Raw genomic sequence first — 55,482 nt, forward strand, 5'->3', positions numbered from 1 at the left:
GTCTGCCTTGCTGAATGAGAGCTTTGCTTTGGCGCGTCAGGTGCGGATTTACCGCATGGAAGAGCGTGAACAAGCGCGAGTGGATCAGTCTCTCTCCTTGTTACATATGGCGTTTTTGCAGATTGCTAAGGGCCGTGCACGTGTTGATCCAGTGTTGGAAGTGCTGGGTGGTACGGCGGTTGCTGTGGTGCTTGGTTTTGCTGGGTGGCGCGCGGCGATGGGCGGAGCCACGCTGGGCGATTTTACAGCGTTTATTACGGCATTATTGACGGCGGCGCGGCCTATTCGTGCTTTAGGGTCGCTCAATACGGCTTTGCAGGAAGGGCTGGCAGGGTTGGCGCGGACCTTTGCGGTGATTGATGAGCCACCGGCTGTGTCTGAGCGTGTGAATGCGCTGTCTGTCCCATCGGGGCAGGGCCGTTTGGCGTTTGAAAACGTGGCGTATCGTTATGACGATGGGCGTGAGGGATTGCGTGGTGTCTCCTTTACAGTAGAGCCGGGTGAGACGGTAGCGCTGGTTGGGCCAAGTGGGGCTGGTAAGTCCACGGCCTTGTCATTGATCCCGCGTTTGCACGATGTAAGTGCCGGTAACATTGCCCTCGAAGGGGTGGACCTGCGGGATTTGAGCCTTGCGTCTTTGCGGGATTCTATCGCGTTTGTAAGCCAAGATACCACGCTCTTTGATCTCTCATTGCGTGAGAATATCTGGATTGGGCGCCCGAAGGCCAGTGCTGATGAGGTTGAGCGTGCGTGCCAGATGGCGGCAATTGATTTTGCAGATGCCTTGCCTGACGGATTGGACACGCGCGTTGGGCCAGGGGGGCAGCGTTTGTCCGGTGGGCAGAGGCAGCGTGTTGCCCTTGCACGGGCGTTACTGCGGGACCCGCGGGTTCTTTTATTAGACGAAGCGACGAGTGCTTTGGATTCCGATAGTGAAGCGCGTGTTCAAGAGGCGCTGGCAACGTTGCGCAAAGGACGGACGACGTTGATTGTCGCGCATCGTCTTTCCACGGTGCAATCTGCGGATAAAATTATTGTATTAGACAAAGGCATGGCTGTGGAGTGTGGCAGTCACGCCGAACTGATCCGGCGTGATGGGCTTTATGCGCGGCTGGTGCGGAGCCAGTTATTGGAAGCCGCTTGAAAAAGTGCTTCCAACTCGGGGAGTAATGCAGCGTAGAGCTCAGCTTTGAAGCCGAGATTACGTTGTAAAAGCTCCTGAGGGGGCAGCCATTCCCATGCGTTGAATTCGGCAGGTTCGTGGAGGTCGAGTTTGATCTCTGTGTCATCGCCATCAAAGCCAAAAACAAACCATTTTTGCGTTTGTCCGCGATAGCGTCCCTTAAAGGCTTTGCCGAGAAGTTCGCGGGGTAGGTCATAGCTGATCCATTCCGTTTTTTCGGCGAGGAGGGTGGCTTTATTGCAGCCCGTTTCTTCCCATAATTCACGTAAGGCTGCTGTTTGCGGGTCTTCGTCTTTGTCTATGCCGCCTTGTGGGCATTGCCAAACGGAGCCGGGAAGGTCACTCCTCTGCGCGACGAAGAGCTCGCCTTTACGATTAAAGAGCGCGATACCGACATTACGGCGGTAGGGAAGGTCTGCGTAATCAACCATCGGTGGTTTCTCTGGTCTAATGTGTGGAAAGAGGTGGTGTGTCCGCCAAGGCTGACGGTGGCGTAAGGTAAAAATGTGCTGCTGAGGCGCTGTGCAGCCATGCTGTGAGGCTGTGAAGCGCAGCAGGGGTCAGGGGCGTTATGACGAGTATGATGGCACCATGTGCCTGTGTGGAAGGGGTTAAGCTGTTGAGAGACTGCGTAAGCTCTTCAGGTGTTGTATCACCATTGAGGCATTGTGTGGCCGTGATGCCGCGTGTGGGGCGCTCAGATGTGCTGTCTCCGTTAAAATAGAGCAATCCGTGCCGGGTGATCGTTTCAGCGATGTCATGAAACTCTTGCGATTGTAGGTAGGTGTTATCGGTTTGGGTGCAGCCCGCACCTGTGACGTCTGTCATGCCGGTTATGTTTTGGCTGCGTGAAAGCCACCAGCTTAGTTTTTGCTGTTCGTGAGCCGGACTTTCGCCGGTGCCGAGTGTCTGTGAGCCGGTATCGGTATGGTCCGGGTCGATACTGCGCATGGGCAGGGACATATAGACTTCGTGCTGGGCGGCTCGTGAGGGAGGGATGAGCGCAGGCAAGGAGGTCAGATATGGGGAGATACTAAAAGCGACAGGCGCGGGAAGGGTTAGGAGCGCTTCATGGCTGAGTTGTGCGCTATAGCCATAGCCAGCGAGCATAATAGCGAGGGGGATGCGGTGTGCTTGCGCTGCGGCCTCAAGGGGGCTGAGGGGCGGTATGGGCTTATTTTTTGGGGGAGGTGTCGGAAGAATTGCAGAGGAGGCCACCGTGGCTGCCGTCAGTGGAAGGGCGGATGATGCTGCGATGTGAGGTTGGGGTGGCTGTGTGTTGGGGGGCGGTATGTGGTGGAGTTCAGCTTGCGGTGATGGGGCAAAGTGATGGATGGTGAGAGCAAGCGCTGAGCCGATTGTGAGAATGCCGCCCCAAAACAGCACGAGTGCCTTTCCCATGAGTGGAAGACGTCCCCAGAGGGACGCCTTTTCGTGGGGGTGAGGCAGAGTGTTGCGCTGTTTCATCGGGTAAGAGTCTAGTGTGTGCCACTGCTTTTATGGGCAGTGGCGTCGTGCTTTTCTGGTGCGGTTGCAGTGGTTTGTTCTGTCGGGACGGGAACCCCTGCGAGTGCACTCAGCACTTTAAGGCCCTGCTGTAGTTGGAAATCTGTCCCAGGTTTTGCCGGGTCAAAAGCAGGCCAGTTTGCAGGCGGAGCTTTGGGAATGGATTTGGCAATAGGGGGCAAATCGGTGCGTGGCTCTGCCACTGTGCGATTGCCGCCAATATTGGTGAGGATATGGGAGAGGTCTGCCTCACGGTATTCAAAGTTATCGTCATCATGCGTTTCCGCTACGGGGATATCGGGCGTAATGCCTAAGCCCTGAATGGAGCGGCCTGATGGCGTGTAATAGCGTGCGGTTGTGAGGCGAATGGCACCCTGATCACCAACGGGGATCAAGGTTTGTACGGAGCCTTTACCGAAGGTTTTTTCGCCCAGAATAATCGCGCGGTGATGGTCTTTGAGGGCCCCTGATACGATTTCACTGGCGGAGGCGGAGCCACCATTGGTCAGGACCACGATGGGTAGGCCGTCGGTAATATCGGTGCCGCGTGCATCCCAGCGTTGGTTATTTTCAGGATGACGCCCACGGATAGAGACGATTTCACCATCTTTAATGAAGTCATCAGATACAGCGATGGCTTGATCCAGCTTGCCGCCGGGGTTGGAGCGCAGGTCAAGGATTAAGCCCGTGAGTTTGCCGCCGCGTGCGCGTGTTTTGGCTTCCGCTTGCAACTTGCGGTATGCGGTGTGCATGGCGTTTTCGAGGTCATCATCAAATTCAGTCAGGCGGATATAGGCCGTGCTGCCATATAGGGCGGAACGGACAATTTGTACGTGGATGATTTCACGCTTCAGATCAAAATTAAGGGTTTTACCAGTTTTAGGGCGGACGATGGTCAGGCTGATGGATGTCCCCGCATCACCGCGCATTTTACGAACGGCTTGGTCCAGTGTCAGGCCATCAATGCTTTTATGGTCCACCATGGTGATGAAATCACCGGGCTGGATACCTGCTTTGGCCGCAGGCGTGTCATCAATGGGGGAGACAACGCGGACATGGCCGGATTCATCTTGAACTTGTAGGCCAAGACCACCGAACTTGCCGGAGATCTCGGTTTGCATATCTTTGAACTGTGCCGCCGTCATATAAGATGAGTGCGGGTCAAGATTGCCCACCATGCCGTCTAGCGCATTATTGATCAGGTCTTTGTCAGAGACTGGGTGCACGTATTCGGATTTGACGACATCCATGACCGTGCCAAACAGTGTGAGCAGGCGAACGGTTTCGGCGCTGTTATCATGTGATGTCTCACGCGCTAATGCGGATGAAACGCTGCTGACGTGGCCTAATGTGTGCAGGGCGGTTGGGCCGAGAACGGCGCCGGCGAGGAACGCGGTGCCCAGCAGCATGCCTTTTCGGAACGTCATGTCATCTCCAGTCTTGGGCCTTGCGTTTCTTCCGCGTGCATCCGGCGGAAGCATAACCCGGGAAAGCTTGTTGAAGTGTTAAGGGACTGTATCGCGTCTGGCGCAATCCGCAAACCGGGGAGATATTATAGGAAGGGTAAGGGGCTAATTGTGCGTGTGTCCCGGTGTAGCTGCACGAAGAGATGCGGTGCTTCGGACGGCATTTGCCCCAACGTGGCGGCTTGTTTTACGGAACTGCCCGGGCTGACGCTGATGGTGCCAAGGCCCGCGAGGACAAACCGATAATCGCTCCCGCAATGAAGAATGAGCATTTGGCCAAAGGAGCGGAACGGTCCTGCAAACTCGATTTGGCCGGAACATGGGGCATGAACAGCCGCGAGAGGTGCTGGGGCATAGGTTACACCTGTGGCTGGCCCCGCTTCTGTTTCTTGGCCCCAAGAGGTGACGATGGGGCCGGTGACCGGGGCATGTCCGCCCCCTGTATGTGGCGCTTCGCCGGGGGAAAGGGTTTTGACGCGCGCTCGTGCGGCGCGGGCCTGTGCAAGTTGATGAGCACGGGCTAAGCGGCGTGCTTCGGCTTCTAAAGCAGCGCGTGCGTGGGCTTCTTGCATGGCTAATGCGGCAACAGCGTTGCTGAGGGCGGCGGCGTTTTGTTGGGCTTCGTGTAGGCTGCGTTGTGCGTCAGCGGCAGATTGTTGGGAATGGGCTGATTGTATAACGGCCCGCCGTGAGCGTGTGGCGGCGAGTGTTGCTTGTCGGGTTTGGGAGCGGCGGAGTGTATCGAGTTCGGCTTCGCGGTTTGTCAATGTTTGAGACAATGTCCCGAGTTGTGTTTGCTGTGCGCGCAGCGTATCGGCCCGATTATGCGTGAGGCGTGTCATCCCATCTAAAATGGCTAGGGTTGTGGCCGCACGGGGAGCGGATTGTGGCGCGGTGAACAGTGCGGCATTGGGGCTTTGGGAAACGTGCAATAACACAGGAAGAAAAGTAGAAAGGGCACGGTTTTGAGCAGAAATGGCCTGCTGTAAACGGGTGCGTTGGGCCTGTAGGGAGGCGATTTCGCCTTCAAGGTTTTGGATGTGACGTTGCGTGCTATTGAGCGCAGCTTGTTTGGTGCGGCTTTGTTGCGCGTAGGTTTTAGCGCGTGTTTGGTCCTGTACTGCTACGTTCTGCGCTGCACGTGCCGCTTGTTGCTGCGCAGCAATTGCTTCGGATGCGGCTTTTTCTTTCGCTTCCAAAGCCTTGCGTGCGGCAATGGCTTGGGCGAGTGCACGTTGCCCTGCGGAGGGAGGGGGTGCAGGCGCTTTATGGTGCGGTGTTTTGTGATGATGAGCGTCAGCATGCGCTTTGCTGGAAGAGAGGGCCCCTCCCAGCAAAAGCGTGCCAATCAGCAATCCATGATTGAGACCGCGCCGAAAAGGGGAAGCCCTGAGTGGCGCGGCTTGATAATGGGCAGCGTTAGACGGTTTCAAGATGATCGGCGGTGATGAGAGATTCACCAGTCATAGCCTCAGGCTGTGGAATGTTGAGCAGAGCCAGAAGCGTTGGAGCAAGATCAGCCAAGCGCCCATCATGGATGGTATGGCCGTGTGCATGAGCCAAGATCACGGGCACAATGTTGAGCGTATGGGCTGTGTGTGGCCCGCCGGTTTCTGGGTCACGCATGGTTTCACAGTTGCCATGGTCTGCTGTGACAAGGAGGCTGCCACCAGCGCGCTGAATAGCAGCGTCAATCTTGCCGAGGCCCGTATCAACGGTTTCACATGCTTTGATGGCGGCAGGGAGTGAGCCTGTGTGCCCGACCATGTCTGGGTTTGCAAAATTGAGCACCAGAAGGTCAAACTTGCCGGAATCAATGGCCGCGACCACTTTTTCTGTCAGCTCAGGGGCGGACATTTCTGGCTGCAAGTCATAAGTGGCCACTTTAGGGGAAGGCACGAGGATGCGCTCTTCTCCTTCAAACTGCACTTCGCGGCCACCGTTTAGGAAGTATGTGACGTGCGGGAATTTCTCAGTTTCTGCTGCGCGGAGTTGTGTTTTCCCTGCTTTGGAGACCACTTCGCCCAGAAGATCATGCAGCGGTATTTTGGGGAATAGTACGTTGGTGTAAGGGGCGAGCGCATCTGAGTAGCGGGACATGGTTGCTACGGAGGCGAATTTGACCACACGCCCACGGTCGTAACCGTCAAATTGGGGCTGTAGGAGTACATCAAGCAACTGACGGATGCGGTCTGCGCGATAATTGCAGGACAGAATGCCGTCTCCGTCTTTCATGCCCTGATAATCGCCTAGAACATGTGGGAGCACGAATTCATCGGTCTTGTCTTCAGCATAGCTGGCTTCCAGAACGCTGAGAGCATCCTTGCCTTTTGGACCTTCGCCGTCACGCATGGCAGAGATGGCGAGGCCAACGCGTTCCCAGCGGTTATCGCGGTCCAAAGCGTAGTAGCGGCCGCTTATGGTGGCGACTGTTACGCTTTTGGGAAGGGCTTCTAAAATTTCGGTGATGTATTCTTTGCCCGATTGTGGGGCTGTATCGCGGCCATCACTGAACAGATGAACAGCAACGGGGACGCCAGCTTCGCTCACAATTTTGGCAAGGGCGATGAGATGCGCTTGATGGGCATGAACGCCGCCCGGAGAGGCCAGCCCCATGAGGTGGCATGTGCCGCCAGATTTTTTGAGCGCATCAATGAAGGCGAGAAGCGTCTCATTTTTAGCAAGAGATCCATCGCGGACAGCCCGGCTAATGCGGGGTAGATCTTGCATGACCACGCGGCCCGCGCCGATGTTGAGATGGCCAACTTCAGAATTGCCCATTTGACCTTCTGGAAGCCCGACATCTTCGCCGCAGGCTTTGAGGAAAGCATGAGGGTTTTCAGCCCATAGGCGGTCAAAAGTAGGCGTCTTAGCCAGACGGACGGCATTGTCGGCGTTATCTTCACGCCAGCCAAAACCGTCAAGAATGACGAGCATAGCTGGGCGGCGGGGTGTAGATGCGGACATGGCAAATCTCCGATTTGCGCGGCGTCTGGGTAAGGCACCGTGACTTTTCTGTTGCGCGCGCATCATGCCACTTTTTTGCATAAATGCGAACGGGGGAATGTGTCCCTCTGATAGGATATGGGGGTGAAACCCTATATGATGTCAGTCAATTACCTGTGTGTAGAGGAATGATGTCATGGGGCAAGAGCCAGAAAGCAGTTGTGGCCCTACGGGGTGTGGTGTGGGGCTGACGCCTGAACAGCGTCGTATTTTGCGTGAACATGGGACAGAGCGGCCGGGGTCTAGTCCTCTTAATGATGAAAAGAGGGAAGGGCTATATGCCTGTGCCGGGTGTGGGCATGTGCTGTTTGAGTCGGCTTATAAGTATGACAGCGGCAGCGGTTGGCCATCGTTTTTTGCGGTGCGTGATGGGGTGCTCGGCACGACGGAAGATGTGCGGTTTGGTATGTTACGGACAGAAGTGCACTGTGGTGAGTGTAAGGGGCATTTGGGGCATCTGTTCCCAGATGGTCCACCACCGACCGGGCTGAGGTATTGTATTAATGGCCTCGCCTTGGAGTTCCGCCCTAAGGAGGCTTAAAGGCATACAAAATGTGACGAGTCGTTGTGTAGGATGAGGAAGGGGGGTATCTTTCCTTATCTTTTATATGTGTGCCTGTTTGTTTTGATAGGCTGCGTGTTGCGCTTGTGTCATCGGGGCGTAGCCGTTTTGGAGAGTATTCATGAGTGTGTCCCCCATCGTTCTTACGCATCCACTCGTTCGTCATAAGCTAACGCGTCTGCGCGACAAGACAACATCGACCGCTGGTTTTCGCCGTTTAACCCGTGAGTTGAGCTTGTTGTTGGCGTATGAAGCAACGCGTGATTTAGCGTTGGTGTCGCGTGATATCTGTGCGCCGAGTGGCCCGATGGTTGGGGAAGAGTTGGACGGTAAGAAGCTGTGCTTCGTATCGATTTTGCGGGCTGGGAATGGTCTGTTGGATGGTATGCTGGATCTCGTACCATCTGCGCGTGTTGGGCATATTGGCTTGAAGCGGGACCATGATACGCTCGAAGTGAGTGAATACTATTTCAATATGCCGAGTGACGTTCCGGGCCGTACCTGCATTGTGTTGGACCCTATGTTAGCCACGGGTCATTCGGCTGCGGCGGCCATCGCGCGGGTAAAAGAAGCTGGTGCGCGTGATATTGTTTTCGCGTGCTTGTTGGCAGCTCCAGAAGGGGTGGCACATATGAATGAGAAGCACCCTGATGTGCGTATTGTGACGTGCTCGCTGGATAAGCATTTGGATGAAAACGGTTATATTGTGCCGGGTCTGGGTGATGCGGGGGATCGTTTGTTCGGCACGCGTGAGCGTTAATGTATATTCTGCCCCGCCTCGTTTTTTGGGGCGGGTTTTGTGCGCTGTTATGGCGTGCATATTCTTTGAAAATCTGAGCGGCAACACAAATCCGTTAACACCGTATTGCTCATGATCTGTTGATCTCATTTTTTGAACATTTAGGCGTAGTCTGCCCCGCGACGCAGCGTAGGCAGATGAAGGCCGTAGGAAGATGTCAGATCGCTTTGAGGTTTTGATTGTTGGCGGTGGGGTAGCGGGGCTTTCTCTCGCGACGCAACTTGGCAAAAGCTTAGGAAAGCGAAAAAAAGCACGCATTACGCTGATTGATAAAAGCTTTTCACATGTCTGGAAGCCGATGCTGCATCGTTTCGCTGCGGGTACGGTTCTGAGCGAAAATGACCGGATTAGCTTCATTACTCATGCGAGTGGGCATCATTTTGAGTTTTGGCCCGGTGAAGTGATTTCGATTGATCGGGCAAAGCGGAAGGTTGTTTTGGGGGCGTTTCATGCGCCTGATCAGTCTTTGGTGCTGGAAAGCCGCACCATGCATTATGATGCGTTGGTTCTGGCGGTTGGTAGTTGTGCGAATGATTTTGGCACGCTGGGCGTTAAAGAGCATTGCTTATGTATTGATAACCTCGTGGAAGCGAATGCTTTTAACGAGAAATTTCGGATGGAGCTAATACGTTCCTTCGCGAATAGTACAAAGTTGGACATTGCTATTGTTGGCGGCGGCGCTACGGGCACGCAGCTGGCTGCAGAGCTGCATAAAGCGTTGGATATTTTTGACCCTTATAGTTTGCATGCTTTCGGGCGTGTTCCACCAAAGTTACACATTACGCTTTTACAGTCAGGGGCACGTATTCTTCCGGCTTTTCCTGAAGAAGTGTCACGCGCAGCGCAAACGGAGCTAGAGCGTTTGGGGGTTACGGTGAGGACATCCTCACGTGTGGCTGGGGCAGATGCAACGGGCCTGACGCTGAAAGACGGAACTTATATTAAGGCGCCTCTTAGAGTGTGGGCGGCTGGTGTGAAAGCGCCCGACGTGACGCAATCTTATGGTGGTTTGGCGCTGAATAAGACAGGACAGGTTCTGATTAATGCGAATCTGACAGCGAAGGATGATGAACATATTTTTGCGTTAGGTGATTGCTCCTTTATCGAAGGCGACCCATTGCCGGCTACGGCGCAGGTGGCGCGTCAACAGGCTAATCACTTGGCGCGTCATTTGCCGGCTTGGGTGGAGCATGGCCATGTTGTTCCGTCGTGTGTGTTTCGGAATAAGGGCGCGATTGTTGCTCTTGGGAAATATAATGGCTGGACGGCATTCCCAGGGGGGACGGTATGGGGTGGTGGGGCCTCACATGGCTTCGCGGCGCGTATGGGGCATTTGCTGCTCTATCGTCAGCATCAGGTCGCGTTGTACGGTTTTTTGCGCGGGATGATGTCTTTTTGCTCTGACTGGATTGAGGGGCGCGTTCGCCCGTCGGTGCGGTTGGATTGAGGCGGTATTGGGTGGGGTCTGTCTTGAGCGCTTGTCTCGTTTTTATTGCGGCGGAAGCATGTAAAATATGGGCAGAGGCTTCTTAAGGGCACCTTATCATGCTTAAGGTAACGGATCAGAGCCCTCGTTGAAGCTGTAGGATGTCCGATTGCAACGCGTCAGAAAATTAAGCAAGACATTGCTACATGCCTTGAAGGGCTCTTTCTTTCAAAAAGGCCGGATGGAGGCCGCGCAAGAAGCGCCTGAAAAACCTCTTCTTGGTTTTGTTGATCATATTGGTTGTGAGCATGTTCATGGCTGGGTGATGGACCCGGATGCTCCTGGTCGGCGTATCAATGTAGAAGTCTTTTTGCCGGAGACGGGAGAGAGTTTTGGCATAGGTACGGCAGATCAGTTTCATCATGGCATTTCAGGCATTGGTGATGGTAGCCGCCGTTATGGTTTCTGGTTGCAGGTGAAGCGTGCGCTGACGCAGAACGAACAGAAGAATGTACAGGTTCGGGAAGTGGGCGGTAGGGGAGTGCCGTTCTCGCCGCATATTGGTTCATGGCATCCCTTACTGCATGTGGCGATGGATATTGTTGATAACTGCAATCTTCGCTGTCCATTCTGTCTTTATGATTATCGGAATGTGCGTAAAACAAACCTTATGTCACGGGAGACATTGGAGGCGGCTTTACGGCTTTTACCGTATACTAGAGATGGTGAGTTTTGGTTTTCTTGCCTTCATGAGCCATCGTTGCATCCAGATTTGCTTGCGTTTTTGGATGCAATTCCGGAGTCTATGCGGAAAAAGGTTTTCTTTACGTCAAATATTGCGCGGCGGCAGTCGGAGGCTTATTTTCAGGGGCTCGCGCAGAGCGGGATTGATCATATCAACATCTCACTCGAATCTCGTAGGCCAGAAATTTATGAGCGCATGCGCAAAGGTGCGCGTTTTCCAATTTTTATGGAGAATTGGGATAAATTGATCACGGCTTTTCATGAGGCTAATTCAGCCGTGGCTCTACGCTATGTCATCATGGCTTATAAATCGAATTTTCAGGAGCTGCCGGCTTTGACGCAGTATTTGGTTGATGAGCGGCGAGCTGCGCAGGTTGAAATTCGTCATACGTATGACGTTCCCTTTATTGCTCCAGCCTTTCGAGAACAAGAATTTTTGACGGAGGAAGACTGGGACTGGCTGCACGCTAATCTACCGACTTTGGAGCCAGGGAAGCTTCTTTTAGATAGACCGCCTGTGGACGCGCCTTCAGTGGAGGGGGGAGAGAGCCAGAATGAAGTATTACCGTCATCGGATGTTGGGTTTCTGCCGGGTCAGTATTTGGCGCGCTTAACGTGGGATGGTACTTTGGAGCTTAAAGGTATTAGTCGTGCGAGTGTCGGAAGCTCCATGATTGAAGTGCCAATTTTGACCAAAAATATCAAAGAAATTGATGATATAGAGGGGTTTTTCCGTTCACTGCATGAGGTGGATGTGTCACGGCTTAGTTCTGGGTCTTTGGCTATATAAGTTAAGCGTCTTTGCGCTCATAAATTATGGAGCCTTTTCGTGTTGTGGAAATTATGAGTGTTATTTAACGATGGCCTGTTCGACCTCTTGTTGACTCTTCCACGATGGCCGCCAAATTAATGCTAAAAAAGTGTTCTGTCACGGTATGATGCCAGTAAGTGCTCTTGCGGCTCATGGAAACGATGACGTTATGCGTAGCGAGGTGATGACGGTATTCCTTGGAAGAAAACTGTGACTCATCCAACGCACTGATCAGTGCTGCGTCTCGCATCACAACACAAAAATCCTGATATTCTAAAAATTTTTCTTTTTCTCTTCGAGAACATGCTGTCAAAAATGGGCTTTACAAATCGTATGATACTGTAAAACCCGTCGCCTCTAAGAGTCTTGCGCCTTGGCGTAGGGCGAAGAACCGTGGGTGGTTTGTGTTAATGTAGAAATGTGTCGTCCGGTCCTTGCCTTCAAAACGACGGTACGCAGGAAATGGCCTACCATTCTTTTGCTCGGGGGAAGCCGCTAGAAGAAAGTTCTTGCCGCTGGTGCAAAATGGTAGCGTTAGCTCTGCCAGCGCATTATGTTTATCGATAAAGTTAAGGACTGCACATAGGAATTCGGGTACATTATCACCAGTGATACGTTGATCTCCGACATTCACAGCAAGGCAGAAGCTAGTCCTTGCATCTCTTGCTGTGGGATATGGGTGAGATTTCATCTGCTCTATCTCTTTTTTAGAAGGAAAATAAATTCGCGGTTTGGCTTTTGAGCGTCTCTAAGCCAGTCGTTTGTCCATACCATTGATGCCATAACGTTTTCTTTATGGTCGACCTCGATCACTTCAACTAGCTCTCCAGCGTCATTCATTACTTCGTACAACTCCTCAGCCGTAGCGCGCCCGCCAGAACTGTATGACAGCATAATGTATCGTGCTGATGCCTCGGTGATGAGACGTTTGATCGCTTCTACTGCAATGAAATGGCCCTCCGGATTTTTGCGGTATTCTTCAAACACGGAAGGATCGGCATTATCTCGTGAATCTTGACGCCGATTAACTTTTCCAAATAAATTTGGTTTGTCATTTAAACAGATTGTAGTCCATACGTGATAATATGAAGAATATCTTACGCGAGAAGGTGGCATTTTTTCATTATTAGACCCATAAGGCGGGTCGAAATAAGCTAAATCTACATCTTCATTTTTTATTGTATCGAATATATCTCCGCGAATTACTGAATGATTTCCTGTACCTTCAATAATTTTTGGTAATTTCATTGTCATATTATTGTATGATCGAGGGGACCATTCGCGAAGATATGACGAAAAGTGACCTATAGTACTGTCTACTCTATCCATTGCTAGTATAAGGCTAGTAATTGCTACGCATTTATCATTGAAAGAAATTTGTAAATTATCTATTTCCTCCCTTATACTGTCAAGTTTGCGGGTGTTATGTATCTGCCATGGCATTTTTTGTTGAATGTTTTTATGGTCATTATGCGCAAATCCGCCGTAATGCTCACTAAACCAACCATCTCTTCCTGGAAGGGCGTTTAAATGTGCGATCAGTTCTTCGTAGTACGCTTTCGGCTTTTTCGCCTTAAGATAGCACTGGCCAAACACTTCTGACCATATAGCTTTATCGCTACTTATGACGTTATACTCAGAAGATGCGAAAGCCTGAGACACTCGTGTTGATCCAGAAAAGCCGTCAAGAACTGTTTTCGCGCCAGACTTTTTAGCTAAGGTCAATATTTGTGGTATTAATTTTTTCTTAGAGCCAGCATATTTAATGCCTTCTGTCTGTGGTATAATTTTTGTGTTTACATCAAACGGGCCAGTTTTTGGTGATAACTTACTCATAGACCGTTCGCCGTCTTAATAGATTTAATATTTTTTTCTATCTCACGTAGGGCCGCAGAGTGTCCTTCCTCAGATGACACTAGGGACTGAGACAATAGTTTCACTAGAGTTAAATTGTTAGAATAATCGACCCAGCCATTCGTGATGCTTTCAAAGTGTTTAAAAGCATTGCGGGTATGGGTCCACAAGCCTCGCTGTAGTGCGTTTGCTGTAGCATCGCCATAACGAACCTCACAGATATAACCGCCTGTATGATCATAAAACCGGAAGACTGGGTGCCTACGCCCATGTCCCACGTGGAAATGCTCAATTCGAGCGGTTTGAGCTTTGGCGGCGTCATAATCGAAAACGAGGATGTTGCATCTTTGTTGTTTCTCGTCATAGATCAGTGGTAATACATTTATCTGTGAAAAAACCAAGAAAGCTGGATCATTGAACACGTCTTCAATACGAGAGCGATCTGTAATTGAATGATCTCCCTCGCGAACTAGGCGGGGATACATGAGGCTACTTTTATCTGTCGATAATTGTAATGGTCCGTCACCGTAAGCTTTCAGGCTGACGTGAAATTCTGCCTTAGTAATCTTATTGATTACAGTTATATCTTCCTCGCGAGATTTGGCTCGGTATAAATCCTTGCCAACGTGTAAAGATTCAAAATCATTCATGTATTGATTTATAAACTCAGAGACGGCGATTTCTGCTAAATCGCCGTGTGTTTTATTGCCAACAAGTCTCATTGTAAAAATATTACTAAGGGTTGTTCTGATAAGTTCTGGATTCTTGGCGATAAATAACTTCAATTTAGATGTGAAATCTTTGTATGCATTCATAATGTGATATTTCTCCAATTAAATATTGAGATTATACGTTGTGAATCGCTCTTGGCAATCATTGTGGTGGGGGGGGATCGTCCAAATCTAGGCTGACTAGTGTCCGGGATCGTTTTTTGAAGCGCGGCCGTGTAAGTGCATTCCACTCTTCCTTTCGGCCGTCTTGGGTCTTAAAGATCTAGAACAAAACCGTGGCATATCCAAGATTGGGTCATGCTAGGCTAGTGACGTAGTGTTGCGTGCACATTTTCTAGGCAATTGTTTTTACGGAGAAAATAAATCAGTGGCGGAGAGGGTGGGATTCGAACCCACGGTACGCTCTCACGTACGGCGGTTTTCAAGACCGCTGCCTTAAACCACTCGGCCACCTCTCCTCCATGATGTTCAAATTCATGAACGTCATGTCTGGAGCGTCTTGAAGCGCATAATGCCATCTCTCGTCAAGGGGGATAATGCGATTATTTTGGGTGGGGATTACTTTTTGACACTCTAACCCCGGAGTTTCGTAACATTTTTTTTGGCATGCTCCTGTTTGGGTCGAGGGTTAGCTTCGGCGTGACATGTAATGTTCTCGTGAGCGAGGTCTAATAAATCTTATGAAATCTATGCGATTGGCTCTTCGTGTGTTGGGTGTGTTCGCGGTTGCGGTGCCTGGCGTGATGTTGGCGCAACCTGCTGTGCATTTTGGTGGTATGCCGCCTTTGCTAGTTCCGCCGGGCGTCGTTTTGAGTGATGCGCAAAAAGCGCAAGTGAAGGCATTGCTGCATAATGATCATGCGGTAGATCGTGAGCGGCATCAGAAGCTTGATGCTTTGCGCCATCACATTATGGATGGTTTGACGGTCGAGGGAGCGTTGGACCGTGAGCATCTTGCGCAATTAAGTGCGCAGGAAGCGGCGCTGCATGCTGAGGAAGCGCAGGGGCGTTTGGCAGTGCAAGAGAAGATACATGATCTTTTGACGCCTGAGCAGCAGCATCAGGCATCGGTGACTGCGCATAAGCTGCATGAGTTGCATGAGCAGATTGATGCGTTGACTGGGCGTCCGCCGGAGCCGCCCGTTGGTGAGTAGCTATAAGAGCGAATCTATTACGGAGAATCCCCTATTTGCTTGACCTTGAGTGGGGAAAGCGATAGGGGAGGTTTCGTTTTCGGACACGCCACACCGCGAAGGCTCGCGCAGTGGCGCTTTTTTGTTGCGATAAGGTAGTCCCGTTGTTCGATCGTCTTTCAGGCAAGATGTCCGGTGTTCTCGAAGGTCTCTCCCGTAATGGGAAGCTCTCTGAGGACGATGTTACGGAAGCAATGCGTGAGGTCCGCCTCGCTATGTTGGAAGCGGATGTTGCGTTGCCAGTGGTGCGCAGCTTCGTCAACAATGTGCGTGAGCGTGCTGTTGGGCAGGAAGTGCTGGAGAGTGTGTCTCCGGGGCAGGTTGTTGCAAAGATCGTTAACGACGCATTGATTGATGCGTTGGGCGGTGCCGGTGCAACGCCGTTAAATCTGTCTGCCTCTGCTCCTGTGCCGATTTTGATGGTTGGCTTGCAGGGTTCTGGTAAGACGACGACATCCGGCAAAATTGCGCTGCGTCTTTCTTCGCGTGAGCGTAAGAAGGTGCTTCTGGCGAGTTTGGACGTGCAGCGTCCTGCTGCGCAGTTGCAGTTGCAACAGCTTGCTGAACGCGTGAATGCCAGTACTGGTCTGGTGACATCTTTGCCAATCGTAGCGGGGCAAAGCCCTGTTGAGATTGCTCAGCGTGCGCTCGATGTTGGACGTCGTGAAGGGTATGACATTGTCATCCTCGATACGGCTGGCCGTTTGTCGATCGATGAAGCGCTGATGGAAGAAGTTCGTCAGATCCGCGCTGTGTCGAACCCAGCAGAAACGCTGTTGGTTGCGGATGCAATGACGGGGCAGGATGCCGTGAACACCGCGCAGGCCTTTAATGAGGCTGTCGGGATCACGGGTGTTGTGATGAGCCGTATGGATGGTGATGCACGTGGTGGTGCTGTCCTGTCCATGAAGGCCATTACGGGTGCGCCGATCAAGTTTACCGGTGCTGGCGAAAAGCTGGAAGCACTGAATGAGTTTCACCCAGAACGCGTCGCTGGACGTATTTTGGGATTGGGTGACGTCGCTGGTCTCGTTGAAAAGGCGTCTGAGACGCTGGATCATGAGGAAGGCGAGCGCGTTGCTAAAAAGATGCTCGCGGGTAAGTTCGACCTCGACGACTATGTGTCTCAGATCAACCAGATCAACCGTATGGGTTCGATTTCGGGGATTTTGGGCATGTTGCCGGGTATGGGCAAGCTCAAGGATATGCTGGGTGATAAGGAAATCGATCAGTCGATTTTCGTCCGTCACAAAGCAATCATTTCGTCCATGACGAAAAAAGAGCGCAAAACACCCGCGATCATTAAAGCTTCGCGCAAGAAGCGGATCGCGGCTGGTTCCGGTACCAGCGTGCAGGAGGTTAATCGCCTTCTCAAGCAGTTTGACGACATGTCCACTATGATGAAGCGCATCAGCAAAATGGGCCTTGGTGGCCTGATGCGCGGCATGGGTGGTGCAGGTGGTCTTGCGGATATGATGAAGGGTATGCCGGGTGGCCCCGGTGGTCGTCCGCCTTTCCGTTGATCCGTTTTTAGTAGTTTTTGGTTTTCTTTCAGGAGTTATTCATGAGCCTCAAGATTCGCCTTTCGCGCGCTGGCGCTAAGAAGCGTCCTTACTACCACATCGTTGTTGCTGACAGCCGTAGCCCACGCGATGGCCGTTTCATCGAGAAGGTTGGTGCGTACAACCCAATGCTGCCGTCTGATCACGCTGATCGTATCAAGCTGAACGACGAGCGCATCAAGCACTGGCTGTCCAATGGTGCACAGGTCACAGACCGTGTTGCACGTTTCCTTGGCAACGCAGGTCTGGCTCCTAAGCCTGTCTTCCGTGACCAGCCGAAGAAGTCTGCTCCGAAGGCTAAGGCTCAAGAGCGCGCTAAGGAAGCTGCTGAAGCCGCTGCCGCAGCTGCTGCAGCTTAATTTAGCATTTATCGAACCGGTGAGCTGATCCGTGGCCCGTTTCAAATCTGATACTGATGTTCTGGTTGCGACCGTTGGTCGGCCGCATGGTGTGCGTGGCCTTGTGCGCCTGCACGCTGCGACGGATGAACCGGAATCAGTAGAGGCGTTGAATCCTTTGCATGATGAGCAAGGGGTGGTCTGGAATGTACGCTGGGTTTCGCCTGGGGTGGCGGCGTTAGAAGATGGGCAAGGGAATGCTTTGCCGGATCGGAGCGCTGCTGAGCGGTTGGTGAACCGCCGTTTATATGTTGCACGAGAGGATTTGCCTGAAGCTGAGGAAGACGAATTTTACCATGCTGATTTGATCGGCTTGGAAGCGTTTTCGGGTGAGGGTGAGTCGTTTGGTGTCGTGACGGTGGTTCATGATTACGGGGCTGGTGTCAGTCTTGAAATTGTACCCGCTCAGACAGGAAAAACCCTGATCGTGCCGTTCACACGGGCATGTGTGCCTGAAGTCGATTTCGCAGCGCAGCGTTTGCTCGTTGTGCCACCGCATGAAATCGAAGTTGAAGGCACACTTGAGGGTGAGGTCCAGATACGCTCATGACGTGGCGTGCGGATATCCTGACCTTGTTCCCGGATATGTTTCCGGGGCCGCTCGGCTTTTCCCTTGCGGGGCGAGCTTTGGAGCGTGGGCAGTGGTCTTGCACAGCGCATGATTTGCGCAGTCATGGGCGTGGGCGCCATCGTGCGGTGGATGATACTCCGTTTGGTGGTGGTGCTGGCATGGTCATGCGACCGGATGTTCTAGATGCAGCGCTTGACGCGTTGCCGGAGCGTGAAGGTCGCCCGATTATTTATCCGACCCCTCGTGGGAGAAGGTTGGCGCATCAGGATGTCACACGTTTTGCTGCGGGCAAGGGTGTGGTTGTGCTGTGTGGCCGCTTCGAAGGGATAGATGAGCGGGTGCTGGAAAAACACAATATCGAACAGTTTTGTATGGGCGATGTCGTGTTATCTGGCGGTGAAATTCCAGCTCTCACTCTCTTAGATGCCTGTGTGCGCCTTTTGCCGGGCGTTATGGGGTGTGAGGCAAGTGGGCAAGACGAGAGTTTTGCTGATGGCTTGTTGGAGTACCCTCAGTATACGAAGCCAGCGAATTGGGATGGGCGGGATGTTCCGCCAGTTCTGCTCTCTGGCCACCATGCTGCCATTGCTCAATGGCGGCATGAACAATCTCTTGCCGTCACACGTGAGCGCAGACCGGACCTCTGGGACGCGTATCAGATACGGCAGCCGGTTCATTGAGTTTTTGTTTTCAGGAGTTTGGTCATGAACACTATTCAGCAGTATGAGGCACGCGAAATCGAGCGTCTGTCTAACGCTCGTGCGGTCCCAGAATTCATCGCAGGTGACACGGTTCGCGTTGGCGTCCGCGTTGTTGAAGGCACGCGTGAGCGTGTACAGAACTTTGAAGGCGTTGTTATTGCGCGTTCAAACAAGGGTCTGAGCAGCAACTTCACGGTTCGTAAGATTTCGAACGGTGAAGGTGTGGAGCGTGTGTTCCCGCTTTATGCGCCTTCTATCGCAAGCATCGACGTTGTACGTCGTGGTAAGGTTCGTCGTGCGAAGCTGTACTACCTGCGTGGTCGCTCAGGTAAGTCTGCGCGTATTGCAGAACGCCCACGTGACGTTGTGAAGACAGCGTCCTAATCTTAGGTAACAAAAACTAAGATTAAGCCTTTTAGGCTTGCCTTTTCTTGCAATAGATGCTCTCTCTGCGCAAGAAAATGAAGATGCCCGCCCGTCATACGGCGGGCATTGTCTTTGTGGCAGCCCCATCATGGGGCTCAAAGCGCCGGAGATAGAGAGCTATGTGTGCAGGTTTTGCGCCGCGAACGTTATTTGACAAGATCTGGGATGATCATGTCGTTGAGCGGCTCGAGGACGGAACGTGCATCCTATATATTGACCGGCATCTCGTCCATGAAGTGACGAGTCCTCAAGCGTTTGAGGGTTTGCGTTTGGCAGGGCGTCGTGTACGCCGGCCAGATGCCACGGTGGCTGTTGTGGATCATAATGTCCCGACATCTGACCGTTCCCAGCCGATTGAAGAAGCGGATAGCCGCTTGCAGATCGAAACGCTGGAGAAGAATGTCGCCGAATTTGGCGTTCCTTATTTTCCATTGCTCTCTGCCTCTCAAGGTATTGTTCATGTGGTCGGGCCAGAGCAGGGGATTTCTCTGCCGGGCATGACGATTGTGTGTGGTGACAGCCATACATCTACGCATGGTGCCTTGGGCTCCTTGGCGTTTGGTATTGGTACCTCTGAAGTTGAGCATGTTCTGGCAACACAGACATTGCTGCAAAAGCCCGCGAAGAATATGCGCGTCCGTGTGGAAGGTACCGTTGGGCCGGGTGTCACAGCCAAGGATATTATGCTGGCCATTATTGGTCATATCGGTACAGCTGGCGGTACGGGGCATGTGATTGAATTTGCCGGTTCGGCCATTCGTGGGCTGGATATGGCTGGGCGTATGACGCTGTGCAACATGTCCATCGAAGCAGGGGCTAAGGCCGGTCTGGTTGCGCCGGATGAGACGACGTTTGCTTATGTAAAGGGGCGCCGTTTTGCGCCTAAGGGTACAGATTTTGAGCAGGCATGTGCGTACTGGCGTAGCTTAGCGAGTGATGACGGCGCTACGTTTGATCGTGAAGTCGTGCTGCGTGCAGAAGATATTGTACCCTCTGTGACATGGGGCACCAGCCCGCAGGATGTTCTGCCGATTGATGGTGTGGTGCCGACGCCTTCAGATTATAAAGATCCCGCGCAAGCGGCGCAGGTGCAGCGCGCTCTGGATTATATGGGGCTGACGGCCGGGCAGAAGATTGCCGGTACGAAGGTTGATGTTGTGTTTATTGGGTCCTGCACGAATAGCCGTCTTGAGGATCTGCGCGCAGCAGCTGCTGTGGTGAAAGATCGCCATGTGGCTGAAAATGTGCGTGCTATGATTGTGCCGGGTTCGGGTTTGGTTAAGCAGGCGGCGGAAGCTGAGGGCTTGGATCGTATTTTCCTTGATGCGGGTTTTGAGTGGCGTGAGGCGGGTTGCTCTATGTGCTTGGGGATGAACCCTGATCGTTTGACGCCGCAGCAGCGTTGTGCCTCAACATCCAATCGTAATTTTGAAGGTCGGCAAGGTCCGGATGGGCGGACGCATCTGTGCTCTCCCGCTATGGCGGCCGCCGCAGCGGTGACGGGTGAGTTGTGTGATGTGCGCACGTTAATGGGTTTGATGTCCGGCTCGGATGTCGTGCGGGAGGCAGTGTAATGGATAAGTTTACGGAACTGACGGCCATTGCGGCTCCGATGCCGAATGAAAACATCGACACGGATCAGATTATCCCGGCGCGCTTCTTGAAGACGATTCAACGTACGGGGCTTGGGCGTAGTGCTTTTGCCGCGCAGCGTTATGATGCGGATGGGAATGAGAAGCCTGATTTTGTTCTCAATCAGGAGCCGTATCGTCAGGCTGAAATCTTGATCACCTATGATAACCTTGGTTGTGGTTCATCTCGTGAGCATGCGCCTTGGGCTTTGTTGGACTTTGGGTTTCGCTGCGTGATCGCGCCGAGCTTTGCGGATATTTTCTTCAATAACTGTTTCAAGAACGGCATTTTGCCGATCCGCTTCCCGCGTGAGGTTTGTGACCTGCTGATGTCGGATGCGCGGCAGGGTGCGAATGCGCGTTTGACTGTTAACTTAGCTGAGCAGGTGGTTATTCGCCCTGATGGGGAGAAGATCCCGTTTGAGGTTGACCCGTTCCGGAAGCATTTATTGATCGAGGGGCTGGACGATATTGGCCAGACCTTGGCACATGATCAGAAGATTACGCGCTTTGAAAGCGGTGAGAAACGCAGCTGGGTGCCGTCTGTGGATATGGGAGCAGGTCAATGAGTGAAGCGTCAAAACTGCTGGTTCTGGCGGGTGATGGTATTGGCCCGGAAGTTATGCGCGAAGTGGCGCGTATTGTGCATTGGCTGGAGCGTCATCGCGGCTTAAAGCTGGAGATTACGGAAGAATTGGTCGGTGCGGCGTCTTTGGCGGTACATGGCGTGCCGATCCGCGATGAAGTGATTGCGCTGGCGAAGCAGTCAGACGCTGTGCTGTTCGGTTCGGTTGGTGATCCGGCGTGGGGGCATGTTGGCTTTGATAAGCGCCCGGAAGTGGCAATTTTGAAGCTGCGTAAAGAGCTGGAACTGTTCGCCAATTTGCGTCCGGCGCAGCTTTTTGATGCACTGTTAAGTGCATCGGCCTTGAAGCCAGAAGTGGTGCGTGGCCTTGATCTCATGATTGTGCGTGAGACGGTTGGTGGCATCTATTTTGGTGAGCCACGCGGTATTGAAACGCTGGCAGATGGCTCCCGCCGTGGGATTAACACGGAAGTTTATACAACGGCTGAGATTGAGCGTGTGGCGCGTGTGGCCTTTGATTTGGCGCGTAAGCGTGACAACCGGGTATGCTCGGTTGAGAAGTGCAATGTCATGGAAAGCGGCCTTCTGTGGAAGGAAGTCGTGACGGATTTGCATGCACGTGAATATGCGGATGTTGAACTGTCTCATATGCTGGCCGATAATTGCGCGATGCAGTTGGTCCGTGACCCGAAGCAGTTTGATGTGATCGTAACGGGCAATTTGTTTGGTGATATTTTGTCTGATCTTGCGTCAATGCTGACGGGGTCTTTGGGCATGCTGCCATCGGCCACGTTGGGTATTGTGCGTGACGATGGAAAGCGCAATGCGCTGTATGAGCCTATCCATGGTAGTGCGCCGGATATTGCAGGTCGTGGTATTGCGAACCCACTGGCGCAAATCCTCTCCTTTGCCATGTTGCTGCGTTATTCGCTGGGGCGTGGTGAGGATGCTGAATTGATTGAAAAGGCCGTCTCGAACGTGTTGGCGAGTGGTCTGCGTACGGCAGACATCATGTCGGAGGGCATGGCGCTGGTTGGTACGGAGATGATGGGCGAAGCGGTCCTTCGTGAGATGGACAAGCTGGCTTAATGCATTACTGTCCCCCATGAGCCCGTTGGTGGCCATGGGGGATTTTTTTATCTTTATGGTTTGTGGTTGGAACTGAGAGCATGTCCATCATCGCCGAGCGCTTACAGCGTGTTACGCCGAGTCAAACGGTTGCCATTACGCAAAAAGCGCGTGAGCTACGTGCCGCAGGGAAGGATATTATTAGCCTTTCCGCAGGTGAGCCTGATTTTGATACGCCTGATTTTGTAAAAGAGGCGGCGATCCGCGCTATTCAGGCGGGTGAGACGAAATATACGGATGTTGCTGGCACGGCGCCTTTGCGGAAGGCCGTTGCGGAATGGTTGAACCGTGATTTCGGGCTGGATTATACGGCGGACGAAATCTGTGTTTCGACCGGCGGTAAGCAGGTGATTTATAACGTGATGGCGGCCACGCTGAATGCGGGTGATGAAGTCATTATTCCTGCGCCAGCATGGGTGTCTTATCCGGATATTGTGAAGCTTGCGGATGGTGAGCCTGTTTTGGTGCAGACTGCGCCGGAGAATGGTTTTCGCATGACGGCAGAGCAGCTTCGTGCGGCGATTACGCCGAAGACGAAGTGGCTGATGCTGAATTCGCCCAGTAACCCGACGGGTGCGGTGTATCGTGAAGAGCATCTGCGTGCGTTGACGGATGTGTTGTTGGAGCATCCGCATGTGTGGGTGTTGACCGATGATATGTATGCGAAGCTTATGTATGGCAGTGAAGCCGCGCAGACGGTTGTGCAGGTTGAGCCGCGTTTGCGTGAGCGTACGGTCACGATGAATGGTGTGTCCAAAGCCTATGCCATGACGGGCTGGCGTATTGGTGTTTCGGCGGCACCGTCGGCATTTACGAAGCAATTGGTGAAGTTGCAGGGGCAGAGCACGAGCAACACATGTTCCATCGCGCAGGCTGCGGCCTTGGCAGCGGTGACAGGGCCGCAGGACTTCATTGCGGAAATGGTGTCGGTTTATAAAGAGCGGCGTGATGTGGTGGTGGGCATGCTGAATGATGCTCCCGGCTTGTCGTGCCAGATGCCAGAGGGTGCCTTTTATGCGTTCCCGTCTGTCGCCGGGGTTTTGGGGAAGACGACGCCTAAGGGTGTTGTGCTGGACACGGACGAGGCTTTTGTGACCGCGCTGCTGGATGAGACAGGCGTGGCGGCTGTGCATGGTAGTGCATTTTTGACGCCGGGTTATTTCCGTGTGTCCTATGCGACGAGCACGGAGCTTCTGCGTGAAGCGTGCACGCGTATTCAAAGTTTTTGCCGTAGTCTTGTTTGATCTGGAGCCTGCTAAGATGTTTCGTCCTGCTGCACGTATCGCGACTTTGCCTAAGCCAGCGACTATTGCCATGGCGGCAAAAGCCCGTGAACTGCGTGCGGCGGGGGCGAATGTTATTTCACTCGCCTTGGGCCAGCCGGATTTTGCGTCACCTGCCGTTGCTGTTGAGGCGGCTTATGCGGCGGGGTTAGCAGGTGATACGGGGTATCCACCGATCCCCGGTCAGAAGGCGCTTATCGAAGCTATTCAGGCGAAGTTGTTGCGGGATAATGGCGTTACGGCTACTGCGAGTCAGATCATGGTGGCCAATGGCGGCAAGCAGGTTATTTTCAATGCGTTCATGGCGACTATTGATGATGGGGATGAGGTTGTTGTCCCTGCGCCATATTGGGTGAGCTATCCGCTTATTGCACAAATGTTTGGTGGGCGGAGTGTCGAAGTCCCTTGCCGGGAGGAAGATGGGTTTCGTCCTGACCCGGAGGACATTCGTGTGGCCATTACGCCGAAAACACGTTGGTTGGTTCTGAATTTTCCGAATAATCCAAGCGGTGCCATTTTAGAACGTGCAGATCTTGAGGCGCTGGCCGAGGTGCTGCGGGATGCGCCTCATGTCATGGTGATGTGTGACGAGATTTATGAGCATCTGACGTTTGATGGGCGTCAGCATGTCTCGCTCTTGTCGGTCGCGCCGGATTTGGCTGATCGTGTTCTGGTCGTGAATGGTGTGGCGAAAGCCTACGCGATGACGGGGTGGCGTGTTGGTTTTGCGTGTGGTCCGGCGCCGTTAATTGCAGCGATGATTGCGGTGCAGGGCAATGCAACCTCTGGTGTGTGTACGCTGGCGCAGGCTGGCGCTGTTGCTGCGTTGAATGATGGCGGCGATGGTATTGCTCTCATGCGTGAGACCTATGAGCGGCGGCGCAATAAGGTTGTGGCTGCGCTGAGGACGATCCCCGGCTTGAGCTGTGCGATGCCCCAGGGGGCGTTTTATGCGTATCCGGGGATTGCGGCTTTGTTGGGAGGCACGAGTGGGCAGGGGCGGGTTTTGTCGCATGATGTGGCCTTTGCGGAGGCGTTGTTAGAAGAATCTCATGTGGCGACGGTGCCGGGTGCTGCTTTTGGGTTGGGGTCGCATTTGCGCTTATCTTTTGCGGCCTCTGATGAAGATTTGGCGGAAGCGTGCCGGCGTATTGAGGCTTTTGTCCGGGCTATTCGTTAGAGCGGAATTGCGCCGGACGGTATGCTAGACAAGGGGGAAGTCGAACTGTGCATAATAGCTGCCATCGGCTGTTTGGCGCTTGAGATGGGCCATATCCTTGCGACTAATGCCGGAATAGTGGCAAATTAAAGCTGGGCGCATACATGCTGGCCAAGGCGCTGATGCAGGGCTGCCTCGGTGCATGAGGCGTCCATGCCAGATGAGAATATCACCTTTTTTGGCAATGAATTTTTGTGTGGCTTGGCCACGTTCTGTGATCTCATTATGGATTGCGGGAACGACAAATCGCTCTGATGTTTTTGGCCAAGTATCAAATCCTTCCGGCGTGCGATGATCTCTTTCAGTGGGGTGCATCCAGCGTTTTACTTTATCTTGGCGCATCAGAGGCCATGTGTGCGAACCGGGAATATATTCGAAGGGGCCGCATTCTTCATGGATATCTCCCAGAGCGATCCAAACGGCAAGATACCAGCCATTGACATGTTCGGGGTTTAAATAGTCATCCTGATGCCAGTCTCGCTCGGTGCTGGCCCATCCTGTTAGTGATAAATGGAGCATGGCAGGTTCGGTCAGTATTTCTTCGAGAAGGTCACTCAAAGGTTTGAATAATGCCAGAGCTTTAATTTCGGGTACGTGGATATAGGGAGTGGGGGATGACCAGCCTCCGATATATTTATTAGGGTCTTCGTCTTTTAGTTTGTCGCGCCGTGCAATATAGGCGTCCATAAGGGCGTCTGGGAGAAAATTTCTTTTGATGAGAACGCCATTTTCGCGCCATTCTTTTTGATTTTTGGTGAGTTCGGTCTCGTTAATATCGGGGCGATCGAGGGGAGGAATGAGAGAAGGGTTTGGAGCCTCGCTGAGGTCTGCAAAAGATGGTGTGCCCTCGTGTGGAGGGGACCAAGTAGTATTTGGAGATAGGTTTGAAGTAAGGGGGGTAGGACGCATGATGTTTCGTAGGGATTGTGATAACCGTGTCCGATAGACGCCTATTTTTTTCAAGAACATCGTGGGGTCCAATTTTGAATATATCTATTCAATTATAATGTACTTATTTTTTGATTATGCAAATATATTCGTGGATTTTGTCACTTTTAATTAATTGTTGCTGTTCCTTGTTTGAGAAAATAATCTTCCAAAAGTGTGCGTATGCTGGGCGTGGCGATCTATCAGTAAAGTGATCATGTAACGTCTCATCTGGGATGTTTTGTGTCCTAGCTGAAATGTGTGCGGATAAGGCGTGACGTTTGGTGCTTGTGGTGGCAGGGTTGCTATTATGAAAACGCATATTTCGTCCTTTTCGGCTCTCTCTTTTCTTCGCCCTGATGAGGCTTCTTTGCAGGCACAGCATGATGTTGTGGTGGCTTTGCTGGATGCTGGGCAGCTTGAAGATGCGCTCTTGCAGTTTGATCAGGGGCGGCGTGCTTATGAGGCATGGGCGTCCTATGTGCATTTGCAGTTTTCACGGCATACGCACGATGAGCATGCGCAGGCGGAGCGTGATTATGCAGATAAGCTTGGTCCGGTCGCGGCAGATTATGAAACACGGCTGAAGAACCGTTTTTTAAACGAGGTTGATCGCGCAGAGCTGGAAGCCGTGCTGACGCCACATGTTATTGCACTGTGGGAAGCCGATGCGACGGTTTTTGCGCCAGAAATTAGTGCAGATTTGGAAGAAGAAGCGCGGTTGACGGGCGAATACACAGCCTTGTTAGCCAGTGCGAAGATCGTTTTTCGTGGAAAGACGTATAATTTGTCAGGCTTGGTGCCTTATGCGCAGTCTTTGGATCGTGAAACGCGGCATGAGGCAGATCAGGCGCGCTGGGGGTTCTTCGCGGAGAATGGCGCTAAGCTTGATGATATATATGGCCGGTTGGTCACGCTGCGGGACCGGATGGCGACGACATTAGGGTTCAAGAACTTTATTGAGCTTGGCTATCGTCGTATGCGCCGGACGGATTATGGGCCGGAGCAGGTTGCGGCGTTTCGTGAGAAAATTCGTACGCATGTGACGCCTTTGGTGCAGGCGATTTTGGAGCGTCGTCGTTTGCAAATGGGGTGGGACCGTGTGCAAGCGTGGGATGAGGCATTGATTGACCCGAAGGGCAACCCAGGGCCTGCGGGGGATCATGATGTGTTGGTTGCACGGGCGGAAGAGATGTTCCGTGCGCTGGATGAGTCCGGTGGTATGGCCGAATTTTATGCCATGATGCGTGATCAGGGGTATTTGGACTTAAAGAACCGTGATGGGAAAGCGGGCGGTGGTTTTTGCACATCGTTCCCGACGGAGGGTGTGCCCTATATTTTCGCCAATTTTAACGGGACACATAATGATATTGGCGTGTTTACCCATGAGATGGGGCATGCGTATCAAAATTGGAAAAGCCGTGATTTGCCGTGGGTCGATCAGGCATGGCCGACGATGGAGGCGGCGGAAATTCACTCGATGGGGTTAGAGTTTCTGACATGGCCGGAAATTGGTGGCTTGGTCGAAGACGGAGCGGCAGATCGATACCGTGCCATGCATTTGATTGATGCGCTGTCGTTCTTCCCATATGGCGCATGTGTCGATCACTTTCAGCATGAGGTGTATGCGAACCCGACGATGTCTGCGGCGGAGCGCCATGCGACATGGGCGCGTCTGGAAAAAGAGTATATGCCGTGGCGCGATTGGGGTGATTTAGCGTATCCGGCGGCAGGTGGCCGTTGGCAGGCTCAACTACATATCTATCGCTTGCCGTTTTATTACATCGATTACGCTTTGGCGCAGTGTTGTGCGTTGCAGCTTTGGTTAGGGGCGCGGCAGGACCAAGAGGGTACTTTGGCGGTTTATCGTCAGCTTTGTGCGCAGGGTGGCTCTAAGCCTTTTGCCGCTTTGGTTGCGGAGGCTGAGTTGGTGTCTCCGTTTGAAGAGGGGGCTTTGACTGGTGTCGTGCAGGAGGCGGAGAAAGTATTGCTTTCTTAGGGCGGAGCAACTGGTCTCATCGTTTATGGGACTGACTGAAGCTTTTTATGCGCTGGTGAGGTTTACGAAGTATAATTACTCGTATGTCATTATCGTGTTTTCTTTGGCCACGTCATCGTGCCGTGCGTATAATTCTTTATCCAGTCATGGGTCTGAACATACGCTTGATGTCATGTGTGATATTAGCGTGGTTGGCTGTAAGGGGACAGTAGGAGTGGAACTGTAACGGAACCGGGATTAGTGGGCTGATACGGGATTTCGTGGGATATGAATTTGTCCGAAAACTGCGGATAAATTTTGATGTAGGGTCGTTTTTTATAGAAGCCTCTGAAATTTTTTGGTTTGGAACTTATGGGATGGCTTTTAAACCATGAAGCATGATCGGATTGAATTTTCGGTTTTGTACATATTCCACCATAGAATAGTCGAGCGGATACGTTGAAAGATAGTTATCTAGATCATCTTCCTTGATAGCTTGCATAATTCTCTTATTGCGCTCTGAACATAGTTCCTGCTCCATTTTAGATGCACCATCACAGGTAAAAAGTGAAAAGAAACGCGCTTCTGGATTGAAGTCCAGTATGCCTCGAAACGATCTCATATCCGATAGTGCACGTACAAGAGTGTATACTTCCTCTACCCATGAACTAAAAAACACACTCGATGGTATGGGAACTTTGTTTTCAATTTTTTTCCACTTTCAAAGTGTGGGTCGTTCGCCAGATTTATCAAAGTTTTCAACTATATTTTCCATCCAGGGCCAGCGGAAATAGGCCTTGGAAAAATGATTTTTATTGAATTATTTCAAATACATAGGCGATCCATCCATCAAATTAAGCCATACAGCTTCATCTATCATTTTTTGATATTCTGGATCGCATGAAAACATTAGGCGCGGGTGGTTTTTTATCCGGTCAAAGTCGCTCTCATCTGGAGAAAATCGATGCCTTTCCTCTATCTCGTAAGGCCTTGGTTTTGGTTCAGGTAGGCTTGCCCCGACATTAAATAACTTGGTCATGATATTGTCATTCCCATGCGCCAGACTACTCGGCCTATTATTGACACTGGCCGTCTTGAAAATTGCACGATTTTGTCACCCACAGACCCAAAAACAGTACACAATACGTTGGGTTTTTTGAAAACGCTGCGGTATGGGCCGACTAGTGTTTATGGTGTGGCTGTCCGTCATTATCACCACACAATGCATGTGACTTATACAAAAGGTGGCCTCTCTGCTCCAGCGTATGAAGCAGAGAAGTCCCTTTGATTAACCGCGCTGATTCCATGAGGAAATCAGGTCCAGTGTTGCTTGTGGAGACATGGTACGCGCATTGCCAAGGGCGAGTGAGGCATCACCGTTGAGTGGTTTGCCTTCTGCCGTCAGGAGAATGACGGTTGGAATCGCTTTGACCTTCACGCCGTATTTGAGGGCGATGTCCATGTTGTGGGTAAAGCGGTCTACGTTTACGGGGACGATGACGAATTGACTTTCAAGCCAGCCTTGTGCGTCTGGTAGCGCGAAAACACCAGCAAGCATGCGGCAATCTGGGCACCAATTCGCACCGAAGTCTAGGAGGACTTTCCGGCCTGTTTTTTTCGCTGTTGCGAAGGCTTCTTTGACTTGAACGGAGGCTAAAGAAGAATCAGGGTAGGGGGCTGCGATAGGAGCCGCAGATGTTTCGCTGACATGTGGAGTGGGATGGGGCGTAGCTGATGCAAGAGGGGCACCGAAGAAAGCGCCAGCGACAGCGAGGGCGGTAAGTGTTTTACGCATTGTAGAACCTTCACAGGAAAGAAGAACGCCTTATTGAAAAGGAGTTTTCTTTGAACATGGCGATGATCATGGCAGAAGGCTAGAGTAAAGCGCAAATCTGTTTTTGGATGAAAAGGTCTTTGGGTGAAGCAATCATTTGCGAAACAAAAAAAGAGCCGTTCTTTGGTAGGGCCAATGTGTGAGCAAGAGAAAGCGCCAGAAGTGAGTATGGCGACAACACTGCGGCGTACGCTGAGCCTTACGGGGATGACGTTTGCCTTTATTTTGGCGATTCGTTTTTGGTCCCCTGCCACGCAGGTGATGCAGCGCGCTGCGGGGAGTATGGCGTGGCAGCGTTTAACGGCGTTGTTTCATATTGAAACGGGGCTAGGGCGCGAGCAGTTTATTTTTGTTGGAATTGTAATCTTTTGTTTTCTGTTGGCTCTGTTGGTGCAAGCGCTGGTGTTGTGGGGGCTGCATTTGCATAAAAAGCGCGGCTGATTACAGCCGTCCTTTGTGTGTGATGGCGGCGAGTGCTGTTATAAGCCATCCGAGGATTAAGAGTGTGCCGCCATAGGGGGCAATGCGTGCGACTGATAATGCTCCAATATGCTGATCTTTGAGCGCAAAGAGGATGACGGGTACGACAAAGAGGAGTGTCCCTCCGGTAAAAGCATAGCCTGCTAAGCGGCCTAATCTAGGGGAGAGTAGAGGGTGCCCTATGGCGATGCCGCAGAGTGCGAGGGCATGCCACATCAGCATATTAACGGCATTATGCAGGGCGGTAGGGCCGGTGGGTACGGCGTAAGCGTGAAGGGGTAAATGGGCGGAGATTGCGCCGAGCATGACGCCGCATGCCCCAAAGAGGCTCCCCACTACGAGGAATAAGCGAGGGTTAAATCCTGAATGTGGGGGAACAGGGTATCTTTTCATACGTTTTGCCTAGCATGTTTCTGATCTGCTCAAGAACATTCATATGGGTGGGGCAGGTGAGGGCGTGTTGTACAGTGGTATCTTTTAGGAGTGATTTCATGAAGGCTATAACGGGTTTGACCGCATTAGCGTCAGTGGCATTGATGGTTGGGTTGTCTGCGTGTGGTGTGGATGCACCGCCGCCACCGCCTTTGCCATCTTCTAGCTCGGCCGTAAGCCCATTGAGCACACAGGATGTGGCTCTCCTTCAGCAATTAGATACGTTGGACCAGCAGCAGGGTGCGCTTGCCGCTCTTGCGGTGGCGCATAGTAATAGCGATGTCGTGAAAGCATTTGCTGCTACGGTGGCATCGGATCATGCGACAAATCGTAAGGCGGTGGCCCAGATTGCAACGAGTGCGAATTTGAAAATGAGTACAGGCTTGAATGCCGAAGATCAGGCGCATATTGTGGCTGTTGGGCGTTTATATGGTACGGCTTATGATCGTGTGTTCTTGCGGGAAGTGGTGAGTGCAACGACGCCAGCGCTAGCATCTGCATTGAAAGCGGCCGCTACGGGGGCCGGCAATGGTAATGTAAAGGCCTTGGCGTCTGATACGACGACGTTGTTGCAAAATCACACAAGTCAGGCACGAGATTTGATGGGAGAACATACGATTCGCCATCATCGTTTGCATGTGGGTAGCCACCAGTAAGGTCTAGGCAGGAAGCCGGGTACGCGCACATGGGGGTTTTCTCCATGTGCGTGGGGCGCTGCGGTTCGTGAACTTAAAGCGGTTACAAAGCTGTTTTGTGGGTGTGTTGAGGGAGTGGCATGGCCATACGGATTGATCGTGTTGTGACCCGTGGTGGAGATTGTGGGCAGACCTCATTGGGTGATGGGGTGCGGGTGTCTAAAGCCGATAGGCGTGTTGAGGCCATGGGGGCAGTTGATGAGTTAAATGCTCATATTGGCCTGCTTGAGTATTTATGCCGTGTGGAAAAGGGGGATGCAGAGAGCGCGGAGGTTCTGCGTTGTATCCAAGGTGGTCTTTTTGATTTGGGGGCAGATATTTGTATGCCTCCTAAGGAGGGGGAGCGGCGTGATTTTGTTTTATCTGCGGCTTCAATTGCATGGTTAGAAAAACATATTGAAGAGATGGCAAAAAATTTGCCGACATTAACGAGTTTTATTTTGCCGGGTGGCGGTCAGGTTGCGGCACAGGCCCATATTATCCGTACTGTTACGCGGCGTGCGGAGCGGCGGCTTGTGGCTTTGGGTGGAGAGTGTGACATTGGGGTGCGTTTTTTAAATCGCTTATCGGATTATTTCTTTCAGTTTGCACGCAAGGCGAATGATAATGGTGCGCGTGATATTTTATGGCAGCCGCGCCAATGGTCATAAGTTTTGGCTTGTCTTTTATTTAAGTTTGATAGCGAAAACTTTACGATTGAGGGCATCATTCTCATAGTGACAGGCATATTTTTTTTTGCTAGATAAACCCCGCAAGAGCGCTGGTTTGAGCAGGTGGCCAGCGCCGTGACTTCCGAAAATTCCGCCGGAACGTTCTCTTAAAAGGCACATCTTGTGTCGAGAACTGTATTCGAGGGGCCGAACATACTCGGTTATAGTATTGGCGGGGTCATGATTAGACGCCTTATTTTGATAGAAAAAAGTGTATAATGCAGGACGATCAGCAGGTAAGCGAAGATAAACTGCGAGAAGCCTTAGCCCGTTTAGGGGCTGGTTCTGGTAAAAGTGCAAATAAACCATCTAGACCTGTTCAGCAAACACCTGAACGCCGTCGCCGTTTTGTACGGGATGGGCAGGTTGTTGTAGAGCATCAATCAACGGGCCGCCCGATGAGTGGGCGGATGCAGGCTGTGCGAGCAGCAGGTGGTCCAGAAGAGCATGAAGAGATTGAGCGTTTACGCCAATCTGTGAAGCGTGAGCAGCGTCGTTGCGAAGAAGTTGAACGTCATGTTGGTGACCTAAAGGGGCAGTTGCGGACGTTTGAAACACGGGAAGCGCATACGAAGCTGCAAATTTTAGACTTGAGTAAGTCTTTGCGTGATGCGCAAGACCAGATTCAGTCTTTGAAATCAGAGTTGCATCGTGCACGTGAGGATGCGGTTGCGGCGTCTCGGCGTTCGCCACGTCCCGTTGGGCGGCCGCGTAAATATCCGTTACCGGAGCAGGTTTCTGTGCGCCTTACGGAACCGGCAGCGCGTGCTGTGGAACAGGTACCCTCAAAAGCGCAGGAAGCGGCTGAGCCTGTGCAGTGGTGGAAAGACTAAGACTTTATCACCACTGACGTAGAGTTAAGGCGGTAGATGATGGGCGCGCCCTTCCTGATGTCAGGAGGGGCGCGTTTCTTTTTTGATGAGTGTCTTGGTGAACCAGACAATAACCATCAGGAAAGCAATAGTGCCGAGCCATGGCTGGATGGCGGCAGGGATTGGTAGGGCCAGTGCGTCTGGGTTGCCAGTACCGCCTGCGATGGCAGCGATAACCACGCCAATGATACTTTCCCCAACGATAAAGCCGGACGCGATCATCGTGCCTTTTTCTTGAGCATGACGGCGTAGGATATGGCCTAATACCGCGCCGACAGTGATGGTGACGGAGACTTCTGGCGGGAGGTAAAGGCCGAGGCCAACCGCGAGGGGGGGGAGCGCGAGGCTTTTTTTGCGTAGACCCAGATCAGCCAAGACTAAGACGATGCCAATGCCGGCGCCAATTTCGAGCATTTTCCAATCAAGCGTATGATTCATGATGCCGGTTGCAATGGCTGACATGAGGGCAGGCTGTGGGGCGGCTAAGACTTGGTCTGGGTTCATGCCGGCATGGGGTAGAGGGGCGTTTGCAAAGCCGTATGCTTGGTACAATGTTTGCAGCACCCAAGGAATAATCAGCGCACCAGCAACGCACCCGATCAGCAGAGCCACTTCTTGCCGCCATGGTGTGGCGCCAACGAGCTGGCCTGTTTTGAGGTCTTGCAGGTTGTCGTTTGAAATGGCGGCCGATGCTGTGATGGCCGAGAGGATAAAGAGGCCAAAACCAATAGCGATGGGGCGTTGGGCGGCTGTGATCAGGCCGGTATGCTCAAGGAAAGAGAGCATGAGTGTGATCAGAATAATGGCGATAATTCCGATCCCGGAGATGGGGGATGAGGAAGAGCCAATAATGCCCGCCATGTAGCCGCATGCACTGGCGACGAGGAAGCCAATAATAAAGCACGTACCGATGCCAAGTAGGACCAGCGTGATGAGGGCGGTATCATGCGCCATTACGGGCCAGAGGAAATGCGTAAAGAGTCCGGCGAGTGTGATGGCGAGAAGAATGGCCAGGCCATTGACGATTCGTGGTGGAAGATCTGTATCTGTTGGGTCTTGTGTGTCTGATCCGGTGCCGATGAGGGCTTCACGGATGCCGTGTATGACGGGTTTTGTGAGGGAAATAAGGGTCCATAATGCGGCAATGGCGATAACCCCAGCGCCGATGAAGCGGACTTTATGGAGCCACAAGCCGCTAGCCTCTGCTAGTGGGTGTGCGCTGTGGGTGATGTGCCCTAAATACGGCACGAGCACGCCCCAAGCGAGAAAGACGCCCAACAGCATGGCAATGCCGCCCGCGAGGCCCACGAGATAGCCGGTGCCAAGCAGTGCGAGTGAAAAGCTGCCGCTTAGGCGGAAGGCAGATGCGCCGATACTTCCCGCGATAGAGAATCCGTCTGACAGAATTTTCAGCCCGCCCGTTAAAAACGCGATGCACGCTGAGACGGTGCTGCCTTGGATGAGGGCGCGGAGGTTTTGGGCGTCCCCCTCAGGAGAGGAGGCGCGCAGGATCTCGGCGCAGGCTTTGCCTTCTGGGTAGGGCAAGGAGGAGCGTGAGACGAGGGCGCGGCGCAGTGGAATGGTGAAGATAACGCCGGTCATGCCGCCAGCAAGCGTGAGGAGTAATGTCTGAAAATAAGGGAATTCGTGCCAATACCCGATCATAATGAGGCTGGGTAAGGCCGCAAAGACGCACGATAATGTGCCGGCTGCGGAGGCTTGTGTTTGTACGAGGTTGTTTTCCAAGATGCTGCTATTGCCGAGCACGCGCAGTACGACCATGGAAATGATGGTGGCGGGGATCGAGGATGCAAATGTCAGGCCGATTTTAAGGCCGAGATAGACATTGGCCGCTGTGAAAATCACCGTAATGAGGGTGCCAAGAATAACCCCGCGGAGGGTTAGTTCGCGGCTTGATGGAGGCAGCATGCCAATGTCCTGTCGTTGTCGTAATAATGCATGTGTTGGCAAAACGGGCCGCTAAGGCGGCCCGATCTGGTGGAGTGAATTTTATGCCAGTGGTTACTGGCTGTTGCTGCGGAAGGCAGAAGGGCGTGGGTGTTTACGATTATAATCCAGCTCATCATGCGTCAGTTGTAGGCCGACTTCGAGCGTATAAGGATTTTCCTGCAAATTCTCTGACGCTGGCAGATCAATCAGGCGTAGCTCTGTTTTGGCAGTCTGCGTGCTGACGTTTGGTGCCATCGTAAAGCTATCGTTGAAGGTTTTTTTATCAACGATCTTGCCGTTCTGCATGATAGCCACGAAGTACGGTATTGTGACTTGGTCCTGCGTTGCAGCGGGGCCACGTTCAATAAAGAAGGAAAGGCCAACGCGGGTACGGACCATTTTTTGTTTGTCTGGGCCATCGGGGCCGCGGCTACAATCACCAGATAGGGCGGTGATTTGGACGTGGCCGCTAAGATTGCGCAGGTCCTGATCTTTCCCGGTATAGGCAAAGCGGTCTGCTGTGCCGGTCGGGATGTCAGTGCGTGGGCAAGCCGGGGCAAAAAGGCTTGGATTGGATTCGTCTTCACAGCCTGTCAGAGTGACCATTGCTGTGGTGAGAGCCAGTATGGTGCCAACCATAATGGTTCCTGAGAGTGTGGGGCGCCGGAGGAAAGGCATCTTCGGTTCATTCTCCCAGAAACGTGAAGAGGGATAATAACAAGTGGGCAAGGCGTTGCGATAGAACGCAATCCAGACGATACTGCATCCTAACATATCGAACTACGCCCTTTTGGGGAACACCATGTCAGATCAGACTTTTCTCGCTCCTGAACGTGCTGCTGAGCACGTCTCCTCCACCGAACAGCGCACGCTGCGGGTTTTGCTCGCGGGGCCACGCGGCTTTTGTGCGGGTGTTGACCGCGCTATTCGCGTTGTCGAGGAAGCGTTGCGCCGTTATGGCGCACCCGTTTATGTACGTCATGAAATTGTTCACAACCGCACGGTTGTAGAGGGGCTTGAGGCCAAAGGCGCTATTTTCGTTGAGGAACTAGATGAAGTTCCTGCCGATGGGCATGTCGTTTTCTCGGCGCATGGCGTGCCGAAAGCGGTGCCGGCTGAGGCTGAGCGTCGTAATCTTCTGTATTTGGATGCAACATGCCCGCTGGTGTCTAAGGTGCATCGTGAGGCTGAACGTCACTTCGCGGGTGGTGGTCCAGAGCAGCGCCATATTCTTATGATTGGCCATGCAGGACACCCGGAAGTTGTGGGCACGATGGGGCAATTGCCTCAGGGTGCTGTCACGCTCATCAATGATGCGGATGAAGCGCGTAGTGTGCAGCCGGAAGATCCGAGCCGCTTGGCTTTTATCACGCAGACGACCTTGTCCGTCGATGATACGGCAGAAATCGTTGATATTTTACGGACGCGTTTCCCGGATATTGAAGGGCCGCGCCGTGAAGATATTTGTTATGCGACGACGAATCGTCAGGAAGCTGTGAAGGCGATTGCGCCGGAAAGTGATCTGGTCATCGTAATCGGTTCCCCGAACTCGTCGAACTCGCAGCGTCTGCGGGAAGTGGCGGAGCGTTCTGGTGCGCGCCGTGCGTTGTTGGTACCGAAATTGGCGGATCTCGATTGGTCTGTTCTGGAAGGCGTAGAAACGCTGGGGATTAGTGCCGGGGCATCAGCGCCAGAAACGCTGGTGCAGGAGATGGTTGTTGCGTTGTCTGAGCATTTTGTTCTTCAGATTGAAGAGCGCATTGTGAAGAAAGAAAACGTGAGCTTCCGTTTGCCGGGGCCATTGGCGACAAGCGCTGATTGATTATCCATGGCGGTTTATACGGAGTGCTCGGAGGAGGCGTTAAAGCGCTTCCTCTTGGAGTATGACCTTGGGGCGTTGGTGTCGTTTCAGGGGATTGCGGAAGGTGTTGAGAATAGTAATTTCCTGCTGAATGTGAGCAGCGGGACGTATATTCTCACGCTCTTTGAAAAGCGCATGAAGGCCGATGAACTGCCGTGGTTCTTAGGTTTGATGCAGCATTTGTCACGGGCAGGGGTGGTGTGCCCCTTGCCGGTTGATGGTGTGGATGGGCAAGCCTTACGTTTGCTTGCGGGGCGGCCAGCGGTCATCACAACGTTCCTTCAGGGGAAAGGGTTGAAAGATCTAACGCCCGATTCCTGTCATCAGGTTGGGCGTGCAATGGCGACTTTGCATCGGGCTGGCCAATCGTATGAACAGCAGCGGTCTAATGCATTGTCTGCAGAGGCATGGAGGCCTTTATTGGCGCGTTGTGGGGCGTTCGGTGATTCGCTCGGTATGGGGTTTGGAGATGAAGTGGCTTCAGCCTTAGAAAAGGTGATTCCGCATTGGCCTCAGAGAGGCGCGTTGCCGACCGGACAAATCCATGCAGATCTGTTTCCAGATAATGTGTTTTTTCAAGATGGCGGCTTATCAGGGCTGATCGACTTTTATTTCGCCTGCACGGACATTCTGGCTTACGATTTGGCCATTGGGCTGAATGCTTGGTGCTTTGAAGAGCATGAGGGACAGGTAGTATATCGCCCAGAGTGTGCGGCAGCATTCATCGCGGGGTATGAGCAGGTACGGCCATTGGAAAGTGCTGAGCGGGAGGCTTTACCAGTACTGTGCCAAGGTGCAGCGCTGCGTTTTGTGCTAACGCGTTTGTACGATTGGATTAACACACCAGAAGATGCGCTGGTCGTTCGGAAAGATCCACGTCCTTATATGCAGCGTTTTCAGCAGTTTTTTAAGGCGGGTCATGTCTGACGTTCAGGATAATATTGTCGATATTTGGACCGATGGTGGCTGTAAGCCTAATCCGGGGCCTGGTGGCTGGGGTGTTTTACTGAGCTATCGCGGGAAAGAGCGTGAGATGAAGGGCGGAGACCCGGAAACCACGAATAACCGGATGGAGTTGACCGCTGCAGCAGAGGCGCTGGAGACGTTAACGCGTCCCTGTAAGGTGCGACTGCATACGGATAGTGAGTATCTTAAAAACGGTATTACGCGCTGGCATACGGGGTGGGTACGTCGGAAGTGGCGCAATGCAGCGGGTGATCCTGTTGCGAATATGGATTTGTGGCAGCGTATTTTAACGGCAGCGAAACCGCATGAGATTGAGTGGCTGTGGGTTAAGGGGCATTCGGGTGATGAATATAATGACCGTGTGGACCGCTTAGCGACAGAGGGGCGAGAAGAGCTCTGAGTTTTCGCTCTATAATATGGAGCGTATTAAAAAATTCAAAAAATGACGGAAAGGGGGTTTACGCCTCCCGGTCATTTGGGTAAACACCATCTCGCTGGTCCCGAATAGCTCAGTTGGTAGAGCAAGCGACTGTTAATCGCTGGGTCGTAGGTTCGAGTCCTACTTCGGGAGCCAGCCTTTTTCCTTAAAAAATAGACTTGTGGTGTTTTAAGGTGCTTCGGCGCCTTTTTTTGTTTTCAGCAGGCACCGGTACCTTTTTGAGAAAAAATGCAAAAAGGGGGTTTACGGCTCTCGGCTGTTTGGGTAAACACCACCTCGCTGATCCCGAATAGCTCAGTTGGTAGAGCAAGCGACTGTTAATCGCTGGGTCGTAGGTTCGAGTCCTACTTCGGGAGCCAGCTTTTTTCCTTAAAAAATAGTAGTCTTTAGCCAGATTACTCTGGCTTTATTTCCTCTAGTCTGTCGAGTGACCACAGGCGTGGGAAAAGTGGTATCCATGCTGCTGCCACAAGGATGGTGCCAATGCCACCGGTAATGACGGCGGCCTCAGGTCCTATAGCTGCACCTATCATACCGCTTTCAAATTCTCCCAATTGATTGCTTGAGCCAATAAATAAGGTGTTCACGGCAGAAACGCGGCCACGCATGGCGTCTGGCGTGGCTAATTGTACGAGTGATGATCGGACGACCATGCTGATCACATCGGCTGCGCCGAGTGTGATGAGGGCGAGGATAGAAACCCAAATCGTATGCGAGCCTCCAAAAATGATGGTCGCGACGCCAAAGACGAAAACCGATAAATACATGGACATGCCGCTGCGTCGGCCCAGAGGGTAGCGGGCGAGCCATAGCGACATGCCAAGGGCGCCAATGGCTGGAGCCGCGCGGAGTAGGCCGAGTCCCATAGGACCTGCGTGGAGAATGCTTTCGGCATAAACGGGGAGCATGGCTGTAGCGCCGCCGAGTAAGACAGCAAATAAGTCCATGGAGATTGCACCGAGTAGGTCTCTGCGTGTGCTTAAGAATGCGAGCCCCGCAAAGACAGAACTCAGGGTGACAGGGTCTTTGCTGGCCGCGCGTGTCATGAGGCGGATGTTGGATGTGCTGATAAAGGCTGCAAGGAAAAGCGCGCTGGTAATGCCGTAACTCACAGCGGGTCCAAGACCATAGAGTAGGCCACCCAGGCTGGGGCCTGCGATGGATGCGACCATAAAGAGAGATGTGACGAGCGATTGTGCCTGCGGCAGCAAAGCTGCGGGGGTGAGGGAGGGGAGGAAGGCTTGTTGGCAAGGCATTTCGAAGCTGCGCAATGTGCCAAGCATAACGCCTAGAGCGTAAATTCCAGCTGGATGTAGTGCGTGGCAGAGCGTGGCAATCGTCATGGCCAGCAAGGTGAGAGCTTCAAGGGCCTGACAGATTTGAACGACGCGCTGTCTATTAAAGCGATCCGCGACATGCCCGGAAATAAAGGTGAGGGGCACCATCGGTAGGAATTGGGCAAGGCCGATATAGCCGAGAGCCGCGACGCTATGCGTCATGTCATAAAGGTGCCATCCGATGGCCACAGCAAGGGTGGATGAGGCGAGTTGGCTGCATAGGCGCGAGAATGCGAGGCTACGGAACCCGGGGATTGTTTTGAAGAGAGACAGTGACATGTTTTCATCATAGTGTTTTTTCTTCAGGAAGCCGATTGCAAATCGGTGTCATGGAGGGCAGAGGAAGGCGCATGACTACTACACAGACACCACAAACCGTTCATTATGCGACCGTAACCTGGGATCAGCTGCACCGGGATGCGCGTTTGCTTGCTTCTAACCTTATGCAGGCTCATGGGCCATTTCGCGGCATCGTTGCCATTACGCGCGGTGGTTTGATCCCCGCGGCGATCTTGGGGCGTGAATTGGGCTGCCGTTTGATCGAAAGCGTTTCGGTCGTCACTTATGCAGCTGAAGAAGGCACGCAGGGCGAGCCAAAGGTCATTAAGTCGCCAGATGCGGCTGGTGATGGCGAAGGCTTTTTGATTGTTGATGATCTTGTTGATTCAGGGGTTACCGCACGTGTTGTGCGTGAGATGCTGCCAAAGGCTGTTTTTGCATGCTTATACGCAAAGCCAGACGGTAAGCCTTTGACGGATCATTATGTGACTGAGGTGTCTCAGGACACATGGGTATTGTTCCCGTGGGATACGGCGCCTCTTTTTGTGCCCCCTCTGGCAAAAAGTGAAAAAAAGTAAAAATACCCTCTTGCGCCCCGAACTGGTTAGGCCTATACACAGCCTCAGTTCGGGGCGTGGCGCAGCCTGGTAGCGCGCTTGTTTTGGGTACAAGAGGCCCCCGGTTCGAGTCCGGGCGCCCCGACCACTAGGAAGCACAGCTTCCTGATTTTGGATGCTGTTGCAACTGTGCGCCCTTAGCTCAGTTGGATAGAGCAACAGCCTTCTAAGCTGTGGGTCGCTGGTTCGAATCCAGCAGGGCGCACCAAAAAATCAAAAAATATAAGACTTAATCGCTAGTAACTTTAGTTATTCAAAAGTTTCTGCAAGCTCTTAAGGCGCTTTCGCATTTATTTACGTAATCTCGCGGCTGCGGGGTGAGCCTTATGACGCAGGTTCATGTCATTGCGTAGAAATTTTTCTCAAAAATTCTAATATTTGTAGAAGACCTTTACGGCGCTATGCATGCTCAATCTTCGTCAACAAGTAGAGCGCAGGCACTTCGTTATGAAGTGTAGTGATGCTTAAAATGTTATTCGCGCATGAATGGCATCGTAGAAGCGTGTAGTGTGACGCCTTGCTTGGTAAGGTTGTTTAAGAGTGGTGTCGGGTCTTTTTGAAGACCTTGTACGGCATCGGTATAAAGCGTGACGTGAAAGCCGCATTCTAGGGCATCACGAATGGTCGCGTTGACGCAAACATCTAAGGCTAAGCCGCAAATATGCAGGTGCGTGATCTTTAAGCCTTTGAGTAAGTTTTCTAAGCCTGTTGTGTGAAGGCGGTTATTATCAAAAAACGCGGAATAACTATCGCAATGAGGGTCTAGGCCCTTATGTACGATGTGATGGATGGTGCCGGTGTGTAGGTTTGGAGGGAATGCGGCTCCCTCTGTGCCTGCAATACAGTGTGCAGGCCAGTCACCGCTTTGCTCTTTGAAAGAACAGTGCTGAGGAGGGTGCCAGTCTTTGGTTGCGATGACCGTGTCCCAAGGCTGCGCGAGTAAAGCATTGATGGGTTGAATGATGGTATCACCGTGGGGAACGGCTAAGGTGCCTCCGGGTAAAAAATCATTTTGTACATCAACGATAATCAGAGCAGAGCGTTCTGAAACCGACATTTACGGGCGCTCCTTGATGGCATTGAGGCGTGTCACGAGGAGTTGGTTAATACGGAAACCATCGACATCGACCACTTCGAAGCGGCAACCAGCGGCGTCGACCCTATCGGCCTTACGCGCCATACGGCGCAAGCGGTTCATGACGAAGCCGCCAATAGTATCGAAATTTTGCGCATCATCGAAAACGGGGATATCGAGTTCACGGATGACGTCTCCGATGGGGGCCGCCCCGTCAATGAGCCACGAGTTATCATCGCGTCGGACGATCGCTTGTTCTTCAAAGGGGCTGACGAGGCCATCCATCAGGGCCCCCATGATATCTTTATAAGTAATGAGGCCAACAACGAGGCCATATTCGTTAACAATGAGAGCAAAGCCTGCGCCGTTGACGTCAAATTGCGCCAGTGTTTCCCACAGGTTCAGCGTGTCTGGCAATGACAAGACATCACGGCGCATTTTGAAAATTTGATTGGTGCCCGGTGTGGGGAGTTCCGTATCTTGAGGCTTATCAACCACCGCAACCAGCACGTCTTCAGCACGAATGGAGCCGATCACATGGTCTAAGTCGCCATTGCACAAAGGGTACCGTGAATAGGGGCGTACGCGGACTTTATCGCGTTGTGTTTCTGGTGTTTCTTGGACGTCCAGATAAACAATTTCGTCACGTGGTGTCATCGCGGAGGTGACGGAACGATCTTGTAGGCCAAGCACGTTCTGAATCATCTGGTGCTCTTCTTCGAGCAAGATGCCCGAGGCTGTGCCTGCGGCAAGAATAGCGCGTAGATCTTCCGGTGTGACGGGCTCAACCGTTGCTGTCGCTGGAATTTTCAGGAAACGCAGCAGTGCGTCTGAGATTTTGGAAAAGACCCAAACCGCCGGATATAAGACCTTTAGGGCAATGGCTGGGAACCAGCCAACCTTGAGGGCAATGCGGTCAGGCGCATTCATGGCGATACGTTTGGGCAGTAAGTCCGCAAAAAGAACAAATAAGCCCGTGATGAGGATAAACCCGAGCGCGGCGCCGAGTTGATCAGACAAGGTACTAGACAGGCCACAGGCTTTTAAGGCAGCGGCAAGTGGTGCGCTCAGCATTGAATCGCTGATGATACCGCCCAAGACACCAACGGCATTCAAGCAGATTTGTAAGACCGTAATGACCTGCCCGCTATTTCGGCGAAGCTTTAAGAAGGCAATTGCCCGTGGATCCCCGGCATCTGCTTTTGAGCGCAGGCGGACGTCTCGCGCTGCAGCAAAGGAAATCTCTGAAAGAGAGATAAGGATTGATACGCCAATAAGAATAATGGTGGCGATCAGGCCGAGGATGAACAGGCCGACATGCGGCTGCGAAAGAGCGGGGCTAGGCATAGGGCCCCTTATATAACGTGATTTCTAAAAAAGATGGTTGTTTTTGTGTCGCAAGCTCGCAGATTAGCGGCTCAGCGCAGGGAATTAGATCCCTGCGAGGTCCCGCCAGCCTTGCTCATCCAGTGTTTCAAGGCCAAGATCTGCGGCTTTTTTAGCTTTTGATCCGGCTTTTTCGCCTAACACGACCAAAGATGTTTTTTTTGAGACACTGTCGGTCACTTGTGCGCCGAGGCGCTCCGCAATTGCTTTTGCCTCTGGTCGGGTCATGGTGGTTAGAGTGCCGGTGAAGACAATGGTTTTTCCAGAAAGATGTCCCTCAGTGGGAGCGGCTTCTGGTGTGATCTCACGGAGGGCGCTGCGGAGGTCATCGAGCGTTTCGACGTTATGGGGTTCCCCGAAAAAGGCGACAAGTTCTTCGGCGATGGCATCACCAATCCCCATAATGGCGCCGAGGGTCGCGCGCTCTTCGGTGTCGGGGCGTGCGGCAATCATAGTGTCGCGCCATTGTTCGAAGGTTTTGAAATGCCGGGCCAGCATTTGTGCATTACGCTCCCCGATTCGGCGTATGCCTAGACCGAAGATGAGGCGAGAGAGTGCGATGGTGCGGCGCTCTTCAATCGCGCGTTGCATATTGTCAAAGGATTGGGGGCCCCAGCCATCAAGTGCCAGGATTTCGTCTTTGCGTTCTTCAAGGCGGAAGATATCGCCGGGACGTGTGATAAAGCCCCGACGATGAAAGTCTCGGATGCTTCGCTCTCCGAGGCCGTCAATATCGAAGGCATTGCGTGACACCATGTGAATGAGGCGTTCGACGGCTTGTGCTTCGCAGGTTAAGCCGCCAGTGCAGCGTCTTACCGCTTCACCTGTTGGGCGTTCTGCATGGGATCCACAGACGGGGCAGTGGTCTGGGAAGATAAAAGCGGGGCCGCGTTCCGTGTCGGGGGAGGGGTCAACGGGCCCTAGAATTTGGGGGATGACATCTCCAGCGCGTTGCAGGCGGACTTTATCGCCAATACGCACATCTTTGCGGGTAATTTCGTCTTCATTGTGCAGGGTAGCTTTGGAAACAAGCACACCGCCGACATTGATGGGCTCAAGATGAGCGACGGGGGTTAATGCGCCTGTACGCCCGACTTGGATTTCAATGGAGCGTAGGATGGTGATGGCTTGTTCTGCAGGGAATTTCCACGCAATGGCCCATCGTGGCGCACGGCCGATGAAGCCGAGGCGCTCTTGCAAGGCAACGTCGTTGAGTTTGAAGACAATGCCGTCAATATCGTAACCGAGTAGGGCGCGCTCTTCGGCCAAGTGTTGGACGTAGGTAGGGATTTCGGACGGGTGATCCAGTCGTTTGGAGAGGGGATTTACGGGGAAGCCCCAGCGCTCCAGTGTTTTGAGGTAATCTTCATGCGTATTGCTGACCGCAGCGGAGCGGTGGCCGAGCGCATAGGTGAAGAGAGACAGTGGGCGTGTACGTGTGATGTTTGGATCAAGCTGCCGTAAAGACCCGGCGGCGGCATTACGCGGGTTGGCGAATAGGCGTGCGCCGCGGGCTTCTTGCTGTTCATTGAGCGCGAGAAATGCGTCTTTGCTCAAAAAAACTTCACCGCGAATTTCGAGCAAGTCGGGAGCATCATCGGGGAGTGTATCGGGGATGGCACTGATGGTGCGTAAATTGGCGGTGACGTCTTCACCTTCTAGGCCATCACCGCGTGTTGTGCCGCGCAGGAAGCGTCGATTTTCATAGGTTAAGCTGATGGAGAGGCCATCAATTTTTGGTTCAGCCATAAAGGAGAGGCTATTGGCCTCGGCTTCTGACAAACCAAGAAAGCGCCCGGCACGCGTCACAAATGCTGAGAATTCTTCCTCGTTAAAAACGTTATCGAGGGAGAGCATTGGAACAAGATGGCGATATTTACCAAAGGCACTATCGGGTGCCGCGCCGATGCGCGTGCTGACGCTATCTGTTGTTTTGAGGCTGGGGTCTTGTTCTTCGAGCGCCTGCAATTCGCGGCGGGCAGCATCATACTCCGCGTCACTCACCAAGGGGGCGTCATCGTGATGATAGGCGGTATCCCATTGAGCAATCAGTGCTTCGAGTTCTGCGTGGCGTTGGGCGTTGGTCATGATACAGGTTCCAGCAGGCTGTCTGCTGCAGCGCGGGCAGCATCGGTGACGACATCCCCTGCCAGCATGCGTGCAATTTCTTCGCGGCGTTGGGTGTGTGACAACGGCTCTGCGGTGGTTTCGGTTCGGTTGTCTGTAATGCGTTTGGCAATACGTAAGTGATGGTCACCACGGGCGGCGACTTGTGGGCTGTGCGTTACGACTAAGACTTGCCCACTCTCGGCGACTTTGTGCAGGCGGTCCCCAATTGCGGAAGCTGTAGCACCGCCGACGCCGGAATCCACTTCATCAAAAACAAGCGTGCCGACGGCACTGCGCTCTGCCAAGACGACTTTGAGAGCCAGCATGAGGCGCGATAGTTCGCCGCCGGATGCGACTTTGGCGAGGGCACCAGCGGGCTGGCCGGGGTTGGCTGCAATGCGAAATGCAACGTGTTCCATGCCGGTGCGGGACCAGCGTGCAGGGTCTAAGCTAGTCAGCACAACGCTAAAGCGGGCGCGTTCCAGTTTGACGGGTTTGAGTTCACGGTGGACGGCTTTTTCGAGGAGTTGTGCGGCTTTTTTACGGGCTTCTGAAAGTTCAGCCCCCATGTGCTCAAAGCGTGTTTGTGCGTCTTTGAGAGCTTGTTGCAGGCGGGTGAGTTCTGCCGTGCTGTTGTCGAGTGTCTCAAGTTTGTGGCGGAGCGTATTGAGAAAGGCGGGAAGTTCTGCAACGGAAATATTATGTTTGCGTGCTTCGGCGCGCAGAGCAAAAAGGCGTTCTTCTGTTTCTTCCAGAAGGCGAGGGTCAGCCATTGTGTCTGCCGCGAGGCGGGATAAGGATGTTTCGGCTTCCGCTAAGGCTTCTTCAGCACGGTCTAGCGCTTCAAGAGCGGCTTGGGCTTGTTGCGCATGGGCCGTAGTGGTCGTCCCCTCTTGTTCGTTTTCGCTGAGGGGGGAAAGGCGTTGAAGCGCACGGCTGGCGGAGCGAAGAGCTGTAGCTGGTGTCGCGGAGCGGCGATCGCGTGGGGTAAGCTCTGCAAGGGCTGCCGCGACGGCCTCTTGGCGGCGTTCGTCATGTTGTAATGAGATGCGTAAGGCGGCGAGCTCGTCTTCTTCGCCGTCTATTGGGGCAAGGGTTTCGAGGTCATTGACGGTGGCCCGAAGCCATTCTTCTTCACGGGTTGCTTCGGTTAGTGCGTGCTGTGCGGTATCCAAGGCTTTGCGGGCATCAGCCCATTCGGTATGAGCTTTAGCGACTTTTTTACGCAGGGTCGTTGGCACACCGAATGTATCGAGCAAGTCTAGGTGGCAGGCTTCATCGGCGAGGCCCATTTGCTCATGCTGGCCCTGAATCTCCACGAGCTGAGATGCGATGTTGCGCAGCAGCGTGATGTTGATAGGCTGATCGCAGACATAAGCACGGGAGCGGCCATCAGGCAGGACAACGCGCCGGAGCGTGAGCAGGTCCTGCTGGGGATCAAAGCTTAGGCTTTGCTCCGTAAGTAGAGCAAAGACGGGATGATCTAAGGGCAAGTCAAAGGTCGCAGCCACACTGGCTTGTGTCGCGCCGGAGCGAATGAGGCCAGCGCTTGCGCGCTCGCCCAATGTGAGGCCCAGACTGTCTAAAAGAATGGATTTACCTGCGCCAGTTTCGCCTGTGAGAACGGTCAGGCCCTGATGCAGGGCGAGATCCAGTTTCTCGATCAGGACGACGTCGCGGATCGAAAGATGTGTCAGCATGACGCCGGTATCAATGTTGCTGCAGCGCGTGGGGCGCGCTGCATATTAGAAAACGCTGTGCCAAGCGCGGGAGAAGAAACCACGCTGTGCATCGGTTTTTTGTTTGCTTGCAACGGGGGTCTTCATATCGTTGGAGAGAAGCCCTGCATCGCGCATATCGGCATAAGCGTCATGGTACCATGTGCTGTCGGGGTAGTTATATCCTAGCACGGAGGCGGTTTGTTGCGCTTGGTCCTTCAGGCCAAGGGCAAGATACACTTCCACCAAACGCTCCAGCGCTTCAGCCGTATGGTTGGTTGTCTGGAAGTCTTGAACAACGCGCTGATAGCGGGTCATAGCGGCTTCATAATTGTGCTGCTGTTGGTACCAGCGGCCGACCAGCATTTCCTTACCCGCGAGGTGATCGCGGCAGAGGTCAATTTTCAGTTGAGCATCACGAGCGTAAGACGTTTGAGGGAAGCGCGTAACGACTTCTTCCAACGCATTGAGCGCTTCAACAGTGCCTTGCTGGTCACGCTGTACGTCTGCAATTTGCTCATAATAGCACAGTGCACGCAGATAGAATGCGTAGGCTGCGTCGGGGCTCGTCGGATGCAACTGCAGGTAACGTTCGAGTTGTTGAACGGAAAGTGCGTATTCCCCTTGTAGGTAGTAGGAATACCCTTCCATTAGCTCGGCATTACCGGTGAAGCCGGAATAAGGGTAATTTTGCTGCAACAGCTCAAACTCACCCGAGGCGAGTTGGTAACGGCCTGAGTGCAGTGCGTCGATCCCGTAATTATATAATGTCTCGGCATCGGCTGCTTTGGGAATCGCAGCAGGTCCGTCTTTGTGTGAAAACAAAGAACAGCCAGACAGAAGCAACGCAGCGCCAATCATGGCCGCGCTGCGGGGGAACATACGCTCTGTGAGCGTGAGAGAAAAACGACGCTGTGTGCTGTTGGTCATACCTGCTCTTCCCGTGGAGAGTGTCTTATATCACGGGATCGCGCTGACGAAAGACCCGTAAGCCGCCTTAAGCGGCAACATAAGAGGGTTGAGTGCTTTTCGTGGGGCGTGTTGTGGCGATTGGTTGCAAGCGCCAGTTGCGCTGGTCGGCAAAAACAGCCCGTAAAAGTTGATTGTTCATGCGGTGACCAGATTTATGCCCGATGAAGCCCCCTTGGATAGGGCGACCTGCGCAATAGAGGTCACCAACGGCATCCAGCAGTTTATGGCGTGCGAATTCGCGCTCAATGCGTAAGCCTGCGGGATTGATGACGCTCTGCCCATCAACCACGACGGCATTGTCCAAAGAGCCGCCACGGGCAAGGCCAATGCTTTGTAAATGCTCAATATCGGAACGGTTTACAAAAGTGCGGCAGAAAGAAAGCTCATTGATAAAGCGATCCGCTGTAAGTTGGATGGCATAGCGTTGAGTGCCGATCGCTTCAGCGGAAAAGCTCAATGAAATGGCCAGTGCAAGTCCATGGTGGGCGGGCCGAAGTTCTGCGAAAGCGCCGTTATCATCCTCAACGCGGACGGGGCGGAGAATTTCGATTGTGCGGCGCGGAGCCTCTAATATGCGGGTGCCTGCGCACTGAATGAGAAAGCAGAATTCTGCCGAGGAGCCGTCTAAAGCAGGCATTTCGGGGCCAGAAACCGCGATGATGGCATTATCAATGCTGAGGGCGGAAAGGGCCGCCATGAGATGTTCGATTGTTGCCGCGCGGACTTCGGGGTTTTCATCCCAAGCGACCACAGTTGAGAGGCGCGTATCAATAATCGTGTCAGGACGGACAGGAAATGCCGGTGTTTCGGGGAGGTCCGTGCGTAGAAAGCAGATACCCGTATGTGCCGGGGCTGGGCGTAGCTCTAATGTGACGGTCACACCACTATGAAGGGCGATGCCACGGCAGCTAATGGCATTGGCCAAAGTGGTTTGTTGTGCGGGGGGCATGCTCTGAGAATGTGCGGGTGCATCAGACGTAAGAAAAGACGGCAGAAGAGAAAGGTCTGTCGCTGTTTTTGCGTCTTGAAATCCTGTCACCTGCATCTGTCCCTTTACCGTGGTTCCGGGCGATGAACGCTCGGTCAGTGTCTCATATAAGGGCAGATGCAGGGCAGGCTCCAGTCAATGATTATTGCCGTATATTACGCAGTTTGTATCATCGGCGGAGATAGGTTGGGATATCCAACGTGCCATCGTCAGGCGAATCGGATGGGCGCGGACGCTCAGGTTGAGCATCGGGACGAGTTTGCTGAGGCTGCGTGTGCGGCATTTGGGTATGCTCAGGGGCAGACGGCTCAGTGCGTTGTGCCGGTGCATGGGGAGCCGCAGGGCGGCTGCGGAATGCGCCTGTGACCAGGCCGAACAGGCTCCGGGGTTGAGCTTCGGCCTGTGGTTGCTGCTGAGGTACGTTTGTGAACAGCGTTGAATGATGCGAGCGGTTTTGTTGCTCTTGCTGTGGGGCTGCATGTTGGTTGGTATGCGCTGGCTGTGCCGGAGCAGGCTGCGCTTCATGTTGCGGGGTGTAGGGTTGTTCTGCCGGTGGGGGCGCGCTGTGCTGCTGCGGTGCTTGCGGCTCAAGGTTAAAATTTGGCCGTGCACCTCCAGCATAGGTTGAGCCCGGTGCGTAAGAGCTTGGTGCGCGTTGTGCGGCTTGAGGTGCAGGGTTGGCCGGTGCTGCTGGGTTCTGCGCAGGGGCGGATTGTGTGTTGTGCGCGGGTGCTTCTTGGCTTGTGGCCGTCGCATTATGTGCAGCTTGTGTATCAAGACCTGTTGCGACGACGGAAACACGGATACGACCGTTTAGGTTGTCATCAATGGATGTGCCGAAAATGATGTTGGCATCTTCAGCGACTTCTTCACGGATGCGGTCGGCGGCGGCATTGACTTCATACAGGGTCAAATCTTCGCCGCCGGTGATGTTGATCAGCAGGCCGCGTGCGCCAGCCATTGAGGCATCTTCCAATAATGGATTGGAGATAGCGCGTTCAGCCGCCGCTATAGCGCGGTCTTCGGCATCATCGTTTGTGGAAGATTCGCCTGTGCCCATCATGGCCTTGCCCATGTTTTCCATGACGGCTTTGACATCGGCAAAGTCGAGATTGATCAGGCCGGGGGAAACCATCAGGTCCGTAATGCCGCGAACGCCCATATTGAGGACGTTATCAGCCATTTGGAAGGCTTCGCGGAAGGTCGTGTTTTGATTGGCGGAGTTAAAGAGGTTTTGGTTCGGAATGACGATGAGGGTATCAACGTGCTTCTGAAGTTCGGCAATGCCACTATCAGCCAGCGTAGCGCGGCGGCGCCCTTCGAAGTTGAAGGGCTTAGAAACGACGCCAACGGTGAGAATGCCGCGTTCACGGGCCATGCGTGCAACAACGGGAGCAGCCCCTGTGCCTGTACCGCCGCCCATGCCTGCCGTGATGAAGATGAGATTTGCACCTTCCAGTTGGCGATCAATCTCTTGAGCCGCTTCTTCAGCAGCTTCACGGCCAATTTCTGGCTTGGCGCCGGCACCGAGGCCACGGGTCAGGTGTGGGCCGAGTTGCACCCGGCGTTCAGATTTGGAATGGGCAAGCTGCTGCGCATCCGTGTTTGCAACAACGAATTCGACGCCTTTGAGCTCAGAGGCGATCATGTTGTTGACTGCATTGGTGCCGGCTCCACCGACGCCAATCACGGTAATCCGTGGAGCGAGTTCGACATGCGAATTAGGGGTCGGGGTCAGGTTCAGTGTCATGCTCGGATCCAGAACTTCAGTAAAAGGCGCCATTAGCGGAAGTTATACACAAATCTTTAGCCTATCCGCGATCACGGATGAAGCCTACAAGACGTTGGAAAAGGGTATTTGGTACTGTTTCTGTAGCAGGAGCATTGCCGAAACTGCGATCAGCGCCAGCAGCCCATGCTAAAAGTCCAGAAGCAGTCGAGAAACCAGCAGATGCTGCGTCATTTTCAGGCAAGCCATGAATGTTCAACGGTCTGCCGAGGCGAACGGAGCGGCCGAGGATGCGGCTGGCTACAGGAACGAGGCCTTCCATTAAGGAGGCTCCACCCGTGAGGACGACTCGGGTATTGGCCATTCCGCCAAGGCCAGACATGTCCAAGGCGTTGCGGACTAATTCGAGCGTCTCGGCGATGCGGGGTTCAATAAAGCCGATGACCTTGGCCCGAGGAATACGGGCCAAGCGATGAGGGCCTTCCCCAATCAGGGGGATGGAGAGCATTTCGCGCTGGTCATCAGATCCGAGTTGTGCGGCGCCGTAAAGAGTTTTGAGGCGCTCTGCGGTATCAAGCGATGTTGAGAGCGCACTGGCAACATCTCGTGTGACGTGGAGGCCGCCAACGGGAATCTGGGCAATGTGGAGCAATCGCCCTTCCAAAAAAACGGAAAGAGACGTGGTGCCGCCCCCCATTTCAACAACGGTGACGCCAAGGTCCCGCTCTTCGTCGCTTAAGACAGACAAAGCGGAGGCGAATGGGCTTGAGACGAGGCCATCGAGGCGGAGTTCCGCACGCTGTAAAACTGTGTCGAGGGTGCGTAGAGCGCTAGAATGCATGTCTACGACGTGGAATCGGGCGGATAACTCCGTGCATTGATGGCCGCGCGGGTCTGTCACGCCTGCCATGCCATCCACTAAGTAACCGAGTGGAAGGTTATGAATGATGGACCGTCCTTCGGCCCAAGCTAGTGCTTTGGCTTCTGTGCGGAGGTGGTTGACATCATGGGCCGTGACTTCGCGCCCCCCAATGGGAAGGCGCACGTCAATCCAGCGACTGGCCGGGTGGCCGCAAGAAAGGTTGACGGTGAGGGAGTCTAGACGTTTTTCGGCGGTGTCTTCCGCTTGGCCGACAGTGGCGCGGACGGCGGCTTCAGCCTCACGGATATCAACGATAGAGCCGGAACGGATGCCATGCGAGCGGCGCCAGCCATGGCCGAGAATACTGAGGCTACCATCGGATTCACCGCGCCCGATGAAACACGTCATTTTCGTGCTGCCAATGTCGAGCACGCCGAATGTGCCGGAGCGCCATGCTGGGGTTGGGCGTGTGTCTTCAGGCGGGAGTGTGAGAACGCCGCGTGCGTCACGGCTATGGGCGACAGCATGGTCAGGGGTGGAGAGTGCGCGGCCACGGAGGCCGCCTCTACGCCTGAAAAAAGACTGTTCGGAGCCGGGGGTAAGGTCGGTCATTGCGGCTTTGTCTGACTGTCGCTCTCTGGAGCGTTAGGCTGTGCTGGAAGGGGCGGTTGATGAATTACCATGCGGTCCGGCAGGCGCATGTCAATAGAAACGACAGGGCGGTCCAGTAGTTTCATGGTGTTTTGAAATTGTTCAAGCCGTGCAAAGGCGGGTTTTTCCTCATCTTCGGGCAGGAGTATTGTGGTGCCATTACGTAAAACAGCATCCCATCTGCGCTCACCGACGCGTACAAAGGCCGTGATACGGTTTTGTATGTCTGGGAAGGGGGTGAGAGCGTCAAGAAGATCGGCGGCGGCATTATTGGCACCGTCCCCGACGATGAGGGGTAAAGTACGGAGCATTTGTGGGTCTTGCCCGGCAATGCCTTGGTCTGAGACTGTGTCTCCCGCACGGTTGATGAGAGAGAAATGGTCGTGATTTTGCCATACGGCGATGGGGACGCGTTCCGTCAAATTCACAATAACCGTATCGGGTATGCGCCGCTCGACTGTTGCTTGTTCGACCAAGGGAAGAGCGTTTACGCGTGCGCGGGCAGCTTCAACGGAGAAACCAAAAAGAGGCTGCCCGACGGATGTTCCTAACGCATTTTCAACGGCTTGTTGGCTCGTGATATGGCGGCCATTGACGATAATATGGTGAATGGGCAGAGGCTCCATCGCCACGAGGCGGGCACGTAACGGAGCAAAGCGTTCTTCCGATGCAGTAATATGCAGCAGGTGCACGGCGCCGCCTGCGAGCAAGAGGACAGTGAGAACGACAAATCCCGGACGGATGAAGCGCTTGAAGCGCCGTAAGGCAAGCTTCAGACGGGAAGGGCGGTCTTCACTTGGGAGGTATGGCCTGTCGTGCGTTAGGTCGATATGTGGCGCGTCATGGCTTTGCCCAGGATCTGGCGCAGATGGCGGTATAATCGGACCGTGGCGCGGATCACGCTGCATTAGTGCTTCAATGCCTCATTGATCATCCAGTCGCAGAGTTCTGGGTATGAAATGCCACAATATGCTGCTTGTTCTGGCAGAAGTGATGTTGGTGTCAGGCCAGGTTGGGTGTTGACCTCAAGAATAATCAGTTGATCTTGCGTGTCATCATAGCGAAAATCTGTCCGGCTTGCGCCACGGCAGCCGAGGACTTGATGGGCGCGCAGGGCAATATCAAGGGCTTTTTCTGTCACGGCTAAAGGCACATCAGCGGGGAGGACGTGTCGGGAGCCACCAGCTTTGTACTTGGCGTCAAAATCATAAAAACCAGCATTCTCGGCAGGAAGAATATCGGTCAAAGCTAAGGCGCGGTCCCCCATGACGGCGGTGGTGAGTTCTCGGCCGGGAATGAATTGCTCGACTAGTGCTTCGGTGCCAAAGCGCCAGTTGCGTGCGATTTCAGCGCGGCGGTTATCGCCTTCACGGATGATCTCGACGCCGACGGATGACCCTTCTGCAATAGGTTTGACGACATAAGGGGTGGGGAGCGGGTCAGCGGCCTCAAGTTCGGTCATGGAAACAACTTTGCCCGGTGCAACGGGTAGGCCAGCTGATGCGAGCAGGAGGCGTGTGGCCTCTTTATTCATCGCTACGGCAGAGGCACGAATACCGGAATGGGTGTAAGGCAGACCAAGCCATTCGAGAACACCTTGGATCGCTCCATCTTCTCCCAACGGCCCGTGTAGGGCATTGAAGACCACATCCGGTTTGGCAGCACGTAGGGCTTGTATGGTTACAATTAAGTCAGGCCCGACATCTACGGGGGTGACATCATGGCCTTTTTCACGCAGCGCCGTGATAGCAGCTTCGCCGCTGACAAGGCTGACTGGGCGTTCGCTGGAGGTGCCGCCGTAGAGAACCGCAACCTTCATGATGTCTGTCCTTCTTGTGCCGCGCTATCTTGTCTTGCATTGGTGTGGCGGCCAATGCGCTTAATTTCCCAGTGGAGGTCCACGCCGCTATGGGCCAAGACGCGTTGGCGCACGGTTTCGCCGAGGGTTTCAAGGTCTGTGCTGGTGGCGGTGCCGAGATTGAGCATGAAATTGCAGTGTTTCTCGCTCATTTGCGCACCGCCTTGGATCAGGCCACGGCAACCGGCTTCATCAATCAGTGCCCATGCTTTGTGACCATCCGGGTTGCGGAAGGTTGAGCCGCCCGTGCGGGCACGAACGGGTTGAGAGGCCTCACGTGAGGCTTTGATCTCATCCATGCGTTGGCGAATATGGGCAGCGTCCCCGGGGGTAGCTCGCAAACGTGCGCGCAGAACCACGGAGCGTTCGGGTAATTCGGTGTGGCGGTAGGCGAAGGCGAGGTCCGCTGCCGTGAGGCGCTGGACTGTGCCATCGGGGCGCATAATCTCGGCCCAATCTAGAACCGTGGCAATATCGGAACCATAGGCACCAGCATTCATGCGGACTGCGCCGCCAATGGAGCCGGGGATGCCGCTTAAGAATGCCAAACCATCAAGGCTAGCGGATGCCGCATGTTCGGCCACGGTGATGTCGAGGGCTGCCGCACCGGCGATGACGCCATCTTGTTCAACGATGACATCAGCAAAGCCACGTGCCAATTTGACGACAACACCTTCGAGGCCGCCATCGCGTACGATGACGTTGGAACAGGCCCCAAGAAAGGTGAGAGGCGTTGTGTCAGGAAGGTTTCGCAGAAGTGTTGCGAGGTCGTCTTGGTCTTCGGGGATGAAGAGCCAATCGGCGGAGCCGCCGGTTCGGAACCAGCAGCGTGGCCCGAGGGGCGCGTCCGCTTTGAGGCGGCCACGCAGGTTTTGTGCAAAAGCGGGGAGAGGGGCGGTGCTATCAGGCGCCGTCATGCCGGATTGGCCTTTTGTGGGGTGGTGTTAAGGGCAGCAAGCTGTTCTGGTAGAGTTTGCGCCCATTGCGTGATCGTGCCTGCGCCAAGGCACACAACGTAATCACCAGGCTTAGCAATCGCGTTGATCATTTCGGGCAAGAGGTCCGGGCTGGGGAGAGGCACGGCGGAACGGTGGCCGTTATCGCGCAGCCCTTCGACCAGGGCATCACGGTCTGCACCGTCAATGGGGCTTTCCCCCGCAGCATGGACATCAGCAACAATCACAGTATCAGCATCGTTCATACAAGTGCAGAATTCGTTAAAAAGTCCCTTGAGACGTGAATAACGATGGGGCTGTACCACGGCAATAACGTTTTTTGCATCGGCTTGGCGTGCGGCTTTGAGTACGGCGGCGATTTCAACCGGGTGATGGCCGTAATCATCAATAATCGTGATGCCGTTATGCTCGCCAGTTTTTGTAAAGCGGCGTTTGACGCCTCGGAAAGAGGCAAGGCCAGACGCGATGACAGAATCGCTAATTTCCATTTCAAGCGCGACAGCAACGGAAGCGAGAGCATTCAAGACGTTATGGTGGCCCAGCATCGGAATGCGGAAGGGTCCTGCGCGGCGGCTTCGGTTGCGCGTACGATTGGTGACGACGACCTCAAAGGTGGAGCCACGTTTGTCCATGACCACCTTTTCTGCGCGGACATCGGCTTGTGGGCTGAAGCCATAGGTGATGACGCGGTGGTCTGACAGGCGGGGGATCATTTGCTGGACTTGTGGGTGATCCACGCAGAGCACGGCAAAGCCGTAGAATGGAATGTTGGACACGAATTGGTCATAGCCTGCCTGCATGGCGGCTTCGGTGCCCCAATGGTCTAGATGCTCTGGGTCCATATTGGTGACAACGGCGATAACGGCAGGGAGGCGCAGGAAGGAGCCATCACTCTCATCCGCTTCCACAACCATCCAGTCACCAGAACCCATGCGGGTATTGGTGCCGTAGGCTTCGATAATGCCGCCATTGATTACGGTCGGGTCGAGGCGAGCTTGCTCTAAAACGCACGCAA

General features: G+C 53.5%; 53 protein-coding genes and 5 tRNA genes (1 of these 58 only partly in view). 30 read left to right on the forward strand and 28 right to left on the reverse strand.

The window, feature by feature from the left end; all coding sequences use genetic code 11:
• On the forward strand, positions 1 to 1,144 hold a 1,144-nt coding region (locus tag NTH01S_RS02090), incomplete at its 5' end, for an ABC transporter ATP-binding protein (protein ID WP_068168703.1).
• On the opposite strand, the gene NTH01S_RS02095 is transcribed toward NTH01S_RS02090, so the two are convergent.
• The 5 genes from NTH01S_RS02095 to gpmI form a co-directional block, all read right to left on the reverse strand.
• Complete coding sequence (locus tag NTH01S_RS02095) at positions 1,102 to 1,614, reverse strand: RNA pyrophosphohydrolase (protein ID WP_068168706.1); 513 nt, start codon at positions 1,612 to 1,614, stop codon at positions 1,102 to 1,104. The two genes, NTH01S_RS02090 and NTH01S_RS02095, sit on opposite strands and share 43 nt — an antisense overlap.
• A 16-nt stretch (positions 1,615 to 1,630) precedes the next feature.
• Positions 1,631 to 2,584: a divergent polysaccharide deacetylase family protein gene (locus NTH01S_RS02100; protein WP_169802031.1), complete on the reverse strand. Its 954-nt coding sequence runs from the start codon at positions 2,582 to 2,584 to the stop codon at positions 1,631 to 1,633.
• A 77-nt stretch (positions 2,585 to 2,661) separates the two neighbouring features.
• Positions 2,662 to 4,116: a S41 family peptidase gene (locus NTH01S_RS02105; protein WP_068168712.1), complete on the reverse strand. Its 1,455-nt coding sequence runs from the start codon at positions 4,114 to 4,116 to the stop codon at positions 2,662 to 2,664.
• A gap of 125 nt (positions 4,117 to 4,241) precedes the next feature.
• Positions 4,242 to 5,588 (reverse strand): murein hydrolase activator EnvC family protein, encoded by a 1,347-nt coding sequence (locus tag NTH01S_RS02110; protein WP_169802032.1) that lies wholly within the window; start codon positions 5,586 to 5,588, stop codon positions 4,242 to 4,244.
• Positions 5,575 to 7,122, reverse strand: a complete 1,548-nt coding sequence (gene gpmI / locus NTH01S_RS02115) for a 2,3-bisphosphoglycerate-independent phosphoglycerate mutase (protein ID WP_068168718.1) — start codon at positions 7,120 to 7,122, stop codon at positions 5,575 to 5,577. The genes NTH01S_RS02110 and gpmI overlap by 14 nt, the downstream gene beginning before the upstream one ends.
• Positions 7,123 to 7,297: 175 nt before the next feature.
• Between gpmI and msrB the strand changes: the two genes are divergently transcribed.
• The 4 genes from msrB to NTH01S_RS02135 all read left to right on the forward strand — a co-directional run bounded on the left by msrB (position 7,298) and on the right by NTH01S_RS02135 (position 11,482).
• Positions 7,298 to 7,702, forward strand: coding sequence for a peptide-methionine (R)-S-oxide reductase MsrB (gene msrB / locus NTH01S_RS02120; RefSeq protein ID WP_068168720.1), 405 nt, complete (start codon positions 7,298 to 7,300; stop codon positions 7,700 to 7,702).
• A gap of 142 nt (positions 7,703 to 7,844) precedes the next feature.
• Positions 7,845 to 8,483 carry a uracil phosphoribosyltransferase gene (upp, locus tag NTH01S_RS02125; protein ID WP_068168724.1) on the forward strand — a complete coding sequence of 213 codons (639 nt, stop codon included), beginning with the start codon at positions 7,845 to 7,847 and terminating at the stop codon, positions 8,481 to 8,483.
• A gap of 193 nt (positions 8,484 to 8,676) precedes the next feature.
• A complete protein-coding gene (locus NTH01S_RS02130; RefSeq protein WP_068168727.1) occupies positions 8,677 to 9,969 on the forward strand; it encodes an NAD(P)/FAD-dependent oxidoreductase in 1,293 nt (430 codons plus the stop codon).
• 190 nt (positions 9,970 to 10,159) lie between these two features.
• Entirely contained in the window at positions 10,160 to 11,482 is a 1,323-nt protein-coding gene (locus NTH01S_RS02135; RefSeq protein ID WP_157070835.1) for a radical SAM protein, read from the forward strand.
• Between the two features lie 343 nt (positions 11,483 to 11,825).
• Here the strand turns inward: NTH01S_RS02135 and NTH01S_RS02140 are convergent, their stop codons facing one another.
• The 4 genes from NTH01S_RS02140 to NTH01S_RS02155 all read right to left on the reverse strand — a co-directional run bounded on the left by NTH01S_RS02140 (position 11,826) and on the right by NTH01S_RS02155 (position 14,546).
• Positions 11,826 to 12,194 carry a hypothetical protein gene (locus tag NTH01S_RS02140; RefSeq protein ID WP_068168731.1) on the reverse strand — a complete coding sequence of 123 codons (369 nt, stop codon included), beginning with the start codon at positions 12,192 to 12,194 and terminating at the stop codon, positions 11,826 to 11,828.
• Positions 12,195 to 12,199: 5 nt separating this feature from the next.
• Positions 12,200 to 13,339, reverse strand: coding sequence for a DNA adenine methylase (locus NTH01S_RS02145; RefSeq protein ID WP_068168734.1), 1,140 nt, complete (start codon positions 13,337 to 13,339; stop codon positions 12,200 to 12,202).
• Complete coding sequence (locus NTH01S_RS02150; RefSeq protein WP_068168736.1) at positions 13,336 to 14,172, reverse strand: hypothetical protein; 837 nt, start codon at positions 14,170 to 14,172, stop codon at positions 13,336 to 13,338. The genes NTH01S_RS02145 and NTH01S_RS02150 overlap by 4 nt, the downstream gene beginning before the upstream one ends.
• 284 nt (positions 14,173 to 14,456) lie before the next feature.
• Positions 14,457 to 14,546 (reverse strand) — tRNA-Ser (locus tag NTH01S_RS02155).
• Between the two features lie 222 nt (positions 14,547 to 14,768).
• On the opposite strand from NTH01S_RS02155, the gene NTH01S_RS02160 reads away from it, so the two are divergent.
• The 11 genes from NTH01S_RS02160 (at position 14,769) to NTH01S_RS02210 (ending at position 24,747) form a co-directional block, all read left to right on the forward strand.
• Complete coding sequence (locus tag NTH01S_RS02160; protein WP_084366884.1) at positions 14,769 to 15,242, forward strand: Spy/CpxP family protein refolding chaperone; 474 nt, start codon at positions 14,769 to 14,771, stop codon at positions 15,240 to 15,242.
• Positions 15,243 to 15,385: 143 nt separating this feature from the next.
• Positions 15,386 to 16,804 (forward strand): signal recognition particle protein, encoded by a 1,419-nt coding sequence (gene ffh / locus NTH01S_RS02165; RefSeq protein WP_068168740.1) that lies wholly within the window; start codon positions 15,386 to 15,388, stop codon positions 16,802 to 16,804.
• A 41-nt stretch (positions 16,805 to 16,845) separates the two neighbouring features.
• Positions 16,846 to 17,202: a 30S ribosomal protein S16 gene (gene rpsP, locus NTH01S_RS02170; protein WP_068168742.1), complete on the forward strand. Its 357-nt coding sequence runs from the start codon at positions 16,846 to 16,848 to the stop codon at positions 17,200 to 17,202.
• A gap of 31 nt (positions 17,203 to 17,233) precedes the next feature.
• Positions 17,234 to 17,791: a ribosome maturation factor RimM gene (gene rimM, locus NTH01S_RS02175; RefSeq protein WP_068168744.1), complete on the forward strand. Its 558-nt coding sequence runs from the start codon at positions 17,234 to 17,236 to the stop codon at positions 17,789 to 17,791.
• Positions 17,788 to 18,492 (forward strand): tRNA (guanosine(37)-N1)-methyltransferase TrmD, encoded by a 705-nt coding sequence (gene trmD / locus NTH01S_RS02180; protein WP_068168747.1) that lies wholly within the window; start codon positions 17,788 to 17,790, stop codon positions 18,490 to 18,492. Before rimM ends, trmD begins: the two co-directional genes overlap by 4 nt.
• A gap of 24 nt (positions 18,493 to 18,516) precedes the next feature.
• Positions 18,517 to 18,897: a 50S ribosomal protein L19 gene (gene rplS / locus NTH01S_RS02185; RefSeq protein WP_068168750.1), complete on the forward strand. Its 381-nt coding sequence runs from the start codon at positions 18,517 to 18,519 to the stop codon at positions 18,895 to 18,897.
• Between the two features lie 161 nt (positions 18,898 to 19,058).
• Positions 19,059 to 20,513: a 3-isopropylmalate dehydratase large subunit gene (gene leuC / locus NTH01S_RS02190; RefSeq protein WP_068168752.1), complete on the forward strand. Its 1,455-nt coding sequence runs from the start codon at positions 19,059 to 19,061 to the stop codon at positions 20,511 to 20,513.
• Positions 20,513 to 21,139 carry a 3-isopropylmalate dehydratase small subunit gene (leuD, locus tag NTH01S_RS02195; RefSeq protein ID WP_068168755.1) on the forward strand — a complete coding sequence of 209 codons (627 nt, stop codon included), beginning with the start codon at positions 20,513 to 20,515 and terminating at the stop codon, positions 21,137 to 21,139. The genes leuC and leuD overlap by 1 nt, the downstream gene beginning before the upstream one ends.
• Positions 21,136 to 22,245: a 3-isopropylmalate dehydrogenase gene (leuB, locus tag NTH01S_RS02200; protein WP_068168759.1), complete on the forward strand. Its 1,110-nt coding sequence runs from the start codon at positions 21,136 to 21,138 to the stop codon at positions 22,243 to 22,245. The genes leuD and leuB overlap by 4 nt, the downstream gene beginning before the upstream one ends.
• An 80-nt stretch (positions 22,246 to 22,325) precedes the next feature.
• The gene (locus tag NTH01S_RS02205; RefSeq protein ID WP_068168762.1) at positions 22,326 to 23,528 is read left to right on the forward strand and encodes a pyridoxal phosphate-dependent aminotransferase; all 1,203 of its coding nucleotides are present in this window, start codon (positions 22,326 to 22,328) and stop codon (positions 23,526 to 23,528) included.
• A gap of 16 nt (positions 23,529 to 23,544) precedes the next feature.
• Positions 23,545 to 24,747 carry a pyridoxal phosphate-dependent aminotransferase gene (locus NTH01S_RS02210; protein WP_068169097.1) on the forward strand — a complete coding sequence of 401 codons (1,203 nt, stop codon included), beginning with the start codon at positions 23,545 to 23,547 and terminating at the stop codon, positions 24,745 to 24,747.
• A gap of 24 nt (positions 24,748 to 24,771) precedes the next feature.
• Here NTH01S_RS02210 and NTH01S_RS02215 read toward each other — a convergent pair whose 3' ends face one another.
• A complete protein-coding gene (locus NTH01S_RS02215; RefSeq protein ID WP_084366886.1) occupies positions 24,772 to 25,755 on the reverse strand; it encodes a phytanoyl-CoA dioxygenase family protein in 984 nt (327 codons plus the stop codon).
• A 268-nt stretch (positions 25,756 to 26,023) separates the two neighbouring features.
• On the opposite strand from NTH01S_RS02215, the gene NTH01S_RS02220 reads away from it, so the two are divergent.
• Positions 26,024 to 27,712, forward strand: coding sequence for a M3 family oligoendopeptidase (locus tag NTH01S_RS02220; protein WP_068169100.1), 1,689 nt, complete (start codon positions 26,024 to 26,026; stop codon positions 27,710 to 27,712).
• A 799-nt stretch (positions 27,713 to 28,511) separates the two neighbouring features.
• Here NTH01S_RS02220 and NTH01S_RS02230 read toward each other — a convergent pair.
• On the reverse strand, positions 28,512 to 28,730 hold the full coding sequence (locus NTH01S_RS02230; protein WP_068168771.1) for a hypothetical protein: 219 nt from the start codon (positions 28,728 to 28,730) through the stop codon (positions 28,512 to 28,514).
• 15 nt (positions 28,731 to 28,745) lie between these two features.
• Here NTH01S_RS02230 and NTH01S_RS02235 point away from each other — a divergent pair, with 15 nt between their 5' ends.
• Complete coding sequence (locus NTH01S_RS02235) at positions 28,746 to 28,979, forward strand: hypothetical protein (RefSeq protein ID WP_068168776.1); 234 nt, start codon at positions 28,746 to 28,748, stop codon at positions 28,977 to 28,979.
• Here the strand turns inward: NTH01S_RS02235 and NTH01S_RS02240 are convergent, their stop codons facing one another.
• Entirely contained in the window at positions 28,980 to 29,486 is a 507-nt protein-coding gene (locus NTH01S_RS02240) for a thioredoxin family protein (protein WP_068168779.1), read from the reverse strand.
• 123 nt (positions 29,487 to 29,609) lie between these two features.
• Here NTH01S_RS02240 and NTH01S_RS02245 point away from each other — a divergent pair, with 123 nt between their 5' ends.
• Positions 29,610 to 29,966, forward strand: a complete 357-nt coding sequence (locus tag NTH01S_RS02245; RefSeq protein ID WP_245642073.1) for a hypothetical protein — start codon at positions 29,610 to 29,612, stop codon at positions 29,964 to 29,966.
• Here the strand turns inward: NTH01S_RS02245 and NTH01S_RS02250 are convergent, their stop codons facing one another.
• Positions 29,967 to 30,398 (reverse strand): DUF423 domain-containing protein, encoded by a 432-nt coding sequence (locus NTH01S_RS02250; protein ID WP_068168782.1) that lies wholly within the window; start codon positions 30,396 to 30,398, stop codon positions 29,967 to 29,969. It abuts the gene before it with no gap.
• Positions 30,399 to 30,496: 98 nt separating this feature from the next.
• Between NTH01S_RS02250 and NTH01S_RS02255 the strand changes: the two genes are divergently transcribed.
• The 3 genes from NTH01S_RS02255 (at position 30,497) to NTH01S_RS02265 (ending at position 32,675) form a co-directional block, all read left to right on the forward strand.
• Positions 30,497 to 31,093 (forward strand): DUF4142 domain-containing protein, encoded by a 597-nt coding sequence (locus tag NTH01S_RS02255; RefSeq protein WP_068168786.1) that lies wholly within the window; start codon positions 30,497 to 30,499, stop codon positions 31,091 to 31,093.
• Between the two features lie 119 nt (positions 31,094 to 31,212).
• Positions 31,213 to 31,782, forward strand: a complete 570-nt coding sequence (locus NTH01S_RS02260) for a cob(I)yrinic acid a,c-diamide adenosyltransferase (RefSeq protein ID WP_068168791.1) — start codon at positions 31,213 to 31,215, stop codon at positions 31,780 to 31,782.
• Positions 31,783 to 32,060: 278 nt separating this feature from the next.
• Positions 32,061 to 32,675, forward strand: coding sequence for a hypothetical protein (locus NTH01S_RS02265; protein WP_068168794.1), 615 nt, complete (start codon positions 32,061 to 32,063; stop codon positions 32,673 to 32,675).
• A 60-nt stretch (positions 32,676 to 32,735) separates the two neighbouring features.
• Here the strand turns inward: NTH01S_RS02265 and NTH01S_RS02270 are convergent, their stop codons facing one another.
• Positions 32,736 to 34,643, reverse strand: coding sequence for an OPT family oligopeptide transporter (locus tag NTH01S_RS02270; protein ID WP_068168796.1), 1,908 nt, complete (start codon positions 34,641 to 34,643; stop codon positions 32,736 to 32,738).
• A gap of 93 nt (positions 34,644 to 34,736) precedes the next feature.
• Positions 34,737 to 35,342: a hypothetical protein gene (locus NTH01S_RS02275; RefSeq protein ID WP_068168799.1), complete on the reverse strand. Its 606-nt coding sequence runs from the start codon at positions 35,340 to 35,342 to the stop codon at positions 34,737 to 34,739.
• 124 nt (positions 35,343 to 35,466) lie between these two features.
• On the opposite strand from NTH01S_RS02275, the gene ispH reads away from it, so the two are divergent.
• The 5 genes from ispH to NTH01S_RS02300 all read left to right on the forward strand — a co-directional run bounded on the left by ispH (position 35,467) and on the right by NTH01S_RS02300 (position 38,289).
• On the forward strand, positions 35,467 to 36,486 hold the full coding sequence (gene ispH / locus NTH01S_RS02280; protein ID WP_068168801.1) for a 4-hydroxy-3-methylbut-2-enyl diphosphate reductase: 1,020 nt from the start codon (positions 35,467 to 35,469) through the stop codon (positions 36,484 to 36,486).
• 6 nt (positions 36,487 to 36,492) lie between these two features.
• Positions 36,493 to 37,452 carry a homoserine kinase gene (locus NTH01S_RS02285; RefSeq protein ID WP_068168803.1) on the forward strand — a complete coding sequence of 320 codons (960 nt, stop codon included), beginning with the start codon at positions 36,493 to 36,495 and terminating at the stop codon, positions 37,450 to 37,452.
• Positions 37,445 to 37,891 carry a ribonuclease HI gene (rnhA, locus tag NTH01S_RS02290; protein WP_068168806.1) on the forward strand — a complete coding sequence of 149 codons (447 nt, stop codon included), beginning with the start codon at positions 37,445 to 37,447 and terminating at the stop codon, positions 37,889 to 37,891. Before NTH01S_RS02285 ends, rnhA begins: the two co-directional genes overlap by 8 nt.
• A 98-nt stretch (positions 37,892 to 37,989) precedes the next feature.
• A tRNA-Asn gene (locus NTH01S_RS02295) sits at positions 37,990 to 38,065 on the forward strand.
• 148 nt (positions 38,066 to 38,213) lie between these two features.
• A tRNA-Asn gene (locus NTH01S_RS02300) sits at positions 38,214 to 38,289 on the forward strand.
• Positions 38,290 to 38,325: 36 nt separating this feature from the next.
• Here the strand turns inward: NTH01S_RS02300 and NTH01S_RS02305 are convergent.
• Positions 38,326 to 39,546, reverse strand: coding sequence for an MFS transporter (locus NTH01S_RS02305; RefSeq protein ID WP_068168809.1), 1,221 nt, complete (start codon positions 39,544 to 39,546; stop codon positions 38,326 to 38,328).
• Between the two features lie 71 nt (positions 39,547 to 39,617).
• Between NTH01S_RS02305 and gpt the strand changes: the two genes are divergently transcribed.
• The 3 genes from gpt to NTH01S_RS02320 all read left to right on the forward strand — a co-directional run bounded on the left by gpt (position 39,618) and on the right by NTH01S_RS02320 (position 40,371).
• A complete protein-coding gene (gene gpt / locus NTH01S_RS02310; protein WP_068168813.1) occupies positions 39,618 to 40,124 on the forward strand; it encodes a xanthine phosphoribosyltransferase in 507 nt (168 codons plus the stop codon).
• A 50-nt stretch (positions 40,125 to 40,174) separates the two neighbouring features.
• Positions 40,175 to 40,251, forward strand: a tRNA-Pro gene (locus NTH01S_RS02315).
• Between the two features lie 43 nt (positions 40,252 to 40,294).
• A tRNA-Arg gene (locus NTH01S_RS02320) sits at positions 40,295 to 40,371 on the forward strand.
• A 264-nt stretch (positions 40,372 to 40,635) separates the two neighbouring features.
• On the opposite strand, the gene NTH01S_RS02325 is transcribed toward NTH01S_RS02320, so the two are convergent.
• The 12 genes from NTH01S_RS02325 to murC all read right to left on the reverse strand — a co-directional run.
• Positions 40,636 to 41,220, reverse strand: a complete 585-nt coding sequence (locus NTH01S_RS02325; protein WP_068168816.1) for a nicotinamidase — start codon at positions 41,218 to 41,220, stop codon at positions 40,636 to 40,638.
• Positions 41,221 to 42,585 carry a hemolysin family protein gene (locus NTH01S_RS02330; RefSeq protein WP_068168819.1) on the reverse strand — a complete coding sequence of 455 codons (1,365 nt, stop codon included), beginning with the start codon at positions 42,583 to 42,585 and terminating at the stop codon, positions 41,221 to 41,223.
• Between the two features lie 84 nt (positions 42,586 to 42,669).
• On the reverse strand, positions 42,670 to 44,712 hold the full coding sequence (ligA, locus tag NTH01S_RS02335) for an NAD-dependent DNA ligase LigA (RefSeq protein WP_068168822.1): 2,043 nt from the start codon (positions 44,710 to 44,712) through the stop codon (positions 42,670 to 42,672).
• On the reverse strand, positions 44,709 to 46,433 hold the full coding sequence (gene recN, locus NTH01S_RS02340) for a DNA repair protein RecN (protein WP_068168826.1): 1,725 nt from the start codon (positions 46,431 to 46,433) through the stop codon (positions 44,709 to 44,711). Before recN ends, ligA begins: the two co-directional genes overlap by 4 nt.
• A gap of 45 nt (positions 46,434 to 46,478) precedes the next feature.
• On the reverse strand, positions 46,479 to 47,381 hold the full coding sequence (locus NTH01S_RS02345; protein ID WP_068168828.1) for an outer membrane protein assembly factor BamD: 903 nt from the start codon (positions 47,379 to 47,381) through the stop codon (positions 46,479 to 46,481).
• 67 nt (positions 47,382 to 47,448) lie between these two features.
• Positions 47,449 to 48,468: a UDP-3-O-acyl-N-acetylglucosamine deacetylase gene (gene lpxC / locus NTH01S_RS02350; RefSeq protein ID WP_068168832.1), complete on the reverse strand. Its 1,020-nt coding sequence runs from the start codon at positions 48,466 to 48,468 to the stop codon at positions 47,449 to 47,451.
• Between the two features lie 112 nt (positions 48,469 to 48,580).
• Entirely contained in the window at positions 48,581 to 50,161 is a 1,581-nt protein-coding gene (ftsZ, locus tag NTH01S_RS02355) for a cell division protein FtsZ (RefSeq protein ID WP_068169107.1), read from the reverse strand.
• Positions 50,162 to 50,222: 61 nt separating this feature from the next.
• Positions 50,223 to 51,614: a cell division protein FtsA gene (ftsA, locus tag NTH01S_RS02360; RefSeq protein WP_068168835.1), complete on the reverse strand. Its 1,392-nt coding sequence runs from the start codon at positions 51,612 to 51,614 to the stop codon at positions 50,223 to 50,225.
• Complete coding sequence (locus NTH01S_RS02365; protein ID WP_084366888.1) at positions 51,611 to 52,561, reverse strand: cell division protein FtsQ/DivIB; 951 nt, start codon at positions 52,559 to 52,561, stop codon at positions 51,611 to 51,613. The genes ftsA and NTH01S_RS02365 overlap by 4 nt, the downstream gene beginning before the upstream one ends.
• Complete coding sequence (locus NTH01S_RS02370) at positions 52,561 to 53,472, reverse strand: D-alanine--D-alanine ligase (RefSeq protein WP_068168838.1); 912 nt, start codon at positions 53,470 to 53,472, stop codon at positions 52,561 to 52,563. Before NTH01S_RS02370 ends, NTH01S_RS02365 begins: the two co-directional genes overlap by 1 nt.
• Positions 53,469 to 54,428 (reverse strand): UDP-N-acetylmuramate dehydrogenase, encoded by a 960-nt coding sequence (gene murB, locus NTH01S_RS02375; RefSeq protein ID WP_068168843.1) that lies wholly within the window; start codon positions 54,426 to 54,428, stop codon positions 53,469 to 53,471. The genes NTH01S_RS02370 and murB overlap by 4 nt, the downstream gene beginning before the upstream one ends.
• Positions 54,425 to 55,482, reverse strand: the 3' portion of a protein-coding gene (gene murC / locus NTH01S_RS02380; protein ID WP_068168844.1) for a UDP-N-acetylmuramate--L-alanine ligase. The gene runs 376 nt beyond the window's last position; 1,058 of the gene's 1,434 nt are visible here — the last part of the coding sequence; its start codon lies off the right edge, out of view; its stop codon occupies positions 54,425 to 54,427. Before murC ends, murB begins: the two co-directional genes overlap by 4 nt.

The sequence above is a fragment of the Neokomagataea thailandica NBRC 106555 genome (genome assembly GCF_001598495.1).
GTDB lineage: Bacteria > Pseudomonadota > Alphaproteobacteria > Acetobacterales > Acetobacteraceae > Gluconobacter > Gluconobacter thailandicus_A.

What these genes read in the sequence shown, in the direction of transcription:
- NTH01S_RS02095 (WP_068168706.1), bottom strand. Translation starts at nt 1,614, where the DNA reads ATGGTTGATTACGCAGACCTTCCCTACCGCCGTAATGTCGGTATCGCG.
- NTH01S_RS02100 (WP_169802031.1), bottom strand. Translation starts at nt 2,584, where the DNA reads ATGGGAAAGGCACTCGTGCTGTTTTGGGGCGGCATTCTCACAATCGGC.
- NTH01S_RS02105 (WP_068168712.1), bottom strand. Translation starts at nt 4,116, where the DNA reads ATGACGTTCCGAAAAGGCATGCTGCTGGGCACCGCGTTCCTCGCCGGC.
- gpmI (WP_068168718.1), bottom strand. Translation starts at nt 7,122, where the DNA reads ATGTCCGCATCTACACCCCGCCGCCCAGCTATGCTCGTCATTCTTGAC.
- msrB (WP_068168720.1), top strand. Translation starts at nt 7,298, where the DNA reads ATGGGGCAAGAGCCAGAAAGCAGTTGTGGCCCTACGGGGTGTGGTGTG.
- upp (WP_068168724.1), top strand. Translation starts at nt 7,845, where the DNA reads ATGAGTGTGTCCCCCATCGTTCTTACGCATCCACTCGTTCGTCATAAG.
- NTH01S_RS02130 (WP_068168727.1), top strand. Translation starts at nt 8,677, where the DNA reads ATGTCAGATCGCTTTGAGGTTTTGATTGTTGGCGGTGGGGTAGCGGGG.
- NTH01S_RS02140 (WP_068168731.1), bottom strand. Translation starts at nt 12,194, where the DNA reads ATGAAATCTCACCCATATCCCACAGCAAGAGATGCAAGGACTAGCTTC.
- NTH01S_RS02145 (WP_068168734.1), bottom strand. Translation starts at nt 13,339, where the DNA reads ATGAGTAAGTTATCACCAAAAACTGGCCCGTTTGATGTAAACACAAAA.
- NTH01S_RS02150 (WP_068168736.1), bottom strand. Translation starts at nt 14,172, where the DNA reads ATGAATGCATACAAAGATTTCACATCTAAATTGAAGTTATTTATCGCC.
- NTH01S_RS02160 (WP_084366884.1), top strand. Translation starts at nt 14,769, where the DNA reads ATGAAATCTATGCGATTGGCTCTTCGTGTGTTGGGTGTGTTCGCGGTT.
- rpsP (WP_068168742.1), top strand. Translation starts at nt 16,846, where the DNA reads ATGAGCCTCAAGATTCGCCTTTCGCGCGCTGGCGCTAAGAAGCGTCCT.
- trmD (WP_068168747.1), top strand. Translation starts at nt 17,788, where the DNA reads ATGACGTGGCGTGCGGATATCCTGACCTTGTTCCCGGATATGTTTCCG.
- rplS (WP_068168750.1), top strand. Translation starts at nt 18,517, where the DNA reads ATGAACACTATTCAGCAGTATGAGGCACGCGAAATCGAGCGTCTGTCT.
- leuC (WP_068168752.1), top strand. Translation starts at nt 19,059, where the DNA reads ATGTGTGCAGGTTTTGCGCCGCGAACGTTATTTGACAAGATCTGGGAT.
- leuD (WP_068168755.1), top strand. Translation starts at nt 20,513, where the DNA reads ATGGATAAGTTTACGGAACTGACGGCCATTGCGGCTCCGATGCCGAAT.
- leuB (WP_068168759.1), top strand. Translation starts at nt 21,136, where the DNA reads ATGAGTGAAGCGTCAAAACTGCTGGTTCTGGCGGGTGATGGTATTGGC.
- NTH01S_RS02205 (WP_068168762.1), top strand. Translation starts at nt 22,326, where the DNA reads ATGTCCATCATCGCCGAGCGCTTACAGCGTGTTACGCCGAGTCAAACG.
- NTH01S_RS02210 (WP_068169097.1), top strand. Translation starts at nt 23,545, where the DNA reads ATGTTTCGTCCTGCTGCACGTATCGCGACTTTGCCTAAGCCAGCGACT.
- NTH01S_RS02215 (WP_084366886.1), bottom strand. Translation starts at nt 25,755, where the DNA reads ATGTTCTTGAAAAAAATAGGCGTCTATCGGACACGGTTATCACAATCC.
- NTH01S_RS02220 (WP_068169100.1), top strand. Translation starts at nt 26,024, where the DNA reads ATGAAAACGCATATTTCGTCCTTTTCGGCTCTCTCTTTTCTTCGCCCT.
- NTH01S_RS02230 (WP_068168771.1), bottom strand. Translation starts at nt 28,730, where the DNA reads ATGACCAAGTTATTTAATGTCGGGGCAAGCCTACCTGAACCAAAACCA.
- NTH01S_RS02235 (WP_068168776.1), top strand. Translation starts at nt 28,746, where the DNA reads ATGCGCCAGACTACTCGGCCTATTATTGACACTGGCCGTCTTGAAAAT.
- NTH01S_RS02240 (WP_068168779.1), bottom strand. Translation starts at nt 29,486, where the DNA reads ATGCGTAAAACACTTACCGCCCTCGCTGTCGCTGGCGCTTTCTTCGGT.
- NTH01S_RS02250 (WP_068168782.1), bottom strand. Translation starts at nt 30,398, where the DNA reads ATGAAAAGATACCCTGTTCCCCCACATTCAGGATTTAACCCTCGCTTA.
- NTH01S_RS02255 (WP_068168786.1), top strand. Translation starts at nt 30,497, where the DNA reads ATGAAGGCTATAACGGGTTTGACCGCATTAGCGTCAGTGGCATTGATG.
- NTH01S_RS02260 (WP_068168791.1), top strand. Translation starts at nt 31,213, where the DNA reads ATGGCCATACGGATTGATCGTGTTGTGACCCGTGGTGGAGATTGTGGG.
- NTH01S_RS02265 (WP_068168794.1), top strand. Translation starts at nt 32,061, where the DNA reads ATGCAGGACGATCAGCAGGTAAGCGAAGATAAACTGCGAGAAGCCTTA.
- NTH01S_RS02270 (WP_068168796.1), bottom strand. Translation starts at nt 34,643, where the DNA reads ATGCTGCCTCCATCAAGCCGCGAACTAACCCTCCGCGGGGTTATTCTT.
- NTH01S_RS02275 (WP_068168799.1), bottom strand. Translation starts at nt 35,342, where the DNA reads ATGCCTTTCCTCCGGCGCCCCACACTCTCAGGAACCATTATGGTTGGC.
- ispH (WP_068168801.1), top strand. Translation starts at nt 35,467, where the DNA reads ATGTCAGATCAGACTTTTCTCGCTCCTGAACGTGCTGCTGAGCACGTC.
- NTH01S_RS02285 (WP_068168803.1), top strand. Translation starts at nt 36,493, where the DNA reads ATGGCGGTTTATACGGAGTGCTCGGAGGAGGCGTTAAAGCGCTTCCTC.
- rnhA (WP_068168806.1), top strand. Translation starts at nt 37,445, where the DNA reads ATGTCTGACGTTCAGGATAATATTGTCGATATTTGGACCGATGGTGGC.
- NTH01S_RS02305 (WP_068168809.1), bottom strand. Translation starts at nt 39,546, where the DNA reads ATGTCACTGTCTCTCTTCAAAACAATCCCCGGGTTCCGTAGCCTCGCA.
- gpt (WP_068168813.1), top strand. Translation starts at nt 39,618, where the DNA reads ATGACTACTACACAGACACCACAAACCGTTCATTATGCGACCGTAACC.
- NTH01S_RS02325 (WP_068168816.1), bottom strand. Translation starts at nt 41,220, where the DNA reads ATGTCGGTTTCAGAACGCTCTGCTCTGATTATCGTTGATGTACAAAAT.
- NTH01S_RS02330 (WP_068168819.1), bottom strand. Translation starts at nt 42,585, where the DNA reads ATGCCTAGCCCCGCTCTTTCGCAGCCGCATGTCGGCCTGTTCATCCTC.
- ligA (WP_068168822.1), bottom strand. Translation starts at nt 44,712, where the DNA reads ATGACCAACGCCCAACGCCACGCAGAACTCGAAGCACTGATTGCTCAA.
- recN (WP_068168826.1), bottom strand. Translation starts at nt 46,433, where the DNA reads ATGCTGACACATCTTTCGATCCGCGACGTCGTCCTGATCGAGAAACTG.
- NTH01S_RS02345 (WP_068168828.1), bottom strand. Translation starts at nt 47,381, where the DNA reads ATGACCAACAGCACACAGCGTCGTTTTTCTCTCACGCTCACAGAGCGT.
- lpxC (WP_068168832.1), bottom strand. Translation starts at nt 48,468, where the DNA reads ATGCAGGTGACAGGATTTCAAGACGCAAAAACAGCGACAGACCTTTCT.
- ftsZ (WP_068169107.1), bottom strand. Translation starts at nt 50,161, where the DNA reads ATGACACTGAACCTGACCCCGACCCCTAATTCGCATGTCGAACTCGCT.
- ftsA (WP_068168835.1), bottom strand. Translation starts at nt 51,614, where the DNA reads ATGACCGACCTTACCCCCGGCTCCGAACAGTCTTTTTTCAGGCGTAGA.
- NTH01S_RS02365 (WP_084366888.1), bottom strand. Translation starts at nt 52,561, where the DNA reads ATGCAGCGTGATCCGCGCCACGGTCCGATTATACCGCCATCTGCGCCA.
- NTH01S_RS02370 (WP_068168838.1), bottom strand. Translation starts at nt 53,472, where the DNA reads ATGAAGGTTGCGGTTCTCTACGGCGGCACCTCCAGCGAACGCCCAGTC.
- murB (WP_068168843.1), bottom strand. Translation starts at nt 54,428, where the DNA reads ATGACGGCGCCTGATAGCACCGCCCCTCTCCCCGCTTTTGCACAAAAC.